General features: G+C 74.5%; 50 protein-coding genes and 2 pseudogenes. 30 read left to right on the top strand and 22 right to left on the bottom strand.

The window, feature by feature from the left end; translation table 11 throughout:
• Window positions 1–4: 4 nt before the first annotated feature.
• The 5 genes from ACRWNP_RS24105 (at window position 5) to mug (ending at window position 5,452) form a co-directional block, all read left to right on the top strand.
• Complete coding sequence (locus ACRWNP_RS24105) at window positions 5–1,369, top strand: hemolysin family protein (RefSeq protein ID WP_431964664.1); 1,365 nt, start codon at window positions 5–7, stop codon at window positions 1,367–1,369.
• Window positions 1,366–2,391 carry a hemolysin family protein gene (locus ACRWNP_RS24100; RefSeq protein ID WP_431964662.1) on the top strand — a complete coding sequence of 342 codons (1,026 nt, stop codon included), beginning with the start codon at window positions 1,366–1,368 and terminating at the stop codon, window positions 2,389–2,391. The genes ACRWNP_RS24105 and ACRWNP_RS24100 overlap by 4 nt, the downstream gene beginning before the upstream one ends.
• A 37-nt stretch (window positions 2,392–2,428) precedes the next feature.
• On the top strand, window positions 2,429–3,199 hold the full coding sequence (locus tag ACRWNP_RS24095; RefSeq protein WP_431964660.1) for an SGNH/GDSL hydrolase family protein: 771 nt from the start codon (window positions 2,429–2,431) through the stop codon (window positions 3,197–3,199).
• Between the two features lie 265 nt (window positions 3,200–3,464).
• Window positions 3,465–4,898 (top strand): adenylosuccinate lyase, encoded by a 1,434-nt coding sequence (gene purB / locus ACRWNP_RS24090; RefSeq protein WP_431964658.1) that lies wholly within the window; start codon window positions 3,465–3,467, stop codon window positions 4,896–4,898.
• A 65-nt stretch (window positions 4,899–4,963) separates the two neighbouring features.
• The gene (mug, locus tag ACRWNP_RS24085) at window positions 4,964–5,452 is read left to right on the top strand and encodes a G/U mismatch-specific DNA glycosylase (protein ID WP_431964657.1); all 489 of its coding nucleotides are present in this window, start codon (window positions 4,964–4,966) and stop codon (window positions 5,450–5,452) included.
• Between the two features lie 716 nt (window positions 5,453–6,168).
• Here mug and ACRWNP_RS24080 read toward each other — a convergent pair.
• Both ACRWNP_RS24080 and ACRWNP_RS24075 read right to left on the bottom strand, forming a co-directional pair.
• A complete protein-coding gene (locus ACRWNP_RS24080; protein WP_431964742.1) occupies window positions 6,169–6,774 on the bottom strand; it encodes an IS3 family transposase in 606 nt (201 codons plus the stop codon).
• Between the two features lie 346 nt (window positions 6,775–7,120).
• Window positions 7,121–7,567 carry a hypothetical protein gene (locus tag ACRWNP_RS24075; protein ID WP_431964655.1) on the bottom strand — a complete coding sequence of 149 codons (447 nt, stop codon included), beginning with the start codon at window positions 7,565–7,567 and terminating at the stop codon, window positions 7,121–7,123.
• A 128-nt stretch (window positions 7,568–7,695) separates the two neighbouring features.
• On the opposite strand from ACRWNP_RS24075, the gene ACRWNP_RS24070 reads away from it, so the two are divergent.
• Together ACRWNP_RS24070 and ACRWNP_RS24065 are read left to right on the top strand one after the other, a co-directional pair.
• Window positions 7,696–8,853: an ROK family transcriptional regulator gene (locus ACRWNP_RS24070; protein WP_431964653.1), complete on the top strand. Its 1,158-nt coding sequence runs from the start codon at window positions 7,696–7,698 to the stop codon at window positions 8,851–8,853.
• Between the two features lie 164 nt (window positions 8,854–9,017).
• Entirely contained in the window at window positions 9,018–10,640 is a 1,623-nt protein-coding gene (locus ACRWNP_RS24065; RefSeq protein WP_431964651.1) for an alpha/beta hydrolase, read from the top strand.
• A gap of 22 nt (window positions 10,641–10,662) precedes the next feature.
• Here the strand turns inward: ACRWNP_RS24065 and ACRWNP_RS24060 are convergent, their stop codons facing one another.
• Window positions 10,663–11,427, bottom strand: a complete 765-nt coding sequence (locus tag ACRWNP_RS24060; RefSeq protein ID WP_431964649.1) for a GntR family transcriptional regulator — start codon at window positions 11,425–11,427, stop codon at window positions 10,663–10,665.
• A 253-nt stretch (window positions 11,428–11,680) separates the two neighbouring features.
• Here ACRWNP_RS24060 and ACRWNP_RS24055 point away from each other — a divergent pair, with 253 nt between their 5' ends.
• Window positions 11,681–12,427, top strand: coding sequence for an SDR family oxidoreductase (locus tag ACRWNP_RS24055; protein ID WP_431964647.1), 747 nt, complete (start codon window positions 11,681–11,683; stop codon window positions 12,425–12,427).
• Window positions 12,428–12,436: 9 nt separating this feature from the next.
• On the opposite strand, the gene ACRWNP_RS24050 is transcribed toward ACRWNP_RS24055, so the two are convergent.
• Window positions 12,437–14,260 (bottom strand): hypothetical protein, encoded by a 1,824-nt coding sequence (locus tag ACRWNP_RS24050; RefSeq protein ID WP_431964645.1) that lies wholly within the window; start codon window positions 14,258–14,260, stop codon window positions 12,437–12,439.
• A 335-nt stretch (window positions 14,261–14,595) separates the two neighbouring features.
• Between ACRWNP_RS24050 and ACRWNP_RS24045 the strand changes: the two genes are divergently transcribed.
• Complete coding sequence (locus tag ACRWNP_RS24045) at window positions 14,596–16,044, top strand: NCS2 family permease (protein WP_431964643.1); 1,449 nt, start codon at window positions 14,596–14,598, stop codon at window positions 16,042–16,044.
• Between the two features lie 687 nt (window positions 16,045–16,731).
• Here ACRWNP_RS24045 and ACRWNP_RS24040 read toward each other — a convergent pair.
• Window positions 16,732–17,064, bottom strand: a pseudogene (locus tag ACRWNP_RS24040) (EamA family transporter); the annotation flags it as partial.
• Between the two features lie 75 nt (window positions 17,065–17,139).
• On the opposite strand from ACRWNP_RS24040, the gene ACRWNP_RS24035 reads away from it, so the two are divergent.
• The 3 genes from ACRWNP_RS24035 (at window position 17,140) to ACRWNP_RS24025 (ending at window position 19,998) form a co-directional block, all read left to right on the top strand.
• Window positions 17,140–18,600, top strand: a complete 1,461-nt coding sequence (locus ACRWNP_RS24035; RefSeq protein ID WP_431964641.1) for a PLP-dependent aminotransferase family protein — start codon at window positions 17,140–17,142, stop codon at window positions 18,598–18,600.
• Between the two features lie 160 nt (window positions 18,601–18,760).
• The gene (locus ACRWNP_RS24030; protein WP_431964639.1) at window positions 18,761–19,186 is read left to right on the top strand and encodes a hypothetical protein; all 426 of its coding nucleotides are present in this window, start codon (window positions 18,761–18,763) and stop codon (window positions 19,184–19,186) included.
• Window positions 19,187–19,236: 50 nt separating this feature from the next.
• Window positions 19,237–19,998, top strand: coding sequence for an N-acetyltransferase (locus tag ACRWNP_RS24025; RefSeq protein WP_431964637.1), 762 nt, complete (start codon window positions 19,237–19,239; stop codon window positions 19,996–19,998).
• Here the strand turns inward: ACRWNP_RS24025 and ACRWNP_RS24020 are convergent.
• From ACRWNP_RS24020 to ACRWNP_RS24005, 4 genes are all read right to left on the bottom strand, one after another.
• Window positions 19,995–21,836, bottom strand: coding sequence for a glycoside hydrolase family 15 protein (locus ACRWNP_RS24020; protein ID WP_431964635.1), 1,842 nt, complete (start codon window positions 21,834–21,836; stop codon window positions 19,995–19,997). The two genes, ACRWNP_RS24025 and ACRWNP_RS24020, sit on opposite strands and share 4 nt — an antisense overlap.
• A gap of 134 nt (window positions 21,837–21,970) precedes the next feature.
• On the bottom strand, window positions 21,971–24,928 hold the full coding sequence (locus ACRWNP_RS24015; protein ID WP_431964633.1) for a tetratricopeptide repeat protein: 2,958 nt from the start codon (window positions 24,926–24,928) through the stop codon (window positions 21,971–21,973).
• Window positions 24,925–26,751 (bottom strand): HSP90 family protein, encoded by a 1,827-nt coding sequence (locus tag ACRWNP_RS24010; protein ID WP_431964631.1) that lies wholly within the window; start codon window positions 26,749–26,751, stop codon window positions 24,925–24,927. Before ACRWNP_RS24010 ends, ACRWNP_RS24015 begins: the two co-directional genes overlap by 4 nt.
• Window positions 26,752–27,494: 743 nt before the next feature.
• Window positions 27,495–27,842, bottom strand: a complete 348-nt coding sequence (locus ACRWNP_RS24005; protein WP_431964629.1) for a helix-turn-helix transcriptional regulator — start codon at window positions 27,840–27,842, stop codon at window positions 27,495–27,497.
• Window positions 27,843–27,989: 147 nt separating this feature from the next.
• Between ACRWNP_RS24005 and ACRWNP_RS24000 the strand changes: the two genes are divergently transcribed.
• The 5 genes and pseudogenes from ACRWNP_RS24000 to ACRWNP_RS23980 all read left to right on the top strand — a co-directional run bounded on the left by ACRWNP_RS24000 (window position 27,990) and on the right by ACRWNP_RS23980 (window position 32,215).
• The gene (locus tag ACRWNP_RS24000) at window positions 27,990–28,499 is read left to right on the top strand and encodes a universal stress protein (RefSeq protein WP_431964627.1); all 510 of its coding nucleotides are present in this window, start codon (window positions 27,990–27,992) and stop codon (window positions 28,497–28,499) included.
• A gap of 52 nt (window positions 28,500–28,551) precedes the next feature.
• On the top strand, window positions 28,552–29,622 hold the full coding sequence (locus tag ACRWNP_RS23995; RefSeq protein WP_431964625.1) for a TerC family protein: 1,071 nt from the start codon (window positions 28,552–28,554) through the stop codon (window positions 29,620–29,622).
• Window positions 29,623–29,740: 118 nt separating this feature from the next.
• Window positions 29,741–29,931: pseudogene (locus tag ACRWNP_RS23990) on the top strand (alkaline phosphatase D family protein); the annotation flags it as partial.
• Window positions 29,932–30,246: 315 nt separating this feature from the next.
• Window positions 30,247–30,768, top strand: coding sequence for a DUF1990 family protein (locus ACRWNP_RS23985; protein WP_431964623.1), 522 nt, complete (start codon window positions 30,247–30,249; stop codon window positions 30,766–30,768).
• A gap of 76 nt (window positions 30,769–30,844) precedes the next feature.
• Window positions 30,845–32,215, top strand: coding sequence for a GNAT family N-acetyltransferase (locus tag ACRWNP_RS23980; protein WP_431964621.1), 1,371 nt, complete (start codon window positions 30,845–30,847; stop codon window positions 32,213–32,215).
• On the opposite strand, the gene ACRWNP_RS23975 is transcribed toward ACRWNP_RS23980, so the two are convergent.
• Window positions 32,169–33,347 carry a trans-sulfuration enzyme family protein gene (locus ACRWNP_RS23975; protein ID WP_431964619.1) on the bottom strand — a complete coding sequence of 393 codons (1,179 nt, stop codon included), beginning with the start codon at window positions 33,345–33,347 and terminating at the stop codon, window positions 32,169–32,171. The genes ACRWNP_RS23980 and ACRWNP_RS23975 overlap by 47 nt on opposite strands.
• Window positions 33,348–33,406: 59 nt before the next feature.
• Between ACRWNP_RS23975 and ACRWNP_RS23970 the strand changes: the two genes are divergently transcribed.
• From ACRWNP_RS23970 to ACRWNP_RS23955, 4 genes are all read left to right on the top strand, one after another.
• Entirely contained in the window at window positions 33,407–33,889 is a 483-nt protein-coding gene (locus ACRWNP_RS23970) for an Lrp/AsnC family transcriptional regulator (RefSeq protein WP_431964617.1), read from the top strand.
• A 48-nt stretch (window positions 33,890–33,937) separates the two neighbouring features.
• Window positions 33,938–35,614, top strand: coding sequence for a DUF885 domain-containing protein (locus tag ACRWNP_RS23965; RefSeq protein ID WP_431964740.1), 1,677 nt, complete (start codon window positions 33,938–33,940; stop codon window positions 35,612–35,614).
• Between the two features lie 325 nt (window positions 35,615–35,939).
• Entirely contained in the window at window positions 35,940–36,482 is a 543-nt protein-coding gene (locus ACRWNP_RS23960; protein ID WP_431964615.1) for a GNAT family N-acetyltransferase, read from the top strand.
• Window positions 36,483–36,524: 42 nt separating this feature from the next.
• Complete coding sequence (locus tag ACRWNP_RS23955; RefSeq protein ID WP_431964613.1) at window positions 36,525–37,331, top strand: ATP-grasp domain-containing protein; 807 nt, start codon at window positions 36,525–36,527, stop codon at window positions 37,329–37,331.
• An 18-nt stretch (window positions 37,332–37,349) separates the two neighbouring features.
• Here ACRWNP_RS23955 and ACRWNP_RS23950 read toward each other — a convergent pair whose 3' ends face one another.
• A complete protein-coding gene (locus ACRWNP_RS23950) occupies window positions 37,350–37,865 on the bottom strand; it encodes a rhodanese-like domain-containing protein (RefSeq protein ID WP_431964612.1) in 516 nt (171 codons plus the stop codon).
• 93 nt (window positions 37,866–37,958) lie between these two features.
• On the opposite strand from ACRWNP_RS23950, the gene ACRWNP_RS23945 reads away from it, so the two are divergent.
• Window positions 37,959–38,408, top strand: coding sequence for an Lrp/AsnC family transcriptional regulator (locus tag ACRWNP_RS23945; RefSeq protein ID WP_431964610.1), 450 nt, complete (start codon window positions 37,959–37,961; stop codon window positions 38,406–38,408).
• Here ACRWNP_RS23945 and ACRWNP_RS23940 read toward each other — a convergent pair.
• Window positions 38,373–41,375, bottom strand: coding sequence for an AAA family ATPase (locus ACRWNP_RS23940; protein ID WP_431964608.1), 3,003 nt, complete (start codon window positions 41,373–41,375; stop codon window positions 38,373–38,375). The genes ACRWNP_RS23945 and ACRWNP_RS23940 overlap by 36 nt on opposite strands.
• Complete coding sequence (locus tag ACRWNP_RS23935; protein WP_431964606.1) at window positions 41,375–42,535, bottom strand: exonuclease SbcCD subunit D; 1,161 nt, start codon at window positions 42,533–42,535, stop codon at window positions 41,375–41,377. Before ACRWNP_RS23935 ends, ACRWNP_RS23940 begins: the two co-directional genes overlap by 1 nt.
• Window positions 42,536–42,862: 327 nt before the next feature.
• Here ACRWNP_RS23935 and ACRWNP_RS23930 point away from each other — a divergent pair, with 327 nt between their 5' ends.
• Together ACRWNP_RS23930 and ACRWNP_RS23925 are read left to right on the top strand one after the other, a co-directional pair.
• Window positions 42,863–43,012, top strand: coding sequence for a hypothetical protein (locus ACRWNP_RS23930; RefSeq protein WP_431964604.1), 150 nt, complete (start codon window positions 42,863–42,865; stop codon window positions 43,010–43,012).
• 32 nt (window positions 43,013–43,044) lie between these two features.
• On the top strand, window positions 43,045–44,001 hold the full coding sequence (locus ACRWNP_RS23925) for a tellurite resistance/C4-dicarboxylate transporter family protein (protein ID WP_431964602.1): 957 nt from the start codon (window positions 43,045–43,047) through the stop codon (window positions 43,999–44,001).
• Window positions 44,002–44,181: 180 nt separating this feature from the next.
• On the opposite strand, the gene ACRWNP_RS23920 is transcribed toward ACRWNP_RS23925, so the two are convergent.
• Window positions 44,182–44,811 (bottom strand): YigZ family protein, encoded by a 630-nt coding sequence (locus ACRWNP_RS23920; RefSeq protein ID WP_431964600.1) that lies wholly within the window; start codon window positions 44,809–44,811, stop codon window positions 44,182–44,184.
• Window positions 44,812–44,883: 72 nt separating this feature from the next.
• Here ACRWNP_RS23920 and ACRWNP_RS23915 point away from each other — a divergent pair, with 72 nt between their 5' ends.
• Complete coding sequence (locus ACRWNP_RS23915; protein ID WP_431964598.1) at window positions 44,884–45,291, top strand: CoA-binding protein; 408 nt, start codon at window positions 44,884–44,886, stop codon at window positions 45,289–45,291.
• Between the two features lie 93 nt (window positions 45,292–45,384).
• On the opposite strand, the gene ACRWNP_RS23910 is transcribed toward ACRWNP_RS23915, so the two are convergent.
• Window positions 45,385–45,528, bottom strand: a complete 144-nt coding sequence (locus ACRWNP_RS23910) for a hypothetical protein (protein ID WP_431964596.1) — start codon at window positions 45,526–45,528, stop codon at window positions 45,385–45,387.
• A 57-nt stretch (window positions 45,529–45,585) separates the two neighbouring features.
• Between ACRWNP_RS23910 and ACRWNP_RS23905 the strand changes: the two genes are divergently transcribed.
• Window positions 45,586–46,119 carry a GNAT family N-acetyltransferase gene (locus ACRWNP_RS23905; RefSeq protein WP_431964594.1) on the top strand — a complete coding sequence of 178 codons (534 nt, stop codon included), beginning with the start codon at window positions 45,586–45,588 and terminating at the stop codon, window positions 46,117–46,119.
• On the opposite strand, the gene ACRWNP_RS23900 is transcribed toward ACRWNP_RS23905, so the two are convergent.
• Window positions 46,094–46,915 carry a GNAT family N-acetyltransferase gene (locus ACRWNP_RS23900; RefSeq protein ID WP_431964592.1) on the bottom strand — a complete coding sequence of 274 codons (822 nt, stop codon included), beginning with the start codon at window positions 46,913–46,915 and terminating at the stop codon, window positions 46,094–46,096. The genes ACRWNP_RS23905 and ACRWNP_RS23900 overlap by 26 nt on opposite strands.
• Window positions 46,912–47,469: a YbaK/EbsC family protein gene (locus tag ACRWNP_RS23895; protein WP_431964590.1), complete on the bottom strand. Its 558-nt coding sequence runs from the start codon at window positions 47,467–47,469 to the stop codon at window positions 46,912–46,914. The genes ACRWNP_RS23900 and ACRWNP_RS23895 overlap by 4 nt, the downstream gene beginning before the upstream one ends.
• Window positions 47,470–48,016: 547 nt before the next feature.
• Here ACRWNP_RS23895 and ACRWNP_RS23890 point away from each other — a divergent pair.
• Window positions 48,017–48,517: a helix-turn-helix domain-containing protein gene (locus tag ACRWNP_RS23890; RefSeq protein ID WP_431964738.1), complete on the top strand. Its 501-nt coding sequence runs from the start codon at window positions 48,017–48,019 to the stop codon at window positions 48,515–48,517.
• Window positions 48,518–48,535: 18 nt separating this feature from the next.
• Here the strand turns inward: ACRWNP_RS23890 and ACRWNP_RS23885 are convergent, their stop codons facing one another.
• The 3 genes from ACRWNP_RS23885 to ACRWNP_RS23875 all read right to left on the bottom strand — a co-directional run bounded on the left by ACRWNP_RS23885 (window position 48,536) and on the right by ACRWNP_RS23875 (window position 51,426).
• A complete protein-coding gene (locus ACRWNP_RS23885) occupies window positions 48,536–49,609 on the bottom strand; it encodes an NAD(P)/FAD-dependent oxidoreductase (RefSeq protein ID WP_431964588.1) in 1,074 nt (357 codons plus the stop codon).
• Between the two features lie 79 nt (window positions 49,610–49,688).
• Window positions 49,689–50,465, bottom strand: coding sequence for an acyltransferase (locus ACRWNP_RS23880; RefSeq protein ID WP_431964586.1), 777 nt, complete (start codon window positions 50,463–50,465; stop codon window positions 49,689–49,691).
• Window positions 50,466–50,505: 40 nt separating this feature from the next.
• Window positions 50,506–51,426 carry a pseudouridine-5'-phosphate glycosidase gene (locus ACRWNP_RS23875; protein ID WP_431964584.1) on the bottom strand — a complete coding sequence of 307 codons (921 nt, stop codon included), beginning with the start codon at window positions 51,424–51,426 and terminating at the stop codon, window positions 50,506–50,508.
• Window positions 51,427–51,482: 56 nt separating this feature from the next.
• Between ACRWNP_RS23875 and ACRWNP_RS23870 the strand changes: the two genes are divergently transcribed.
• Window positions 51,483–52,016, top strand: coding sequence for a gamma carbonic anhydrase family protein (locus tag ACRWNP_RS23870; RefSeq protein WP_431964582.1), 534 nt, complete (start codon window positions 51,483–51,485; stop codon window positions 52,014–52,016).
• A gap of 19 nt (window positions 52,017–52,035) precedes the next feature.
• Here the strand turns inward: ACRWNP_RS23870 and ACRWNP_RS23865 are convergent, their stop codons facing one another.
• A complete protein-coding gene (locus ACRWNP_RS23865; RefSeq protein ID WP_431964580.1) occupies window positions 52,036–52,692 on the bottom strand; it encodes a DedA family protein in 657 nt (218 codons plus the stop codon).
• A 442-nt stretch (window positions 52,693–53,134) separates the two neighbouring features.
• On the opposite strand from ACRWNP_RS23865, the gene ACRWNP_RS23860 reads away from it, so the two are divergent.
• Window positions 53,135–54,100, top strand: a complete 966-nt coding sequence (locus ACRWNP_RS23860; protein ID WP_431964578.1) for a hypothetical protein — start codon at window positions 53,135–53,137, stop codon at window positions 54,098–54,100.
• Between the two features lie 72 nt (window positions 54,101–54,172).
• On the top strand, window positions 54,173–55,507 hold the full coding sequence (locus ACRWNP_RS23855; RefSeq protein ID WP_431964576.1) for an MFS transporter: 1,335 nt from the start codon (window positions 54,173–54,175) through the stop codon (window positions 55,505–55,507).
• Here ACRWNP_RS23855 and ACRWNP_RS23850 read toward each other — a convergent pair.
• The gene (locus ACRWNP_RS23850) at window positions 55,447–56,301 is read right to left on the bottom strand and encodes a spermidine synthase (RefSeq protein WP_431964574.1); all 855 of its coding nucleotides are present in this window, start codon (window positions 56,299–56,301) and stop codon (window positions 55,447–55,449) included. The two genes, ACRWNP_RS23855 and ACRWNP_RS23850, sit on opposite strands and share 61 nt — an antisense overlap.
• Window positions 56,302–56,328: the final 27 nt, after the last annotated feature.

The raw sequence follows: 56,328 nt of genomic DNA, 5'->3' as shown, positions 1-56,328 counted from the left end.
CCCGATGACCGAAGTGCTGCTCCTGGCCGTCGCGCTGCTGCTGACCCTGGCCTGCGCCGTCTTCGTCGCCGCGGAGTTCTCCCTGACCACGGTCGAGCGCACCGACCTGGAACGGGCCGAGAAGGCGGGTGAGCGCGGTGCCTGCGCGGCGCTGCGGGCCGTGCGCAGCCTGACGGTGCAACTCTCCGGGGCCCAGCTCGGTATCACCGTCACCGGACTGGTGATCGGCATGCTGGCGCAGGCCTCCATCGCCGAGCTGCTGGCGGGCCCGCTGCGCGCGCTGGGGATGTCGGCCGCCGGGGCCGCGTCACTGGGCCTGGTGCTGGGCACCGGCATCTCGACGGTGGTGCTGATGGTGGTGGGCGAGCTCGTCCCCAAGAACTGGGCGATCTCCCGTCCGCTGCCGGTGGCCAAGGCCGTCGCCCCGCCGCAGACCGTCTTCACCGCCGCCTTCGGCCCGCTCATCCGCCATCTGAACAACACCGCCAACCGTGTACTGCACCGCCTGGGCATGGAACCCGCCGAGGAGCTCGCCTCGGCGCGCAGCCCCGAGGAGCTGGTGGCCCTGGCCCGGCACTCCGCCCGGGCGGGCGCGCTGGAGGCCGACACCGCCGAGCTGTTCGTACGGACGCTGAGCCTGGCCGGGCTGACCGCCGAGAACGTGATGACCCCCCGCGTCCAGGTCGTCGCCCTGGAGGAGGGCGCCACCTGCCGGGACGTCGCCGACATCACCCGCGCCACGGGCCTGTCCCGCTTCCCCGTCCACCGGGGCGGCCTGGACAACGTGATCGGCATCGTCCACATCAAGGACGTCCTGGCCGTGCCGTACGAGCGCCGTGAGGGGCACCCGATCACCCCGCTGCTGCGGGAGCCGGTACCGGTCCCCGAGACCCTCCCCGTGGACCGGTTGCTGGACCGGCTGTCCGGCTCGATGAGCATGGCCGTCGTCATCGACGAGTACGGCGGAACCGCGGGCGTCGTCACCCTGGAGGACATCGTGGAGGAGGTCGTCGGGGAGGTCCGTGACGAGCACGACCCGCTGGAGACCCCCGACCTGGCCTTCATCCACCAGGACCGCACCGGCCGCCGCGTCTACGACGCCGACGGCGCCGTGCGGACCGACCGGCTCGCGCACATCGGCCTGCGGGTCGCCGACGGCCCCTACGAGACGCTGGCCGGTCTGGTCGCCCAGCGGCTCGGGCGGATCCCGGCCACCGGCGACACCGTCGAGGTCAACGGCTGGCTGGTGGAGGTCACCGACGACTCGCACCACCGCGCGGCGCACGTACGGCTGATCTCCCCGGCGCCGCGCGCGCAGAACGGGTTCGCGCCGCAGGGCGCGGACGACGGGCAGGCGGGTGCGCGATGACCTTCCTGCAGTTGTTCATCGGCGCGCTGACCCTGGTCGTGAACGCCTTCTTCGTCGGCGCCGAGTTCGCGATGATCTCCGTCCGGCGCAGCCAGATCGAGCCCCGCGCGGAGGCCGGGGAGCGCGGGGCGCGCCACGTCCTGTGGGGGCTGCAGCACCTGTCGCCGCTGATGGCCGCCGCCCAGCTGGGCATCACGCTGTGCACCCTGGTGCTGGGCATCGTGGCGGAACCGGCCATCGAGCACCTGCTGGCGCCGCTCTTCCACCTGCTGCATGTCCCGCAGGGCGCGATCCACGCCCTGTCGTTCGCGATCGCCCTGGTCCTGGCCACGTACGCACACATGCTGCTCGGCGAGATGGTCCCGAAGAACATCGCGCTGGCCGCCCCGGAGCGGACCGCGCTCGTCCTCGGTCCGCCGCTGGTGACGCTGGCGCGGGCGCTGCGCCCGGTGATCTTCGCGGTCAACGCCTTCGCGAACGGGCTGCTGAAACTGCTGCGGGTCGAGCCGAAGGACGAGGTCGCGGCGGTGTTCTCGGACGACGAGCTGGCCCGGATGGTGACGGACGCCGGTCAGGCCGGGCTGCTGGACGAGCGGGCCGCGATCCGCCTGCAGGACGCCCTGGAGCTGGGGCGCCGCCCGGTCCGCGCGGTCGTCGTCCCGTGGGATCGCGTGGTGTCGGCGCGCTTCGGGATGACCCCTGCGGGGCTGGAGCGCCTGGCCGCGCGGTCCGGCTTCTCGCGCTTCCCGGTGACCGACGACGCCTGCCGCATCCTCGGCTACCTCCATGTGAAGGACGCCCTGGCCCTCGGCCCCAGCCGCCACGACCAGCCCTTCCCCCGGGGCGCGCTCCGCCGCATCACCCGGGTCGGCGCGGCCACCCCGCTGGACGACGTCCTGGCGGCGATGCGGGCCAGCGGCGCGCACCTGGCGGCGGTCGTCGACGACCAGGGCCGAGGCCTCGGTCTGGTGACCATGGAGGACGTGCTGAAGGAACTCGTGGGCCACGCACCGGCCGCCTGAAACGGCGCTCCGCGGGGCCGGTAGGATCTCGCCCGCCATGCAGATGAACGCCTCCCACACCAGCTTCGTCGCGCTCGGCGACTCCTTCACCGAAGGCATGTCGGACGCGCTCCCCGACGGCTCCTACCGGGGCTGGGCCGACCTCCTCGCCGGGCGCCTCGCCGCCCACACGCCGGGCTTCCGCTACGCGAACCTGGCGGTGCGCGGGAAGCTGATCCAGCAGATCGTGGACGAGCAGGTGGAGACCGCCGCCTCGATGGAGGCCGACCTGGTGACCCTGGTGGGCGGGCTCAACGACGTGCTGCGGCCCAAGTGCGACGTGGTGAAGGTGTGCGCGCTGCTGGAGGAGGCCGTGGAGCGGCTGGCGCCGTCCTGCCGGCAGCTGGTGCTGATGCGCAGCCCGGCCCGCCGCGGCCCGGTGGCCACGCGTTTCCTGCCCCGCATGGAACACCTGTTCGGCTTCGTCGACGACCTGGCCGCCCGGCACGGCGCGCTCGTGGTGGACCTGTACGGCGCCCAGGTGCTGGGCGACCCGCGCCTGTGGGCGGAGGACCGCCTGCACCTGGACGGCGAGGGCCACCGCCGGGTCACCGAGGCGGTCTGGCAGACCCTCGGGCACACCCCGCAGTTCGACTGGACCAAGGCCCTGCCCGACTCCGTCCCCCTGTCCTGGCCCGCGCGCCGCGCCGCCGACCTGCGCTTCACCCGCCGGCACCTCGTCCCGTGGATCGGCCGCCGCCTCACCGGCCGCTCCTCCGGCGACGGACTGCCCCCCAAGCGCGCCGAACTGGTCCCGTACGAGTTCTGAACGAACCTCCGGGGGCGCCGCGCTCGCACTGTGCCCGTGGGCAGGAGGCGGGACTTTGCGGGACCGGACGTCAGCCCCGGCGGGACCGCCCGGGGCGGGCGTTGCCGCCGGGGAGCCGGGCGGTCCGCAGGTCGCGCGCTGTCAGCTCTCCGGGTGGCCCCGGTGGCCGGCCCGGCGACCACCGGATCCGAGCGCCCCAGCGCGCTACGCGCATAGACCGGTCCGGGGCGCTGACCTGCGCCGACGCGCAGTAGAATCTCGCTACGTGACTTCCAAGCCCCGCATCCCCAACGTCCTGGCCGGCCGCTACGCCTCCGCGGAGCTCGCCACCCTGTGGTCCCCCGAGCAGAAGGTGGTGCTGGAGCGCCGCCTGTGGCTGGCGGTCCTGCGGGCCCAGAAGGACCTGGGGATCGAGGTGCCTGACCAGGCCATCGCGGACTACGAGCGGGTGCTGGAGCAGGTCGACCTGGCGTCGATCGCCGAGCGGGAGAAGGTCACCCGGCACGACGTCAAGGCGCGCATCGAGGAGTTCAACGCCCTCGCCGGGCACGAGCACGTCCACAAGGGCATGACCTCGCGCGACCTCACCGAGAACGTCGAGCAGCTGCAGATCCGGCTCTCCCTGGAGCACGTGCGCGACCGCACCGTCGCCGTCCTGTCCCGGCTCGGCCGGCTCGCCGCCGAGTACGCGGAGCTGGTCATGGCCGGCCGTTCGCACAACGTGGCCGCCCAGACCACCACCCTCGGCAAGCGCTTCGCGACCACCGCCGACGAGCTGCTGGTCGCCTTCGCCCGGGTCGAGGACCTGCTCGGCCGCTACCCGCTGCGCGGTATCAAGGGACCGGTCGGCACCGCTCAGGACATGCTCGACCTGCTCGGCGGTGACGCCGGCAGGCTCGCCGAGCTGGAGCGCCGGATCGCGGCGCACCTCGGCTTCTCCGAGGTCCTCACCTCCGTCGGCCAGGTCTACCCCCGCTCGCTGGACTACGACGCCGTGACCGCACTGGTGCAACTGGCCGCCGCGCCGTCCTCGCTCGCCAAGACGATCCGCCTGATGGCCGGCCACGAGCTGGTCACCGAGGGCTTCAAGCCCGGCCAGGTCGGCTCCTCGGCCATGCCGCACAAGATGAACACCCGCTCCTGCGAGCGCGTCAACGGCCTGGCGGTCATCCTGCGCGGTCACGCCTCGATGGTCGGCGAGCTGGCCGGCGACCAGTGGAACGAGGGAGACGTCTCCTGCTCCGTGGTGCGCCGGGTGGCCCTGCCGGACGCGTTCTTCGCGTTCGACGGCCTGCTGGAGACCTTCCTGACGGTGCTCGACGAGTTCGGTGCCTTCCCGGCGGTCATCGCCCGCGAACTCGACCGCTACCTGCCGTTCCTCGCCACGACGAAGGTGCTCATGGGCGCGGTGCGGGCCGGCGTCGGCCGCGAGCTGGCGCACGAGGTCATCAAGGAGCACGCGGTCGCCTCGGCGCTCGCCATGCGCGAGAAGGGCGCCGAGCGCAACGAGCTGCTGGACCGGCTCGCCGAGGACGAGCGCATCCCGCTCGACCGGGCCCAGCTGGACGCGCTCATGGCCGACCGCCTGTCCTTCACCGGCGCGGCCGCGGACCAGGTCGCCGAGGTCGTGCGGCGGGTCGGCGAGGTCGCCGGCCGGTACCCGCAGGCGGCCGCCTACACCCCCGGGGCCATCCTCTGACCACGGTCCGGCCCCGCCCGAGCCGGGACGAACTGGAGGCCGCCCGCGACCGCGTCATCCCCGACGTGATCGCGGACGGCCTGCGGGTGCTCTTCTGCGGCATCAACCCGGGGCTGCTGTCGGCCGCCACGGGCCGGCACTTCGCTCGCCCCGGCAACCGCTTCTGGCCGGTGCTGCACGCCTGCGGGTTCACCCCGCGCCGGCTCGACCCGGCGGAGCAGGACGAACTCCTCACGTACGGGCTGGGGATCACCAACGTCGTCGCCCGCGCCTCGGCCCGCGCCGACGAGCTGACGCGCGACGAACTGGTGGAAGGCGGGCGGCTGTTGACGGAGACCGTTCTGCGGTACGAGCCGCGCTGGCTCGCCGTCGTGGGCGTCACCGCCTACCGCGTCGCCTTCGCCGAGCCCCGCGCCCGCATCGGCCCCCAGGAACGCACCATCGGCGGCACCCGGATCTGGGCCCTGCCCAACCCCAGCGGCCTGAACGCCGGTTGGTCGACGCAGGCCATGACGGAGGAATACGGTCGCCTCCGCGACGCGTCGCAGGGCTGATGCGCACGTGGGAACGGGGCCCCGGCGGAACGCGCGTCGGACGCGGCGTCCGACGGACCGGTGACGATACGACCGCAGTTGCAGACCATCGGCGCTTGCGGGCGAGAGCATCGTTCGAAGGGTCCGCGCGGTGCGGCGCGAGCCTGGTCCGACCAATTCAGAGTGGGAGCGGCATGGGGCGATCCAGAGTAGCGCGTCCGGCTGCAATGAACAGCCGGAGCGCTTCCTGGGTGGCGCCGAAATGAGTGTCGATCGCGCGGTTCATCTCCCTCACTGCCTCTGGCGTCAACTCTCCCGCGCCAGACCGTGCGTCGTGTGACTCAGCGCAATTCATCAGGTCGCGCAGGCTGTCGATGCACTTGTTCGCCCATTCGGACACTTCGTCGGGCCCTAGCAGCCCCACCGCGTATGAAGCCGTGACGGCATCTCTGTGTGCCCTCCTTCCCTCCATGCGGAGGGTGCGAGTCTGCTCTCGGGTGGGATCCGCTGGAATGCAGGATCTGTGGTAGTCAAGGGCTGCCCCTCGGGCCGCCAAAACTCGCTCAGCGAACTCCTGGTAAGCCGTTCGCCTGTGCTCTCTGCTCCACCGGTGGTGCTCTAGGCGGAGGTCCAGGTCTTGCAAGTTCGCTTGCCTGTGAGTCTGACGTTCCTCCTGCCGCTCAAGCGCTTGCTGTTTCACACGATCGGAGCGGAGAGCGAGAAACCCTGTCAGTCCGCTACCTATCAAGGTTCCGATGATGCCCGTAAGCGAGAGAACCAGCGATTGCGACATGTTTCATCTCTGCGTCGGAGAAGGTGACGCTACTCCTGCTGTATCGGGCGAGCAGTGAGCCTTTCGCCCCCGGCTGGAGCCGTCGCTGGATCGACGTGCTACCACTCAGTGGTGCCTCGCTGGCCGCCGCACCGGGCGACCCGTGCGACGGGACGGCATGACGTGACGCACCGCACCGACCTGGTGCTGCACCTTCCGGCGAGAGGCGGTGTCTGAACGGTGGCCAGACAGACCAGCCCTCCTCTGACGGGACGTGCGTGATGTCGCCGCACCACCGCGCATCGAGTGCGGCTCGGATCGGCTGGAAGTCGCGCAGAATCAGGTCAGGGCGGACGGCCGCGAGCGGGTCCAAGATCGTGGTGCGGTGTCGCCGTCTGCGGTGCCGGCCGGCCAACCCGGCCAGGCGCATCAGCCACGCAACCCGAGGACGGCCGCAGGCGATGCCCTCACGCCGGAACACGGCATGGACGCGCGGAGCTCCACTTGAGCGCCCTACGCGCCCCTTGCGCCGGGCAGTCCCCGGAGGGGACCCGCAGGGCCCCTCTGGGATGCAACGGTGACCAGCGAGGGAGCCACGTGTCGAAGGCGAGCCCCACGTAGCGCGCGCCGCTCGCCCCGGCAGGGTAGCCGAGGGCTCGACGAAGGCGGAGAGGGCTGGTTGGGGTGAAGACGGGGGCGGTGGCGCGCCCAGGACCAGGGCTCAGGCGGCGGGCCAGGAGTCATCTCGCGGCACGGGGAGGGGTGCGGGCTCGGCATGACGGCCCCGGGTACGGCACGGCGCCAGGGCACCGGGATCGCTGTGCCAGCCGTCAGCCTGTTGCGGGCCGTCGTGCTTGACGACACATCAGGCCGAAACCGGCCGTCGGCCCAACGGCCGCGGCGAGGAGTGCGACCGGTCACGGCAGGGCCGCGGCGTCACCGACGGCGGCCACGAGCTGGAGGGGCAGCTCCGCGTCCCGCTGCCCGACGCAGACGCCGATCCAGCGGCCGTCGACGCGCCAGGCCCACGCCTCCTGGGCGTAGTCGCACAGCGTGCGGAGCGGGCGGGGCACCGGCTCCCCTTCGACGAGGCGTTCGAGGTGCGCGGTGAGGTCGACCGTCTCGGGGACGCCCCAGCGCTGCGTGAACACCTCGACCAGGGCCTGGCACTCGGCTTCCAGGTCGTCCTCGGCCTGCCGTCCGCGTGCCGGATCCCCGTCGGCGTCCCAGAAGTCCTCGCTGATCCGAAGGTCCGCTATGTGGTACCCGGGTCCGCTGTCGACCGCGCCGTGGCGCTCGTCGCGCGCCGGGAAGGGGCGGGCGCGCAGCGCGTCGACGGTGGCCACGTGGCCGGGCAGGTCCATGGCTCCAGTAAACCCCCCGCCTGTGACACTTGACATCGAGTCAGTAACCCTTCGCCGGTGCTACTCGCCGCGGGCCGCCAGGGCGGGTACGATCCGGCCAACACGCGCGCAAGCTGGGAGGACGTAGGTTGGGGCGGCTCACCGGCGGGGACCCGTCCCTGCTCCGGCGGATCAATTCCGCGGTGGTGCTCCATGCGCTGCGCGGCGAGCCCGCCGTGAGCCTGACCGAGCTGGTGCGGACGACGGGGCTGTCCCGGCCGACCGTCGAGGGCGTGATCGAGGGCCTGACGGAGTCGGGCCTGGTGGTGGAGGCGCCGCAGGAGCCCGGTGACGCGCGCAAGCAGGGCCGCCCGGCCCGCAGGTTCCGCTTCCACGCCGAGGCGGGGCACCTGCTGGGCGTGGAGATCGGGGCCCGGCAGATCAGGGCGCTGCTGTCCGACCTGAGCGGCCGGGTCCTCGGGTCGCTGGCGCACGACGTGGCCGACACGCTGCCGGCCGAGGAGCGCCTGGAACGGGTCCGCGGCACCGTCGCCGAGCTGCTGCGCAAGGCCGGCGTGGCCCGCAGCACGCTGTGGGCGGTCGGTGTGGGCAGCCCGGGGATCGTCGAGACCGACGGCGCGGTCCGGCTGAGCACGGCGCTGCCCGGCTGGACGGGGCTGCCGCTGGGCGAGCGGCTGCGCCGGTCGTTCCGCTGCCCCGTCCTGGTCGAGAACGACGCGAACGCCGCCGCCGTCGCCGAACACTGGAAGGGCGCGGCCGTCGGCACCGACGACCTGGTGTTCGTGCTGGCGGGGCTGAGCCCCGGGGCCGGGTCGCTGATCGGGGGCCGGCTGCACCGCGGCTTCGGCGGGGCGGCCGGCGAGATCGGGGCGCTGCACCTGCTGGGCCGTGAGGCGAGGCCGGAACGGCTGCTGTCCACGACGGGGACGCCGCTGCACCCGCTGGACGAGTCCGCGGTGGCCGAGGTGTTCGCGCTCGCGAGATCGGGGGACGTCCAGGCGCGGGAGGCCTTCGACCGGTTCCTGCAGCGCCTGGTGCACGACGTGGCGGCGCTGGTCCTGGCGATAGACCCGGAGCTGGTGGTGATCGGCGGCTGGGCGGCCGGCCTGGACGGCGTACTGGAGCCGCTGCGCACGGAGTTGGCGCGCTACTGCCTGCGGCCGCCGCAGGTCGCGCTGTCCGCGCTGGGGCACGAGGCGGTCGCGACCGGGGCACTGCGGCTCGCACTCGACCACGTCGAGGAACAGCTGTTCGCCGTGGCCCGGACCTCACTGCTCGGCCGCTGAACCACGGCCCACGGAGGTCGCGCCGCACCACGAAGCAGGGCAATACGGGCGAAATTCCGCGGCCCGTCGGCCTGCCTGCTTTGCCGGGTTGTCCGACCAGCCGACGATCCGTCGCATCGGCGAGGGTGCCGCGCCGCGGGCGCGGCCGGCGAAGGGCGTCCCGCGTGCGGCGAGCAGTGATCCTGGCAGTGTCCGTGGTGCTGACGGCCGGCGCGGCGACGGCCCCGGCCGCCGCGCACTTCCCGGATCCCGTGGTCGCCGGGCACCTGCGCATGGCGGGGGCCGCGGTGGCGGCCCGGGCGGCCGGGGCCACCGGGATCGACTTCGGGACGTGCCCCGCGGACAGCGGGCTCAAGGCGCCGGTGCAGTGCGGCACGGTCCGGGTGCCCGTGGACTACGCGGAGCCGGGCGGCGCGAAGATCGCCCTGCTGGTGAGCCGGTTGCGCGCGGCGGGCCCCGCCTCCGTCCGGCAGGGCTCGCTGGTGTTCAACCCGGGCGGCCCGGGGTCGTCGGGGCTGTGGTTCCCCGGAGTGGGCCGGCCGGGCGTGGGGGCGGTCACCCGCAAGGTCTGGGAGACCGCGGCCAGGACGTACGACCTGGTGGGCTTCGACCCGCGCGGGGTCGGCCACTCCGCGCCGCTGTCCTGCCAGGACCCGGCGGGCTACCAGCGCTCCCCCGGCCCCGACCCGCGACTGCCCACCGCCGCGGTGAAGGCGGCCAAGCGCGCGGAGGCCCGGCGCAAGGCCGAGGACTGCGGTGCGCGGGGCGGCGCCCTGCTGCGGAACATGCGCACCGCGGACCTCGCGCGGGACCTCGACGTCATCCGCGCCGCCCTGGGCGAGCCGCGCCTGAACTACTACGGCGTCTCCTACGGGACGTACCTCGGCGCGGTGTACGCCACCCTCTTCCCCTCGCACGTGCGCCGCATGGTCGTGGACAGCGTCGTCAACCCGGACCCGCGCGGTGTCTGGTACGGCGCCAACCTCGCGCAGGACGTGGCCTTCGAGCGCCGCTGGGCGGACTGGCGCGCATGGGTGGCCGGACACGACGCCGTGTACGGTCTCGGCACGACGCCCGGCCGCGTGCAGGCGAACTTCGACCGTGCGATGCGGATGCTCGGCAAGCGCCCGGCCGGCAAGGTGGGGGCGGGCGAACTGCACTCGGCGGCGGTGCAGGCCGCGTACTACGACCAGCGCTGGGTCTCCTTCGCCCACCTGCTCTCGCGCTACCTGCGCGGTGACGACGACCCGTTGATCGCCGCGGCCGCCCCGGACCCCGGGCAGGCGAAGGACGAGGAGAACGGCGAGGCCGTCTACCTGGCGGTGGAGTGCTCGGACGGGGTATGGCCGCGCGACTGGAACGTGTGGGACCGCGACAACTCGCGGGTCGCGCGCCAGCGTCCCTTCGAGACCTGGGCGAACGCCTGGCTGAACCTGCCCTGCGCCTCGTGGCCGGTCGGGGGCGGGCGGGCGGTGGACGTCGGGGCGCGCCCGGGGTCGGGGCTGCCACCGGTGCTGATCGTCCAGTCGGAGCGGGACGCGGCGACGCCGTACGAGGGCGCGGTCGAGCTGCACCGCAGGCTCCCGGGCTCACGGATGATCACCGAGGAGGGGCGCGGCTCCCACGGCCTGATCAGCTTCTGGAACGAGTGCGTCACTGCGCGCGTCGACCGGTACCTGGTGTCCGGCACCGTCGGGGACCGGGACGTCCGCTGCTCCGGGCACCCGCTGCCCGTGCCCTCCGGCCGTGGCGGCGCCGAGGACGCCAACACGGGCCGCTTCTACTGACCGGACGGGACGGGCGGCGGGGTCACGACGCGGCGGCGTGCCGCTCCTGGCCGTGGTGGGTGATCTCCATCCCGCCGCTGTCGCCGAAGGTCAGCCGGCAGGTGTCGGCGCGGTAGGTGGCCACGGCGACGGCCGCGACGCGTCCGCCGCTGAAGTAGCGGGTGGTGACGACCAGCACGGGAGCACCCGGCAGCCGGTCGAGCTGCTTGGCGTCCTCGGCGCGGGCCGAGCCCAGCTCCACGGCCCGGTCGTCGCCGTCGAGTTCGAGGGCATGCAACTCCCGCAGGACCGCGGGCGCGTGACCGGCCGGCGTCAAATCGCCGGGGAGGCCGGGGACGGAGGCCACGGGAACGTACAGCAGCTCGGTGGCGACGGGCTGACCGCCCATCGAGCGGACCCGGCGGACGGTGTGCACCGCCTCGTCGGTGTCGGTGCCGAGCACGTCGGCGACGGCGGCGGGGGCGACGGCCTCGACACAGCCCACGGTGCGCCAGGCGTCACCCGCGGCGCCGGGCCGGCTGCCGCTCGACGCGCCGACGGAGACGCCCACGCGCGGCGGCGCGACCGTGGTGCCGACACCGCGCCGGCGCTGCAGGCGGCCCTCCAGCTCCAGCTGCTCCAGGGCCTGGCGCAAGGTGGCCCGGGCGACGCCGAAACGGGCGGCGAGCTCGCGCTCGTTGGGCAGGATCTCGCCGACCTCGAACTCGGAGTCGAGGGCGTCGACGAGCACGGTCTTGAGGTGCCAGTACTTGGGCTCCGGCACGTTCTCGAGCTGCGTGGTCCCCACCCTGTCCTCCGCGATCGGGCTGACGCCGTCCGGGGTTTGTTCAGCCTTGTTTCCGAACGGCTCTTTATTAAAGGTTCTTGCACTACTAGGCGACGATAGAGCGGCCCTTCGACTTGGTCAAGACCAATGCTCAGGGGCCTGGCAACGTGCGGCGGGCACGACCGCGCGCTGTTCACGAGGTGTTCGCGCCCGTCATGCGCCCTTCGCGCGCTGGTAGCGTTCGTGATCACGTCGAGTGAGTGAGGGAGCTGGCATGGGTCCGGTCACGGTGGTCACCGGTGGCGGCCGCGGAATCGGCGCGGCGGTCGCCCTGCGGCTGGCACGCGGGGGGCACGCCGTCGGTATCGGTTACGAGCGGGACGCCGACGCCGCGGAGGACACCGCGCGCAAGGTGCGGGACGCGGGCGCCCGCTGCGTCGTGGTGCGCGTCGACACCAGCGACGCCGCGCAGGTGGACGCGCTCTTCGACACGGTGGGCGAACAGCTCGGCGCGGTGACCGGTCTCGTCAACAACGCCGGCATCACCGGTCCGCTGGGACGGTTCACCGAGACCCCGGTCGAGGTCATGCGCCGGGTGATCGACGTCAACGTGATGGGCGCGATCCTGTGCGCCCGGCGCGCGGCTCTGGGGATGTCCACGCGGCACGGCGGCCGGGGCGGCGCGATCGTCAACATCTCCTCCGGCGCCGCGACACTCGGCGGTCCCGGGGAGTACGTGCACTACGCCGCCAGCAAGGCGGCGGTCGACGCGCTGACCGTGGGCCTTGCCAAGGAACTGGCCCCGGACGGCGTACGCGTCAACTCCGTGCAGCCCGGCATGATCGTGACCGACATCCACGCCGCGATGGGCGACCCCGAGCGGCCCTGGCGCAACCGCGAGCGCGTGCCCATGCGGCGGCCGGGTGAGCCGGACGAGGTCGCCGGCGCGGTGGCGTGGCTGATGTCGCCGGACGCGTCCTACACCACGGGCGCGGTGCTGCGCGTCTCCGGCGGTCTGTAGCGCCGCCCGCTACTCCCGGGCGGCGGCCTCCTCTTCGTCCTCCGCGTCGATCGTGCGCAGCACGTCGGTGGCGAGCGCGGCGACCTGGGGGATCAGCTCCGGTGTGGCGAGGGCGAGGTGGCACAGCGACCAGGTCAGGGTGACGACGCGGCTCCGCCTCGCCTCCAGGGCGTCCAGCAGGCGGCGCCCGACGAGCCCGGCCGCGTCCTTGCGCACGGCGGGATCGGTCCAGGCGGTCGCGACGATCGCGAGGGCGGCCGCCTCGCACACCCAGTCCTCGGCGTTGTTCAGTACGTCCACCAGGAGCGCGCGGCGCCGTGAGACGGCCCAGGGCTCGTCCGTGCGGTGATGCGCCAGACCCAGGCACGCCCAGACCTGCACGCACCGTATCCACAGGTCGGGGGCCTGGGCGGCGAGCGCGCGGCCCAGGTCGTCCTCGCGCGGGGCCGGCGGGTGGACGAGCACGCCGAGCAGGTCCTCGGGTTCGAGCCCGGAGAGCGCCACCGCGTCGTCGTAGGCCGCGACCAGGTGCGGCCAGCCGTGCCACGCCAGCCGGCGCACCGCTTCGGCCGCCTCCGGGGACGGCGGGCGTACGGCGGGCCGGGCGGTCGTGCCCTCGTAGGCCCACAACGCGACCTCGACGGGGCGCGGGGCGATCCGCAGGTCCGGGTCGGGCACGGACTGGATCTCGGTCACCGCGTTCGGATAGGCGGCCCGCAGTGCGAGCAGCGCGCTCGGCGGTTCCAGGGCGGAGACGGTGAGCGTCAGCCCGGCCTCGGCGGGCACGGACTGCCCGAGCGCCTGGTGCAGCAGGCTGACGACGGCCTCGTTGCCCCCGGGTATCCAGTTGAGCCACGGCGTGCCCTGGCTCAGCCGGGTCAGCAGGTCCGCGGCGTAGCCATGCCCGGGTTGCGCCCGCAGGTGGTCGGCGAGGGCGACCAGGTGCCGCAGGTCCGGCTCCACCGCGTGACGCAGCGCGTGAACGGCGGGTGCCGCCTTGGGGTGCGCGGGGTCGGCCGCCAGCGCCCGCTCGGCCCACGCCACACCCTCGGCGGGACGGCCGAGCGACTCCAGCAACTCGGCGATGTCGACGTACAGGTCGAGGTCGGAGGGATCGCGGGCGACCTCGCGCTGCCAGACGTCCAGCGCCTGCGCGGGGCGGCCGGCGCTGCGCAGCGCGTAGCCGAGCATCACCGCGGCGGGGTGGGAGGGTTCGAGCTCGTACGAGCGGCGTGCCCAGCCCACGGCCTCCTCGCAGCCGCCCATGCGGCGGGCGAGGCTGGAACCGCACCAGAGCAGCATCGTGTGGCCGGGGTGGCGCGCGGCGCTCGCCCGGACCAGGTCGAGAAGCGGCAGCAGCGGGCCGCGCCGCTCCTCGTCCACGGGGTCGGGCAGGTGCGGCGCGACGCGCGCGGCGGCGCGGGCCACGGTGTCCGGGCGGACGAGTTCCGCGATGTCGGGGCGGCGCAGCCACGCCACGTCCAGCCACGGCCGCTGCGGTTCGTGCCCGGCGCACTGGGCGAGCAGGCCGACGGCCTCGTCCCAGTGGCCCGCGACCGCGCAGAGGTGGCCGCGCGCCGCCACGGTGCCGATGAACGCCCGCTGCTCGGGGGCGAAGTACGTCAGCGCCGGCTCCGCGCCCCCGACACGCGCGGCGAACTCGGCCAGCGCCTCGTGGATCTCGGGGAGTCCCGGGTCACGCGCCAGTGCGTCCTCGAGGTGCCGGGCGGCGTGCCCGAGGTCACCCCCGGCCAGCGCGATGCGCGCGGTGGCCACCTCGCCCTCCGCCTCCAGGCGCGCCCCGCCCCCGTGGCCCTCCGGATGTTCGTGCACAGCCGCTCCCCACCTCGAACCGCTCCTGGCGCCCCCGCCCCGGGCACCCTAACCGACGCCGTTGAACGCCCTGTCGGTGTGCCCTGGTAGGAAGGCGGTGTGGAGAACGCACACGCTCACCCCGAGGACCTCGCCGCAGGAGTTCGGCCGACCGGGCGGATGGTGGAGCCCCGGGGTCACGCGGACTTCGACGTCGGCCGCGCGTGAGGCGCCGGGCAATGCCGATTCGTTAACACAAGGAAACGGATTCAAAACCCGAGCGGGCGTTCCGGCGTACACAATCCCTCCAGCCTCCAGCAGGTTGCCCGGTTGTCGCACCAACCCCGAGGAGCACCATGTCCGCTCAGGCCACCGACGTGGCGAAGGGCTCGCCGCCGCCACCGCAGAATCCATGGGACCGCTACTTCCGCATCGGGGAGCGCGGGTCGACCTTCGGCCGCGAAGTCCGCGGCGGTTTCGCCACCTTCTTCACCATGGCGTACATCCTCGTGCTGAACCCGATCATCCTGGGGAGCGCGAAGGACAAGTTCGGCCACGTCCTGTCGACCGGTCAGCTGGTCACCGCCACCGCGCTGGTGGCGGCGGTCATGACCATCGTCATGGGCGTCGGCGGCAACCTGCCGCTGGCCATCGCGGCGGGCCTCGGCCTCAACGCGGTGGTCGCCTTCCAGATCGCGCCCATGATGAGCTGGGACGACGCGATGGGCCTGATCGTCATCGAGGGCCTGGTGATCTGCGTCCTGGTGGTGACCGGGCTGCGCGAGGCGGTGATGCACGCGATACCCCAGCCGCTGAAACAGGCGATCAGCGTGGGCATCGGCCTGTTCATCGCCTTCATCGGCTTCGTGGACGCCGGCTTCGTCAGCCGCATCCCGGACGCGGCGAACACCACGGTGCCCGTCCAACTGGGCGGGACCGGTGCGTTGTCGGGCTGGCCGGTGCTCGTCTTCTGCCTGGGGGTGCTGCTGACGATCGCGCTGCTGGCCCGGAAGGTGAAGGGCGCGATCCTGATCAGCATCGTCGCCATGACAGTGCTGGCGATCGTGGTCGACGCCGTCGCGGACGTGAAGAGCTGGGGGCTGACCACGCCCAAGGTGCCGGACGACGTGTTCGCCGCGCCGGACTTCGGGCTGCTGGGGCACTTCAGCCTCTTCGGCGCCTTCGCCGAGGTCAGCTTCATCACGGTGGTGCTGCTGGTCTTCACCCTCATCCTGTCGGACTTCTTCGACACCATGGGCACGGTCGTCGGCATCACGGCCGAGGCCGGCCTGCTGGACGAGGAGGGCAAGGTCCCCAACCTGGGCCGGGTGCTGCTCATCGACGGTGCCGCGGCGGTCGCGGGCGGCGCGGCCTCTTCGTCGTCGAACACGGCCTACATCGAGTCGGCGGCGGGCGTCGGCGAGGGGGCCCGTACCGGTTTCGCCAACCTGGTCACCGGCGGTCTGTTCGCGGTGGCGCTCTTCCTGAGCCCGCTGCTGACGATCGTGCCGCTGCAGGCGGCGGCCCCGGCGCTGGTCGCGGTCGGCTTCCTGATGATGACCCAGGTCAAGAACATCGGCTGGGACGACTTCGAGATCGCCATCCCCGCGTTCCTGACCATCTCCGTGATGCCCTTCACATACTCGATCACCAACGGCATCGGTGCCGGCTTCATCGCCTTCGTGCTGCTCAAGGCCGTGCTCGGCAAGGCCCGGCAGGTGCACTGGCTGCTGTGGGTGGTGTCGGCGCTGTTCGTCGTCTACTTCGCGATCGACCCGATCGAGCAGCTGCTCGGGGTCGGGTAGCGCCCGGCGGGCCGCGGGCGGCCGGCACGGCCTCCCGCGGCCCCACGATGAAGACCCCGACCGGGACGGGGGCCCCCGGTCGGGGCCGCTGGCCGGGCCGGCGCTCCGCGCGCGGCCCGTACCTGTCGAACTACCGGCGCAGGGCCGGAGTTCCCGCCCGTTCCGGATCGCCCGGTGTGATGTGGCGCACCCCGCGCCGAACGCCACCCCTGCCGCCACCAGCAGGCTGCCGGCCAGCTGTCCGGGGCCGTACGTGCCCACGCCGGCGAGCGGCGCGGTCACCGCGGCGGAGACCGGGATCAGCCCGGAGAAGAGCGTCGCGCGCTCGGCGCCGATCCGCTGGACGCCCGCGTACCAGCAGACGAAGCCGATCACGGTGGTGACCGCCGCCTGCCAGCCCAGGGCCAGCGCCTCGGCGCCGGTGGGCGGCCGGAAAGCGGCCGCGCCGTCGAGGGCGAAGCCGAGCAGCGCTGCCTCGGCCGCGGCGACGCCGCACACGCACGCCGACAGCAGCTTCGGCCCGAGCGGCGCAAGCACCGGCACGGCCAGCACGGCGAAGGCGACCTCTCCGCCGAGCGCCGCCAGCGACCACAGCAGCCCGGCGGCGTCGGCGGCGCCCCAGCCCTGCACCACGAACGCCCCCGCGGCCACCAGGACGGCGGCCGCCGTCACCCGCGGTGCCGGGCGCCGGCCCGCCGCGGCGGGCACCAGCACGGCGACGACGACGGGCGCGCAGCCCACCAGAACCCCGGGCACGGCCGGTTCTGCGGTGCGCTCGGCACCCAGCACCGCGAGGTTGAAGGCCACCATCCCGGTGGCGGCCAGCACGGCCAGCCGCGCCCACTCCCGCGGGGTGAGCGCGCGCAGCCGTCGCCCGGCACCGCGCCGGGCGAGGGGCAGCAGGAGCAGGCAGGCCAGGCCGTAGCGCAGGGCCTGGCCCCCGGCGTGCGGGTATCCCACGAGGACCCCGGACGCGGTGAAGGAGCCGCCGACCAGGACGCAGGCGAGGGCCGCGAGCATCGCCCCGCGGCGGTACGAGAGATCCATGGCAGGCACGTTAGGAAGGCCGGCCGGTCCGGTTTAAGGTCCAATGCGATGACGGTTACGGGGACCAGTGGGAGCGGGGACGGCGGCGAAGGCGGCGGTCCGTGGACGGCGGCGTGGGAGCTGCTGCTGCCGGCGGCGGGCGCGCCCGCCCGGCGGCGCGGCCGGGTGCTCCAGGCGGCGTTGCGCGACGCCGTCCGCTCGGGGCGGCTCGCCGCGGGCACGCCGCTGCCGTCGAGCCGTGAACTGGCCGCGGATCTGGGGGTGTCGCGGGGCCTGGTGACGGACGCGTACGCGCAGCTCACCGCCGAGGGGTACCTGCTGAGCCGGCAGGGCGCGGGCACGTGGGTGGCCGGCGCGGTGGCGCGGCCCGTCGCCGCGGTGCCGGACGGTTCCCCCGTGGACGTGCGGGGCGGTCCCGCGGACTTCCGCCCCGGGGTGCCGGACCTGTCGCTGTTCCCCCGGGCGGCGTGGACGGCGGCGCACCGGCGGGTGCTCGGCCGGCTGCCGAGCCTGGCGCTCGGCTATCCCGATCCGCGCGGGCTGCCGGAACTGCGCGGCGCGCTGGCCGACCTGCTGGCCCGCCGGCGCGGGGTGGCGGCGGACCCGGGGCGGCTCGTGGTGTGCTCGGGTGTCGCGCAGGCGCTGACCCTGCTGGGGATGGTGCTCGCCGGGCGGGGTGTGCGGTCGGTGGCGGTGGAGGACCCGGGCAGCCCGGAGCAGGCGGCGCTGTTCGCGGCCGTGGGCCTGACGGCGGTGCCGGTCCCGGTGGACGGGAACGGGCTCGACCCGGTGGCGCTCGCGGCGTCCGGCGCCCGGGCGGCGGTGGTGACGCCGTCCCACCAGTTCCCCACGGGGACGGCCTGCCCGCCGCGGCGGCGGGCCGAACTGCTGGAGTGGGCACGGCGCGTGGACGGCCTGCTGATCGAGGACGACTACGACGGCGACTTCCGTTACGACCGGGCCCCGGTCGGCGCGCTGCAGGGACTGGCCCCCGACCGTGTGGCCTACGCCGGTTCGGTCAGCAAGACGCTGGCACCGGGCCTGCGGCTGGGCTGGCTGGTGGCGCCGCCGGACGTCGCGGAGGCGGCGGCCGCGCGGAAGCGGACGATGGACCTCGGCAATCCGGTGACCGAGCAGGCGGTGCTCGCCGAGTTCGTCCGCTCCGGTCAGTACGACCGTCATCTGCGCCGCTGCCAGCGGCGGTACCGGGAGCGCCGGGACGCGCTCGTACGGGCGCTGGAGCGGCACTTCCCGGGCACGGAGGTGTCGGGGATCGCGGCCGGTCTGCACGTCGTGGCGGCGCTGCCCGAACGCCTCGGTCCCGAGCCGGTGTTCCTGGCGCGGGCGGCGCGCGCCGGGGTGACGCTGCGGCCGCTGTCGTCCTACACCGCCGGGGCCGGCGAGGGAGAAGCGGGAGGGGACGACAGGGTGCGGCTGGTCCTCGGCTACGCGCACCTGTCGGCGGGCGACGTCGAGACCTGTGTGCGTGTGCTCCGCGCGAGCGTCTGATCTCAATTCGGCAACAGCGGGTTTGAGCGGGGAATACCCCTTTATCGGCGAGCCTGGTTGCTTGATACACATGGTTCCGCGCGTTCCTGTCCGTCGACGGTCGCACCACTCCTCCCCTCTGCTCGCCGTGCCTTCGGCCGTCCCTCACCCGGGAACGCCCATGTCTTCGCGGACCGCGCCCTCGCGCGCCCTGCTGCCGCTGGTCGCGCTCTTCTGCGTCGGCTACCTCGCGCCGTACCTCATGCCGACCGTCGTCGGCCGCCTCGCCACCGGGCTCGCGCTGAGCGGTTCCCAGGCCGGGGCGGTCGGCAGCGCATTGCTGCTCGGCTCGGCCTGCGCCGAATTCACGCCGGCCTCGCCGGTGGACCGGACCGGCCGGGCGCGGCCGGCCCGGTACGGGCTGCTGGTGATCGCGGGCGGCTTCGCGACGGCCGCGGTCACCGGCCACGGGCCCCTTGCTGCTCGCCGCCGTGCCGCTCACCGCGCCGGCCCGGGGTGCCGGTTCCGGAAGCCGGGGCCGGGCGCCGCGGCGGTCCGCCGCGCCGCCGCGGTCGTGGCCCGCTCGGGCGTGGGCCGGGCCGCCTGAGGGGAAAACGGGATGCCGCGGCGGCGGCGCGTCTGACAGGGTGCTGCCTCGTGAACGACACCGCGACCGTACGCATCACCCCGCTCGCCGAGCGCCCCGAGCTGACCTCCCGGCTCTGGGAGATCTCCGAGAACTGGCCGGCCTTCGTCCCCCAGGACCCGGTCGCCGGGGCCCTGTTGCACCGGGTGGCCGAGGACTTCCCGCAGTACTGCGTCGTCGCGACCGACAGCGACCGGGTCGTGGCGCGCGGCTTCGCCGTCCCCTTCGACGCGACCCGCGAGGGCCGCGAGGAGACCCCCGACCAGGGCTGGGACCGCGTACTGGTGTGGGCGTACGCCGATCTGCGCGACGGGCGTGCGGCGACGGCCGCAAGCGCGCTGGAGATCACCATCGACACCGGCCACCTGGGCCGGGGCCTGTCGCACCGCATGGTGGCCGCGCTGCGCGACACCGCGCGGGGCCTCGGCCACGACGCGCTGCTCGCCCCGGTCCGTCCCACCGCCAAGCACCTGCGTCCGCGGCTCCCCATGGCCGACTACGCAGGCCTGCGGCGCGAGGACGGGCTGCCGGAGGACCCGTGGCTGCGGGTGCACGTCAGGGCGGGCGGCGTCATCGTGAAGGTGGCGCCGGCCTCGATGACGGTCAGCGGGACGCTGTCCCAGTGGCGGCGCTGGACGGGGCTCCCCTTCGACCGCGACGGCGCCGTCGAGGTGCCCGGCGCCCTGGTGCCGGTGCACTGCGACACCGCGCACGACCACGCCGTGTACGTCGAACCCAACGTCTGGGTCCGGCACCGCACGGAGCCGCGTTAGCCCAACGCCCGGTCGAGGTTGAAGGCGGCGCTGATCAGGGCGAGGTGCGTGAAGGCCTGCGGGAAGTTGCCGCGCTGCTCCCCGGCACGGTCGATCTCCTCGGCGTACAGGCCCAGGTGGTTGCCGTAGGTGATCATCTTCTCGAAGGCCAGCCGCGCCTCGTCCTTGCGCCCGGCGCGGGTGAGGGCCTCGACGTACCAGAAGGAGCAGATGGAGAAGGTGCCCTCGTCGCCGGGCACGCCGTCCGGGCTCGCCAGGGGGTCGTAGCGGTAGACCAGTGAGTCCGATACCAGGTCCTTGCCGAGGGCGTCGAGTGTCGAGAGCCACTTGGGGTCGGTCGGCGAGATGAACTTGGACAGCGGCATCATCAGCACCGACGCGTCCAGCACGTCCTCGCCCTCGCTCTGGGTGAACGCGCCCCGCTTTTCCGACCAGCCGTTCCTCATGATCCGCCGGTAGAGGTGGTCGCGGGCCCCGTACCAGCGTTCGCGGTTGGCGGGCAGGCCGCGGTGGTTCGCCATCCGGATGCCGCGCTCGATCGCCACCCAGCACATCACGCGGGAGTACAGGAAGTTCTTGCGGCCGCCGCGGGTCTCCCAGATGCCCTCGTCGGGCTGGTCCCAGTTGTCGCAGACCCAGTCCACGAGTTCGCAGACGGTGTCCCAGTGGTCGCTGGAGATCGGCTTGCCCCACTTGTCGTACAGGTAGAGGGAGTCGATGAGCTCGCCGTAGATGTCCAGTTGAAGTTGGTGGACGGCGTCGTTGCCCACCCGGACCGGCGCCGAGCCCGCGTAGCCCTCCAGGTGGCCGAGCTCCCGTTCGGGCAGCTCGGATCGGCCGTCGATGCCGTACATGATCTGCAAGGGGCCGGCGGTGCAGCGCGGTCCTCCCACGCAGACGCGGTCCGACAGGAAGTTCATGAAGGCCTCGGCCTCGTCGGTGAAGCCCAGCCGGAGCAGCGCGTACACGCAGAAGGCGGCGTCGCGGATCCAGACGTAGCGGTAGTCCCAGTTGCGTTCGCCGCCGATGCGCTCGGGGAGGCTGGTGGTGGGCGCGGCGATGATGGCGCCGGTCGGCGCGTAGGTGAGCAGTTTCAGGGTCAGCGCGGAACGGTGCACCATCTCGCGCCAGCGTCCCCGGTACTTCGACTGGGAGAGCCAGTGCCGCCAGTACTGCACGGTCTTCTCGAACTGGTCCTCCGCCTCGGTCAGCGGGCAGCCGCGCGGGCCGACCCCGTCGCCGACCTGGTCCAGGGCGAAGACGGCGGCCTCGCCCTCGGAGAGCTTGAACTGGGCCCAGACGTCCCGGCCGTCGTCCTCCAGCGGTACCGAGCAGGTCAGGGCGATGGTCTGGGCGGGGGTGGCGAACAGCGCCTGCATGCCGTTCATGTGCACGGTGTGCGGCATGGTGCCGTAGTCGAAGCGCGGCGCCACCCGCATCCGGAACGGCAGCATGCCCCGTACGCAGACCACGCGGCGGATCAGGCGGTGCCGGTCGGCCTCGTGGGACTCGTCGACGACCGGCATGAAGTCCTGCACCTCGCCCATGCCGTCCTCGGCGAAGAACCGGGTGATCAGCACATTGGTGTCGGGGAAGTAGAACTGCTTGGTGCGCGCGGGAACGTCCGCGGCCAGCTCGAAGCTGCCACCCCGGTCGGCGTCGAGGATGGAGGCGAAGACGCTGGGGGCGTCGAAGCGCCCGCAGCAGTACCAGTCGATGGTCCCGTTCGTACCGACCAGCGCGGCGCTGCGCAGGTCGCCGATGAGCCCGTGGGCGGCGATGGGCAGGTACCGGCCGTCGGCCGGCGCGAACTCGGACCGGAGGGCTTCGGCTGTCACGGTGGCCTCCTCGCGTGCCAGGAACCGGCAAAAGCCACCATTCAGACTAACCCCCAGGCCCTCCTCCTTCTCGGCCGGGAACGCGCGCCCGGCCGCGACCGCCCGCCCGGCCGTAACCGCGGCGCGGTCCGGGCCTACGCCTCCCCGGCCCGCGCCTGCTCCGGTCCTGCGGGGCGCTCGCCGACGTACTCCAGGACGGAGCGCGCCTCGGCCAGCCGCTGGGCGGCGACCTCGTCGTCCGGATCCGCGTCCTCGCCCTCGTACAGGGCGAGGACGGACCGGGCCCGCCGGGCGGCCGCGGTGTGCCGTCCCAGGTCGGCCTCCAGCCAGGCGGCCATGAGCTGGGCCGCGCTGCGCGCGGGACCCGGGTCGAAGACGGCGATCGCGCGTTCGGCGCAGGCCAGGCCCTCCTCGTACGCGGCGCGCGCCGAGCCGTCCGTGTCCTCCTCGCCGGGCTCGCCGGGACAGGCGCGGACGATCAGTTCGCCGGTCTGCCGGTGCGTGCCCGCCAGTTCGGCACGCAGGTGCACCGCGGCGTTCACGTCGCCGGCCGCCGTCGCCGCGGCCAGCGCCTCCTCGGCCACCGCGGCGGCCTCTGCCATCGCGGAACGGCCCTCGGCGAGACCGCCCCGGCCGTCGTGGAGGGCGAGCCAGGCACGGGCGCGCAGGGTGCGGACGAGCGGGACGGGGCGCTCCAGGTCGCGCCAGAGCTCACCGGCCCGGATGTACGCCTGTGCGGCCTCGCCGGCCAGCCCGGCCCGTTCCAGGGAGTCGGCGGCGAGGTTCGCGAGGACGGCGTGGTCCTGCTGCTCCTCCCAGCCCCGCGCGATCTCCGCGGCGAGCAGGAACTGCTCGGCGGCGGCGCGCGGCTCGTCCAGGTCGCGCAGCGCCTCCCCCAGCCACCAGCGGGCCTGGACGACCCGCCCGTCGTGGTGGGCGCGCACCAGGTCGGGCAGGGCGGTCTCCAGCACGGTCGCGGCCTCGGCGGCCCTGCCCTCGCGCAGCAGCGCTCCGCCGAGCACGAGCCGCGCCCAGGCGCCGAGCTCCTCGGACATGTCGCCCTCGTCGGCCCAGTGGGCGCCCTCCAGGGCGTGGTCGGCGGCCTCGGCGTCGGCTCCGCGGGCGGCGAGCGCGGCGGCGAGCACGGTGTGCAGGTGGGCGCGGTGCACCGGGCCCAGGGTGGCGGCGCCGTGCTCCAGCGCGGCGCGGGCGGCCTCCTCCGCGGTGGCGTGGTCGTCCCGCTGGAGGGAGAGGTCGGCGAGGAGTGCCTCGGGTTCTACGGCGTGCCACGGGGTTCCGGCCTCGTGGTGGAGGCCGGCGGCCCGCGCGAAGAGTTCGGCGGAGGTCGCGGCGTCGCCGCGCGCGGCGGTGTGGCGGGCCTGCAGCGCGATCGCATCGGCGAGCCGGCCTGCCATCCGCTCCTCGTCGCGGTGCTCCTCGGCGAAGGCGATGACGCCCCGCAGTTCCGCCTCGGCCTCGGCACCGGGCGGCCGGACGTGGACCCGGGCCAGCCAGGCCCCGGTGAGCTGGCGGGCGGTGGCGCGGCCGGCGCGGTGCAGCTCGCGCAGGGCGTCGACGGCGGCGTCGAGTGCGGCGAGGGACTGACCGGTCTGTTCCGCGACGGCCACCGCGTAGGCGGCGCGGGCGCGGCAGGCGGCGGCCTCGCCCGGCTCGCCGGCCTCCTCGAACAGCCCAGCGGCGTTCTCGAAGAGCGGTACGGCGACGGCGGGGTCGGTGAAGGCGCCGATGCCGGCGTGGTCGGCGATCTCGGCGCGGGCCAGGTCGTCCAGGGCGGTGCCGGTGCGCTCCGCGGCACGGCCCGCGGCGGCCCAGGCGGCGCCCGCGTCGGGGTGCTGGGCAGCACTGAGCCTGCGGGCCTCGGCGAGCAGCACGGGCACGTCCTCGGTGCCCGCGGGCATGGCGGCCGCTGCGGGGGGCGGCACGGGCTGCGGGCGGGCGGGCACGGTCAGGCGCTGCCGGGCCCGGACGCCCAGCGGGAGCCGTTCCACGAGGGGCTCGGCGGCGAGGCGCTCGTTCACGCGGCGGCTGACGGCGTCGTTGCCGTTGCGGGCGTCGAAGCGCGCGGCGATGGCGGCGGCCTCGCGCGCGGCGTGGGCGAGCAGCGTGCGGGCGGTCCATTCGGTGCCGGCCGGGCCGGGGACGCCTCGGTCGGCGTGCCCGAGGGCGACGAGGCGGCGCATCAGGATCCCGGTGACCGCCAGGTGGTCCATGAGCGTGTCGGGGTCTCCGGTGTCGGTGAAGTACGCGGGGTGCTCGGCGAGGATCTCCAGGGCGCGCGCCTCGTTGCCGGTCAGGGCGCAGAACTCGACGTGGCCCGCGACGGCGCCGCGCATGCTCTCCATGGAGCGCACCAGGCGGTAGCCGCGCAGGTGGTGGGCGCGCGCCTCGTCGAGCCGGCCGAGCCGGACCAGCGGCAGCAGCGAGGACGCCAGCACATTGTGCGGTTCGTGGGCACAGGTGTACTGCCCGGCCAGGACGGGCTCCCAGGTGTTCAGCGCCTGCTCGTCGCGGCCGCGGTCGACCTGCCAGCTGCCCTGGCCGTGGAGTTCGCAGGCGTGGCAGTCGGCCATGGCGTCGCGGTCCGCCGCCAGCCACGCGGCGTGGGCAGCCTCGGCGCGGGCGGTGTCACCCAGGTGCCGGGCGATGCGGAACTCGCCTTGGCGGACGGCGCGTTCGGAGTGGCCGGCGAGGCGGTAACGGTGCTCCATCTCGCTCTGCCACTTCTCGATGGAGGCGAGCGGGATACCCGGCTGGTCGAGCATGTTGCCGGCCACCCATTTGAAGATCCAGTGCAGGTGGTGGGCGCTCTCGCCGTCGAAGTCGCCGGGCCGCTCGTCCCACATGCGCAGCAGGCGGGCGAACGGCACGAAGAACTTGTCCCGCTCGCTGCTGTACGCGTAGGCGTTGACGAGGTTGAACAGGGCTTGCAGGAGGAGCGGGGTGTCACCGGTGGCCTCGGCCTCGGCGACGATGCGCTCCGCGCCGGCGTTGCGGGCGCGGCCCTCGGGCTCCTCCCGGTTCTGCCGCAGGGCGCGGCGTATCGTCTCGGCGGTCGGCGGCTGGTCGCTCATCGGCCGTCCTCCTGTTCGGCGTCGGCCGGCCTGTCGGCGGTCTGCGCCGCCCACTGCAGCAGGCCGAGGAAGGCGCGGTTGAGGAGCGCGGAGTCGGCGGGGCGCAGCGGGCGCTGGGCCATCAGCAGGGCCTGACCGTACAGCGCCTCGGCGGCGGTGCCGACGAGCTCGGGGTCGGTGAAGCCGCTGATCCGCCGGACCAGCGGGTTGAGGTGGTTCAGGACGAGCCGGGCGCGCGGGGCGCCGCCGCGCAGCGAGCCGAGGATCCCCGCCCACAGCTCGTCGGCCCGCTCCTCCTCCTCGGCGCGGGCGCGTTCGTGGCGGGCGGCCCGGTCGTCCAGGTGGAGCGCGGGGACGGTGACCGGGTGGAAGGTGCGCAGCGACACGTCGCAGCCGAGGGGGTCGAGCCGGGCGCGGGCCGCGGCGAGGAAGCCGGACAGGGCGAGTTCCTCGGCGGGGTCCACGGGGTCGAGGTGCGCGGTGACGGTGTCCGCGTCGAGTTCGGCGACGGCGGTGCCGGGACGCACGGTGGGCAGCAGCTCGACCAGGTCGGCGTCGTAGGTGTAGCCGCCGTTGACGACCCCGATGCCCTGCGCGGAGGCGATCGCGGCGACCTGCCGGTACTCCTCGACGGTGCGGGTGAAGTGGACGACGGGGTGGCGGCGGGCGAACTCCTCCAGCGACACCTGCCCGTCGGTGGTCTCGAACGGCAGCCACGGCAGCATCGTGCGGAGCATCTCCGCGTCGTGCCGGGCGAGCGACTTGACGCCGAGGTGGTGGACGGCGAGGAACTGGGCGAGCCGCTCCTGGTCGCCCGCGGCGAGTTCGGTCAGCCAGCCGCGGATGCGTTCGCCGAGCGCCTCACGGACGGCGGCGAGCGTCTCGTCGGCGTACAGACTCTCCCGGGAGGCGGTGGGGCGCAGGCTGTCGGTGTCGATCACGCAGCGGACGAAGAACGCCCACTCCGGCAGGAGTTCGTCGGCCCGGTCGGTGAGCAGCATCCCCTTGAGGTGGACGCGGTGCCCGGCGCGCTGGGCGGGGCTGACCGCGGCGGGCAGGACGTAGCCGACGCCACGCACGCCCGCGAGGGGGACGTCGAGGTCGATGACGTCGAGCGGGGTGAAGCCGAACTGCTCGTGGCAGTGCCGGGCGAGCGCGACCCGGCGGGCGGCCTGCCCGGGGTGCGGGCGCTCCCAGACGGGCGGGCGCTCGGTGACGGGGGTGTCGCCGACTCGCACGTCGTACGGCAGCAGCGAGCCGAAGTCCTTGGCGAGGGCGAGCACACGCTCCTCGGCCAGCCACTGCGCGGCGCCCGGCCGGGCGGTCAGGTGGACGGTCGTGCCGGGCTCGGGGTGATCGTCCGGCGGCAGCGTGCGGACGGTGTACGAGCCGTCGTCACGGGCGGTCCACTCGACCGGCCGGGCGTCCGGGGTCCGGGCGGACCTGCTGACGACGCGGATCTCCGCGGCGACGACGAAGCAGGCGAGCAGCCCGATGCCGAACTGGCCGAGGAACTCCGAGCGGGCGCTCTCCAGCCCGTCGCGCTTGGAGCTGCGGCCGATGGTGGCCAGCAGGTCGTGCACGTCGGACTCGGTGAGGCCGACGCCGGTGTCCTCCACGCGCAGCCGGCCGCCCTCGGCGTACAGGCGCACCCGGGCGGGGGCGCCGGGCTGTTCGGCCCGGCGGGCGGTGATCGCGTCGACGCCGTTCTGCAGCAGCTCCCGCAAGTAGACCTTGGGGCTGGAGTAGAGGTGGTGGGAGAGGAGGTCCACCAGGCCGCGCAGGTCGACCTGGAAGGCGTGCGGTGTCTGATCTGCAGTCATCGTGGGGGCGCCGGTGCATCCCAGGGAGGGCGGATGGGGCGCGGGTAGGGCGATCGGGTGATCGCGGCCGCCGGATTGCGGAACATCGTATGGCGGTGGGGCCGAGGTGACCAGGGGGTTTCGTGGTGCGCGGCGGCAACCGGAAGTGCGGGGAGCGGGTGGGCGCCGCGGCCGGGTCGTGGGTGTGGACGCACAGGTCCGGCCGACCGCGCCGATGGCGTACGCGCGGGCCGCCGACGCCGCGGGCGCTGCACCGGCCCTGCGCTGCCGGGTCGCGCGACCACACGAACCGCACACCGCCGCGCCGGGTGTCCGGGGCCGGGGCCGGGGCCGGGGCCGGGGGGAAGGTGCCCGTGACCGGTGCGCCGGTGCGGCGCGGGGCGGTTGTTCACTGGGCGTTCGGATCGGCGGCACACGGCGCGAGCAGAGCCCGCGCCGGCCGGGTCGGGGAAGCCGGCGGCGACGCGGATGTGCGGACCGGGGACTCACGGCGTCGGGCGGCCCGGTGCGGGTGCGCGCGGACCGGCCGGCGCGGATCGTGGTGTGGACCTCGGCGACCGCGTCGTTCGGGGCACACCCGCCGTTTCCACGGCCCGCTGGTCGGCGCCGGCGCGGACTTCACCGGTGGTCAGGTCCCACGTCTCCGCCTGTCCCAGCTCGTGACGAGGGCGAACGGCACGGTGCCGACAGGCGCAGCGGACGGTGTTCGTGGCCGTGGAGAACCGTCGGCAGCCGCCCCTGGTTCACGGCCTGGCAGCCGCCCGGGGCTCGGCGGCCGCGGTGTCCGGTGCGTCCTCGCGGTGGAGGAAGGCGCTCAGGAGGTCGGCGACGGGGTGGTCGGCCTCCGAAGGGTGACGCAGGGCGACGCTGGAGTCGATGGTGTAGCGGTTGCGGCGGCCCACCCGGGTCCGGGTCAGGTACCCGGCCGCCTCCAGGTCCGCGACGATGATCTGCACCGCCCGCTCGGTGATGCCGATGCCGGCGGCGACATCACGCAGTCGCACCTCCGCGTCCCGGGCGAGCCACAGCAGCACCCGTGCGTGATTGGTCAGGAACGTCCACTGTCCGCCGCGCGCCGATGAGCTGCCCATGGCCCCATCATACGAATCCCGTTTCGCATGTTCAGCCATCACGCGAAAATTTATTGGCGAAAAAATTTTCGCGTAACCGTTGACGCATGTCAGGGGTGGGGTGACTCTTGAGGTGATTCCTCCCGTTAAGGAAGGCGGGTAAGCGCCATGACCCGACTGCTTTCCCACCCCGCACGTGACTGCGTCCCCCACCCCGGCCGGGCGGGCCTGGTCCGGCCGGTGGCGGCGGTCCTGACCGACGGCGTCGACGATGTCGCGGTGGCCGAGACAGCCGCCCGACTCGCCCTCGCCCGCCGCGTTCCGCTGCTGCTGATCGCCGTGATGCCCCCGCACGTCCGCCGCTCCTGTCCGGGCCCGGCCTCCGCGTCGGTGCGGGCGGTGCTGGCCCGTGTCATTCCGAAGGTCGGCCCGAAGGGGACCGGCTACATTCCCGAGGTCTTCCACCTGCCATCGGGTGACGGGTCTCGTCTGGCGGCAGCTCGGCAGCTGCTGGCGCTGGCCTGCCGCCACCGGGCCCCGGACGTGGTGGCCGGCCGCCGCGGCCCGGCGGGGCTGGACGCGTTCACCCTGATCGAGGCCGCGGCCCTGCACGGAGGCCCTCGCGTGCACGCCGTCGCCCCCGCCGCCTTGACGCCCATGAGCCTGCCCTCGCCGTGACCGGCCCCCCTGCTCGTGACCTGTCCCGCTGTTGGAGGGGAGACGTTTCGCGATGAACGACCTGCCGTTCTCCGTCCCGCTGTGGGTGTGGGCCGCGGTCACTCTCGGCATCTGCGTGATGCTCGCCGTCGACCTGGTCGCCCACCGTGACAACCACGTCATCAGCTTTCGTGAGGCCGCGGTCTGGAGCGGCATCTGGATCGCCATCGGTCTCGGCTTCGGCCTCGTCCTCTGGGCGTGGCAGGGAGGTGAGACCGCCTCGACCTACTACGCCGGCTACCTGATCGAGAAGGCCCTGTCGATCGACAACGTCTTCGTCTTCGCTCTGGTCTTCTCGTACTTCGCCGTCCCCGACGCGTACCAGCACAAGGTGCTGTTCTGGGGCGTCCTCGGCGCCCTCGCAGCCCGGCTGGTGTTCATCTTCGTCGGCGCCGAACTGCTGCAGCTGTTCTTCTGGACCGCCTACCTCTTCGGCGCGTTCTTGATCTGGACCGGCTGGAAGATGGCCTTCTCCCAGGAAGACGAGGTCCACCCGGATCGCAGCCCCGTCGTCCGCCTGGTCAAGAAGATCATCCCGACCGACCCGCGGTATCACGGCGGCACGTTCTTCGTGCGCGTCCACGGACGGCGGGTCGCGACCCTGCTGTTCGTGGCGCTTGTCGCGATCGAGGCCACCGACCTGATCTTCGCCGTCGACTCCGTCGCCGCCGTCCTCGCGATCACCACCAGTACGTTCCTCGTCTGGACCGCCAACGCCTTCGCCGTGCTCGGCCTGCGCAGCCTGTACTTCTGCCTCGCCGGACTCCTGCGCCGCTTCCAGTACCTGCACTACGGCCTCGCGGTCCTGCTCGCCTTCGCCGGCGTCAAGCTCATCCTGTCCGAGACCCCCGTCGGCAAGCTGCCCATCCCCCTCACCCTCGGCGTCATCACCGTGACGATCACCGTGTCCATCGCGTGGTCGCTGATCGCCACCCGCAACCAGCCCACCGGCATCGACCACCAGCGGGCCGAGGCCGGCGCCGCCGGATCCGTCAGCGCTCGCGGCGACGAGCGGACCCCCACGTCCCACCAGGGCGTCCATACGCACGACGCGCACGACGCGCACGGGAAGGACGCGTCATGACCACGACCCGGCGCCTCCGGCCGGCCACCGCGCCACCGGCGCCGCAGTGCGCGTCTGCCACTTCCCGCCACACCGGGACACCGGGACGCCGAGAAGAGCGTGGACGTCCCCGGCGAACGCCGACCGGGCGCGGCGGGCGTTCGCCGAGCACTCCCCATCCCCTCGCTGCGACCGGACGGCGCCGGCCGGGTGCACCGGGTACCGCGGCAGGGCCCCCTGCTGGACGGCTTCGTCCTCGACATGCGCACGTACCGCAACGCCGACTCCCCCGACAGCCAGGCTTACGACCCGCAGGGCATCCTCGGCCGTTGTCGCCGAGTGGCCGTCGCGGGTCTCACTGATCGTTCCGGGCCCAACCGGAAGGGGGCACGGGAACCGCCCGGTGGAGCATGCCGAAGCCCTGCGGGTTCCACGCCTGGCTCGGCAAGCGCGCAGGCGCCGAGACCCCGCCGCTCCCCATGCGCGGCTGGACCAGGAGGCGAGCCGCACTCCGCACCGGCGGGCGGCGGTGCCCCGAAGGCTTAGCATGTGCAAATCGCCGGGGCAATACGGCGATTTCGAGACCTCGTGGAGTGGCCGGGGAGGGTACTCCACGGACTCCTGACGGACCGGGAGGATGGCGCCGTGACTGGTGGTTTCACCTACGAGCAGGTCGGGGTGACCCGGACCGGCGGCCCCACGCCGCCTGGGTTCCACCGCCTGCACGAGCGGATCCGGCTCGGCGAGGGCTCCGAGGTGCTGGCCGCGGCCGGCCGGGCGCTGATGGGGTGGCGGATGCACCGGGCGGCCGGACTGCGGGTGCCCGCCGGCACCCCGGACGCGGCGCCGGGGGTGCCCGTGCCCCTGCGGATCGGCCCGCTGCGCGCGCCGTGCGAGGTGGTGTGGGCGGAACACGACCCGGAGCGCGTGGGATTCGCGTACGGGACGCTCCCCGGCCACCCGGAGCGCGGGGAGGAGGCCTTCGTGGTGGGCCTCGCCCCGGACGGGTCCGTGTGGCTGGATGTCACGGCCTTCAGTGGACCGGGGGCGTGGTACGTGGGTCTACTGGGCCCCCTGGGACGCGTCACTCAGCGTGGCTTCGCGCGGCGTTACGGCCAATGTCTGCGCCGATTGTCGCAGGACAGAACTATTGAAAGGGGGAGTTAACCGACATGGCCCACCCTTTACCCGTCGGTCACAACGCGTTCGTGATCACGCAACACGTGTTCGGCATGGTGTTCGCATGCGAGACCTGACTTCCGCCACGACCGCCCCTGCCGCCGCCGCACGGCGGCAGCACCACTGGCGCCGCGACGTCATCGAACTCGCCGCGCTCTTCGTGGCCGTGGCCACCGCCGACCTCATCGCCAACCTCGTCGGGCACGCCCCCGACGGCCCCGCCCTGCTGTGCCTGTCGGCCGCCGCACTCGTCGCCACGGCCGGCTTCCACACATGGTGGGCACGCCATCACGGTCACTCACCGCCGACAGCCGGGAGCCACAACGGGAGCCGTACGACGGAGCCGGGGGAAAGCTCCGCCGTGGACGGGACCGACGCCGGGACCACGTTGTGGCGGGTGCGCACCACGGTGCGTGACACGCCGGGCAGCCTGGCCGCCCTCTGCACGGCGCTGGCCGGGCGGCGCGTGGACATCCTCACGCTCCAGACGCACCCGCTGGCCGAGGGCACCGTGGACGAGTTCCTGGTCCGCGCCCCGGCCGCCCTCGCCCCGGGCGACCTGACGCGGGCCGTGGCCGGCGGGGGCGGGCACGACACCTGGATCGAGCGGGCCGACGCCCACGACCTGATCGACACCCCGACCCGGGTGCTGGGCCTCGCCACCCGTACCGCCCTGGACGCCGCCGAACTTCCCCTGGCCCTGCGCCAGTTGTTCGGCCGCTGCACCATAAGGTCCACCCCGCCCGGCACGGCCGGCCCCGATCCGGCCGAGGACACCCTGGAGGACACGATCATGCGGCTGCGCGACCCGGCCGGAGGCACCATCACCGTGGAACGCGCCTATCTCCCGTTCACCCCGACCGAGTTCGCCCGCGCCCGCGCGCTCGTCGAACTCGACGCGCACCTGGGCACCAGGGTCCCGGAGGGCCGAGCCGTCCTCACCCTGCCCGAGGGCAATGAGATCACCGTCCGCCGCGCGGGCCCGGAGGACCTCGAGGCCGCCCGCGAACTCCACGACCGCTGCTCCACCGCCACCCTCGCGCGCCGCTACCACGGCCCGGTCGCGGACGTGGACCGCTATCTGACGCACCTGCTCAGCCCCCGCTTCGGGCGGACACTCGCCGTGCGGACCGTCTCCGGCCGGCTCGTCGCACTCGGCCACCTGCTGTGGGACGGCGACGAGACCGAGGTCGCCCTGCTGGTCGAGGACGCCTGGCAACGCCGCGGCATCGGCCTGGAGTTGCTGCACCGCCTGGTCGCCCAGGCCGTCGACACGGGGTGCGCGAGCGTGTACGCGGTGACCCAGGCGACCAACACCGCGATGGTCGCGACGATGCGCCGCCTGGGTCTGCCGCTGGACTACCAGGTCGAGGACGGCACGCTGGTCATCACCGCGACGCTGTCACCGGCCGGCGCGAGCGCTCGGCCGCGCTGAGCGCGATGTCCAGGTCCTCCCACAGGTCCTCGACGTCCTCCAGCCCGACCGACAGCCGCAGCAGCCTGTCGCTGACGCCCGAGCTGTGCCGGTCGCCCTCGTCGACGATGCGGTGGCTGATCGAGGCCGGGTGCTGGATGAGGGTGTCGACGCTCCCGAGGCTGACCGCCGGGGTGATCAGCCGGACCCCGGCGATCACCTCGTGCGGGTCGCCCTGGACCTCGAAGGCGACCATGGCGCCGCCGATCCGCGGGTAGTGCACCTTGACCACCCGCGGGTCGGCGGCCAGCCGCTCGGCCAGCGCCGCCGCCGTCGCGGAGGCGGCCTTCACCCGGACCGGCAGCGTGGACAGCCCGCGCAGCAGCAGGTAGCCGGCGAGGGGGTGCAGCACCCCGCCGGTGGCGAAGCGCACCTTGCGCAGCACACGGGCGAACTCCTCGTCGCAGGCGACGACCCCGCCCAGGACGTCGCCGTGACCGCCCAGGTATTTGGTGGCGCTGTGCAGCACGATCCGGGCGCCGCTCTCCAGGGGGCGCTGCAGGACAGGCGTGGCGAAGGTGTTGTCGACGAGTAGCGGCACCTCGCCGCAGGAGTGGGCGACGGCCCGCAGGTCGACCTCGGCGAGCGTCGGGTTCGCGGGGGTCTCCACGATCACCAGGCCGGTGTCGGGGCGGATGGCGTCGCCGACGCCGGCCGGGTCGGTCCACGTCACCTCGGTGCCGATCAGACCGCCGGTCAGGAGGTGGTCGCTGCAGCCGTACAGCGGGCGGACGGCCACCACGTGCCGCAGCCCCATGGAGGCGCGGGCCAGCAGGGTGGCGGTGAGTGCGGCCATGCCGCTGGCGAAGGCCACCGCGGCTTCGGCACCCTCCAGCTTGGCCAGGGCGGTCTCGAAGCGGGCGACGGTGGGGTTGTCGAGCCGGGAGTAGACCGGCGGGCCGGTCAGCGCGGCACCGGTGGCGGCGAAGTCGTCGAGGCGGGCGGCCTCGGCGCGGCTGTCCCGCGAGGGGTAGGTGGTGGACAGGTCCAGGGGAACGGCGTGCAGGCCGAGGTCCGCGAGGTCTTCGCGGCCGGCGTGCACGGCTTCGGTGGCGAGGGCGCGGCGGGTGTGCGCCGATGCTGTCGTGTCCATGGCCCGATGCTGAACAGCTACCGGTCCGTAGCGCGGATCGCCCGTGCTAATTTCGGCCGGTGTCCGATTCTGTGCTTCTGGATCCGGTCGACCTCGAGATTCTGCGCCTGCTGCAGAACGACGCACGGACCACCTACAAGGACCTCGCCGCCGCCGTCGGCGTGGCCCCGTCCACCTGTCTGGACCGGGTCAGCCGGCTGCGCCGCACCGGGGTGATCCTCGGCCACGAGCTGCGGGTCGACCCGGCCCGGCTCGGACGCCCGCTGGAGGCACTGCTGGCGGTGCAGGTGCGGCCGCACCGCCGGGAGCTGATCGGCCCCTTCGTGGAGCGGGTGCGCGCACTGCCGGAGTCGCGGGCGCTGTTCCACCTCACCGGGCCGGACGACTACCTCGTCCACGTGGCCGTCGCGAGCACCGGCGACCTCCAGCGGCTGGTCGTCGACGAGTTCACCTCGCGGCCCGAAGTCGCCCGCGTCGAAACCCGGTTGATCTTCCAGCACTGGGACTGCGGCCCGCTGCTCCCGCCCACGTCAGGAATATGATCGTCAATGGTGATGACGGAGCACGCCGCCCCGTACCAGGATGTGACCATGCCCGACACCACCGGCAGCGCGCTGCCCCGCCGGATCGCCGACGCGTACGTCGACGCGGTCACCGAACTCGATCCCATCACCGCCACGTACCTGGGGGTGCGGACCGGCCAGGACCGGCTCCCCGACTTCACCCCCGCCGGCCTGGAGGCCCAGGCCGAGCTCGCCCGCCGCACCCTGGCCGACATCGACGCGGCCGAGGTGCCGGACGACGACGAGCGCCGCTGCGCGCGGCTGCTGCGCGAGCGGCTCACCGCCGAACTGGCCGTGCACGAGGCGGGTGAGGGCCTGCGGGCCGTCAGCAACCTGCACTCCCCCGTCCACGCGGTGCGCGGCGTCTTCATGCTGATGCCGACCGGGACCGATGAGGACTGGGCCGCCGTCGCCGCCCGGCTGCGCGCCGTCCCGGAGGCCCTCGCGGGCTACCGGGCCTCCCTGGAGGAGGGCGTCGCCCGCAGGCTGCCGGCCGGTCCGCGTCAGGTCACCACGGTCATCGAGCAGCTCGGCGAGTGGCTGGGGGAGGACGCGGACGCCAGCTGGTTCGCGCAGTTCGCGAAGGAGGGCCCGCAGGCCCTGCGGGCCGAGCTCGACGGCGGCGCCGCCGAGGCCACCGCCGCCGTCGCCGCCCTGCGCGACTGGCTGCGCGACGTCTACGCCCCGGCCGTCGAGGGCACCCCGGACGCCGTCGGTCGCGAGCGGTACGCCCGCTGGGCCCGCTACTGGACGGGCTCCGACCTCGACCTGGACGAGGCGTACGCCTGGGGCTGGGAGGAGTTCCGGCGCATCGAGGCCGAGATGCGCGCCGAGGCGGAGAAGGTGCTGCCCGGCGCCACCCCGATGGAGGCCCTGGCACACCTGGACGAGGCCGGCGAGGCCATCGAGGGCGTCGACGCGGTCCGCGAGTGGCTGCAGGGCGTGATGGACGAGGCCATGGCCGCGCTCGACGGCACCCACTTCGACCTGGCCGAGCCCGTCAAGCAGGTCGAGTCCCGGATCGCCCCGCCCGGCAGCGCCGCCGCGCCGTACTACACCTCTCCCTCGCTCGACTTCTCCCGCCCCGGCCGCACCTGGCTGCCCACGCTGGGTCGTGAGCGGTTCCCCGTCTGGGACCTGGTCAGCACCTGGTACCACGAGGGCGTCCCCGGCCACCACCTGCAGCTCGCGCAGTGGGTGTACGTCGCGGACCGGCTCAGCCGCTACCAGGCCACGCTGGGCCAGGTCAGCGCCAACGCGGAGGGCTGGGCGCTGTACGCCGAGCGCCTCATGGACGAGCTCGGCTTCCTGACGGACGCGGGACGCCGGCTCGGCTACCTCAACGCGCAGATGCTGCGGGCCACCCGCGTCATCCTGGACATCGGCATGCATCTGGAGCTGGAGATCCCGCGGGACAGCCCGTACCGCCCGGGCGAGACCTGGACGCCGGAGCTGGGCCGCGAGTTCTTCGGGCGTTACAACGGGCTGAACGACGCCATGCTCGACAGCGAGATCATCCGCTACCTGGGCATGCCGGGGCAGGCCATCGGCTACAAGCTCGGCGAGCGCGCCTGGCTCGCGGGGCGCGAGGCCGCCCGCAAGGCCCACGGCGACTCCTTCGACCTCAGGGCCTGGCACATGGCCGCGCTGTCGCAGGGCTCCCTGGGCCTGGACGACCTCGTCGACGAGCTCTCCAGGCTCTAGCCGTCACCGGTCCTCCCCCGGGCCCCGCCCGGGGGAGGACGCCGTGCTCCGCCGCTCACCGCTCCGGATCCGGACAGGCCGCGACGAGCCCTCGCGCACCGGGTGCTCCGCGGGTGCGGGGCGGACCGTCAGAGGGACGCGACCGATCGGGACCCGGCATTTCTCGCGGCCCACGCCGCCGACCCTGTGCGGGAGCTCTTCCGCCGCGGCGCCCCGGCAATGCGCCTCCGCGGGTGGCACCCACCCTGAGCACCGATGGCGGCGGGACCCGGGCGTGCGGGCCGGCCGGGGTGGATAGGGTGAGGTGGATGGGGGTGTTGCACGGATGATTCCGAACGCTTCGCGGGAAGAGGGCCGGCTCGTGCTGACGCACGGGCGGGTGGCGCTGAGGGAGCAGTTGCCGGATGAGTCGGCGCAGCTGGCGGACGGCAAGCCGGCCGGGCTGGCGTGGATCGACGGCGGGCCGGGCGAGGGCACGATCATCGCGGCCGGGATGTCGACGATCGCGGCGGCCGCCGGGGTGTACGCCCCGGGGTGGGGGCTGTTCGTGATACAGCGGTCGGACGACGGGCTCGCGCTCGGCGGCATCGGCTTCCACGGCCCGCCGTCCGCCGCGGACGGCCTGGTGGAGATCGGCTACGACCTGTCGGAGTCCGCGCGCGGCGCCGGCTGGGCGACGGACGCCGTTCTGGTGCTGTCCCGGTGGGCGCTGAGCCGTGCCGAGGTGCGCACCGTGCTGGCGACCACCGACCCGGGCAACCACGCCTCACAACGGGTGCTGGAGCGGGCCGGTTTCGGGCGGGTCGCGGACCGGGACGCCCAGTGGGCGTACGAGTTGCGACCGGTCGGCCGGGGTGTGCCGGCGTAATTCGCTGTCGCGGGGCCTGCCGGTTCCGCCACCATCGGGGCCGTGAACACCGTGCCCCCGACCCGGACCCTCTTCCTCTCGCCCCGTGTGACCGCCACGGGCCACGCGCTGGCCGCGGCCGCCCACCGGCGCGGCATGGCGACGCGCACCCTCCCCACGTGGCGGGTGCCGCAGGACGCGGCGGACGCGGTGGGCCCGTCGCTGTACGCGGGGCCGCTGTTCGCCGACGCCGTGGCGACGGACCTGGGCCTGGGGCTGCTGGAGGCGGACGCGGACTGGCTGGCCCGGCTGCCGTACGAACTGACCGGGCGGGAGGTGGAGTTCACGACCCTGGCGGAGGCCCGCGGGCTGCGCAGGCCCGCTTTCGTGAAGCCGCCGAACGACAAGAGCTTCCCGGCCCGTGTGTACCCCGACGGCAGCGGCCTGCCCGGTCCTGACGCGGTGGACGACGACGCTCCCGTGCTGGTGAGCGACATCGTGGCGTTCACCGCCGAGTACCGGCTGTTCCTGCTGGACGGCGAGGTGGTGACGGGCAGCCGTTACGCGACCGGCGGTCGCCTGGACGTGGCGCCGCTGGACGACGACCCGCTGGCGGGCGAGGTACGGGGCTTCGCCGGGCGGCTGTTCGCACCCGGCGTGCCGGAACTGCCCGGCGCGGTCGTGGTGGACGTCGGCAGCACCGCGGACGGCTGGGCGGTGGTCGAGGCCAACGCGGCCTGGGCGAGCGGGCATTACGCCTGCGACGCCGACGCCGCGCTGGACGTCGTCCTGCGGGCGGCGGCGCCGCTCGCCGGCTTCGGGGCGGAGGACCGCCGGTTCCTGCGCCCGGCCGTCACCGTCGTCCGCTGAGGCCGCCCCGCGGCGGCCTCAGCAGCCGCAGTCGTCCGCGCCCACGGGCGCGGTCAACGGGTCGGCGGGGCGCCGCTGCGCGCCGTCCGCCGTCTCATGGGCGAAGCCCTCGCGGATCCAGTACTCCATGCCGCCGAGCATCTCCTTGACCCGGTAGCCGGCGCTCGCCAGGGCGTGCGCGGCGCGGGTGGCGCCGTTGCAGCCGGGGCCCCAGCAGTACACGACGACGGGCACGTCGCGGTCGAGGAGGGCCGCGGCGAGCCGCGGGACGTCCGCGGTGGGCAGGTGGACGGCGCCGGGGACATGACCCTGCTCCCAGGCCTGGGTGGAGCGGGAGTCGACGACGACGAAGCCGGGGCCGGCGCCCGTCTCCGCCGCCGTGGCGAGGGCGGCCGCGACGTCGGACACGTCGGCGTGGAAGGCGAGGCTCGCGGCGAAGTACGCGGCGGCCTCGGCCGGCGCGGCGGGCGGCACCCGCAGCACGGGGTTGTCGACGGGGGCGGGGGTGGTCGCTGGAGCTGTCCGTGTCGTCATGGCGGCAAGCCTATGAGCCGCGCGCCGCCACTCGAAGGGCCGTTCCCCGGCGTAAGCCTTCCCGGCCGGGGATTTCCCTGGTAGTCAGGGGATATGACCGTGGATTCCCTCGACGCCACCGACTGGCGCATCCTGGACGCCCTGCAGCGCAACGGCCGGGCCGGCTACGCCGAGCTGGCGCGTACCGTGGCGATGTCCCCGAGCGCCGTCACCGAACGGGTCCGGCGGCTGGAGGAGGCGGGCGTGATCACGGCATACACGGCCGTGGTGGACCTGGAGCGGACCGGCCGCCCGATCCTGGCGTTCGTCCGGCTGCGCTACCCGCACGGCAACTACAAGCCCTTCCACGATCTGCTGGAGTCGACCCCGGAGATCCTGGAGGCCCACCATGTGACGGGGGACGACTGCTTCATCATGAAGGTCACCGCCCGTTCGATGCGTCACCTGGAGGAGATCACCGGCCGTGTCTCGGGCCTGGGCTCGGTGACGACGAGCGTGGTCTACTCCTCACCGCTCGCCCGCCGTGCGGTGGCGCAGGGCTGACCCCCGCTGCCCCTTGACGACCTGCAACTGGGCGGGTACGCGCTGCCGGAGCTCCGCGACGTGGCTGACGATGCCGACGGCGCGGTCCCGTTCGCGCAGCCCGTCGAGGACGTCGAGCACCTCGTCCAGGGCCTGCTCGTCGAGGCTGCCGAAGCCCTCGTCGACGAAGAGCGTGTCGAGGCGGGCGCCGCCCGCCTCGTCCGTGACGACGTCCGCGAGACCGAGGGCGAGGGCCAGGGAGGCGAAGAAGGTCTCGCCGCCGGAGAGTGTGGCGGTGTCGCGCTCGGTGCCCGTCCAGGCGTCCACGACCATCAGTCCCAGGCCCGACTTGACGTTGCGTGAGGCGCGGGCGTCGGTGTGGACGAGGGTGTAGCGCCCCGAGGACATGCGGTGCAGCCGGGCGCTGGCCGCGGCCGCGACCTGTTCCAGCCGGGCGGCGAGAACGTAGGTCTCCAGCTCCATGCGGAGCGTGTTCTCCCCGGCTCCGGTAGCCAGGTCGGCGAGACGCCGCAGCCGCGCGTACTCCTCGCGGGCCGGGGCGAGCGCCCTGGTCCCGCGCAGTGCCTCCGCCCGCAGCCGGCCGAGGGCGTCGCGGGTGGTGTGCGCGGCGGACTGGCGGGCGGCGGCCTCGCGCAGCCGCGCGGTGGCGGACTCCACGGCCCGCCGGGCCGCTTCGGGGTCGGCCGGGGGCAGCGCGGCCGCCTCGGCCAGGTCCAGGGCGGTGAGTTCGGCGGTGACCGCGGCCTCCTCGCGGCGCCACTCCTCCGCTCGCCGCCGCAGCCGCCGCAGTTCCGTCTCCTGCAGCACGGCGGCGGCCGCCGCCTCGGGCGTGGGGAAACCGGCCTTGTAGGCGGCGTCGGCCAGGTCGGAGTCGGCCTCCTTCAGCGCGCGGGCGGACTCCTGCCCGGCGCGGGCCGCCCCGGCGGCGGTCGCCGCGCGCTCGGCGTCCGCCGCGAGCCGGGCGCGGCGCTCGGCGACGGTGGCGTACGGGCCACGGGCCCGCGCCAGCCGGGCGGTGAGCTCGGCGTCCTCCCGGTCGAGGAGTTCGCGGCGGGTGGTGAGAGACGCGAGCCGGTTCCCGGCCTCGACGCGATCGGCGCTGCGGCGGGTGTGCTCGGCGAGGGCCCGGTCGAGCGCCTGGCGCGCCTGCGGCGCTTCCGCGGCGGCACGCACGGCCGCCGCGTACTCCTCCTCCAGCGCGTCGTGGGCGGCGGCGAGTTCGGGCTCCGGCTCGGGCCCCGCGACGGCCAGGGCCGCGTCGTGGGCCGCGGTGAGGCGTACGACCTGCTCCTGCGCGGCATCGCGGGCGGCGGCGGCCCGCTGCTGGGCCTCCTGCGCGGCCTCCTCGTCGGCGCGGCCCACCTGGCGGCCGGTGGGACGGGCGGGGTGCGGGTGCTCGGTGGCCCCGCAGACCAGACAGCCCTCGCCGGGGCTGAGCTGCGCGGCCAGTTCGGCGGCGATGCCGTTGATGCGGGCCTCGCGGACGTCCTGCCAGTGGTCGCGGGCGTCGGCGGCCGCGTCGCGCGCCGTGCGCAGCCGGTTCTGCGCGGCGAGCAACGCGGTGGCGTGGGTGTCGCGTTCGCGGGCGGCGTCGAGGCGGCGGCGGGCCCGGTCGAGGGCCCCGGAGAGCTCGGCGGCGCGGGTGGCGGCGGACTGGGCGGCGTCCACGGCGCGTTCGCGGCCGAGGCGTTCGGCCTCCCAGCCGTCGAGCCAGGCGGCCGTGTCGGCGATCAGCCGCTCGTCCTCAGCCGCCTCGCGCTCCACGCGTCCGCGTTCGCGGGCCAGTTCGGCGGCGCGCTGCTCGTCCCGGCCTGCGTCGGCGAGGCCGCCCAGCTCCTCGCGGAGCCGGTTCTCGTACTCCGCGAGCTGTTCGGCGCCCGCCTCGTACTGCTCGGCGGGCAGGCCCGCGCGGGCGGTGCGCTCCGCGGCGGCGGCACGCGCCTGCCGGGCGGCGGCACGCTCGCGCCGCTCCAGCGCCGGCGCCACGCTCGCGGCCCGCTCCGCCGTCTCCAGCAGCTCCTGTTCGCGGGCGCGGGCCTCGCGCTCGCCGGCCAAGTCGTGGGCACGGCGTTCGGCCGCGGCGTGCCGGCGCTGCCGTACGGCGAGTTCGCGTACCGCCTCGGCCTCGCGCTGGACCCGCTCGTGCGCACTCTCCGCGGCGGTCACCGCGAGGTCGGCGATGTCGGCGCGTTCACGGGCGGTGGTGGCCAGGACGGCCGCCCAGCGCAGGATGTGCGGGGCCAGTTCGGGGTCGCCGGGCGCGACGCCCTCCGGCAACGGCCCGGCAAGGGCCTCGGGGTCGTCGCCGGCGGCCTGGCCCATGCGCTCGGCGAGCCGCAGCAGTTCGTCGTCCCCGGCGGCGACCCGCTGCTCCGCGGCCCGCCGCTCGGCCCTCAGCCACTCCTCGACGGCCTTGAAGCGGCGGGTGTCGAAGAGCTTGCCGAGCAGGGCGGCCCGGTCGGTGGCGGTGGCCCGCAAGAAGGTGGCGAACTCGCCCTGGGGCAGCAGCACGACCTGGCAGAACTGCTCCCTGCTCATGCCGATGAGCTGCTTCAGCTCCTCGCCCGCCTCCTGGTGGGACTTGCTGAGCGCCCTCCACTGCCCCGCCGTGTGCTCGCGCAGCAGGGTGACGGCCTTCTCCATCGTGAAGCCGGTGCCGCGCTTCTTGGGGCGGGGCTGCTCGGGGCGCCGGGTGATCTCCAGCCGCCGCCCGCGCACGGTCAGGTCGAGCACGACCTCGGTGAGCGTGTCCTGATCGGCGTGGTCGCTGCGCAGCCGGTTGCCCTGCCGGCTGCCGGGGACGCCGCCGTACAGGGCGAAGCACACCCCGTCGAGGACGGAGGTCTTGCCGGCGCCCGTCGCGCCGTGCAGCAGGAACAGCCCGGCCGCGGCCAGCTCGTCGAAGTCCACCGTGTGGCTGCCGGCGAACGGCCCGAAGGCGGTCAGGGTCAGACGGTGCAGGCGCATCAGTCGGTCTCCGCCCGTACGGCATCGTTGCGGACCGCGTCGAAGGCGTCCCGCAGGACACCCCGCTCCGCGGCATCAGGCCCGGCGCCGCGCACGTGGGCCACGAAGTCCTCGGCGATCTGCCGGTCGGAGCGGCCGCGCAGGCGCTGCGCATACGAGGCGTGGGGGCCGGCGTCGACGCGTTCGGGCTCGAAGGCCAGGGCCAGGGCGTGCGGGAACCGCTTGCGCAGGCGGGCCATGGGCTCGTGCGGACGGTGCGGGTCGGTGAGGGTGGCCTCGACCCAGGAGTTCTCGTGCCGTTCGTGCGCCGGATCCTCGAGGAGTTCCTCGAGGCGGCCACGGAGCCGGGCCAGCGGCCGGGGCACGGGACAGTCGACCCGCTCGGCGGCCACGGAGCCGTCGGGGCCGAGGTCGACCAGCCACATGCTCTTGCGGTGGTCGGCCTCGGAGAAGGAGTACGCGAGCGGCGAGCCGGAGTAGCGCACCCGGTCGGAGATCGTCTGGCTGCCGTGGAGGTGGCCGAGGGCCACGTAATCGACGCCGTCGAAGACCCCCGCGGGCACGGCCGCCACGCCGCCGGCCGTGATGTCCCGCTCGCTGTCGCTGGGGGCGCCGCCCGCGACGAAGGCGTGCGCCAGCACGACCGAGCGGGTGCCCGCGGGGCGCGCGGCCAGGTCGGCGCGGACCCGCGTCATGGCGGCGTTCAGCACCTCGGCGTGCCCGGCCCGGTCGAGAGTGAACTCCTCACGCACCAGGGCGGGTTCGAGGTAGGGCAGGCCGTACAGGGCGACCGGCCCGTGCCCGTCGGCCAGCACGACCGGCGTGGCGCAGCCGGCCGGGTCGGTCCGCAGGTGGATCCCGGCGCGGTCGATCAGGCCGGAGGCCACGCCCAGCCGGCGGGCGGAGTCGTGGTTGCCGGAGATCATCACCGTGGGCACGCCGAGGGCCGCGAGCCGGTGCAGCGCGTCGTCGAAGAGCTCGACGGCGGGCAGCGACGGCAGCGCCCGGTCGTAGACGTCACCGGCGACGAGGACGGCGTCGACGCGCTCCGCCCGCACCGTCGCCACCAGGTGGTCGATGAACGCCGCCTGGGCGTCGAGCAGTCCGACCCGGTGGAAGGACCGCCCCAGATGCCAGTCGGAGGTGTGCAGCAACCTCACCGTGGCTCTCCCGCCCGCATGTCGTTCCTCCGGCTCGCTTTCCGCATGCTCCGCACGGGCCCCGGTGTCCCCACCGGTCCCGTGCGCTCCGAGAGCAGGCTATCCGGCACCACTGACAGCGCGTCGCGGGAGTCCGAACTCGGGCAAGGTCGGTCAAGCCGTGTCCCCGCCCAGCCGTACGATGACCGCCATGACGCGGGCGACTCCGGCAGGCGACTGATCGACGGCCGCTTCGAACCGCTGGAACGACTGGCGGCGGCATGGGCCTGGTGTGGCGGGCCTGCGACACCGCCCTGCGCCGCGAGGTCGCGCGAGGCGGCGGCGGAAGTGCGGGAGCGCGTACTGCGCGGGGCCCGCGTGCTGTGCCGGCTCGGTGCGCCACTCGATGTCGCCACGATCCACCACATCGGCAAGGTCACCGGCGTCATGGCCGCGGTCCGAGCTCCCGGACGGGCGAACCCCGGCGTGTGCGGGTGACCGGCCGCCGGGCGAGACCCCACCGTGGGGCGGTGCACGCACTCACACCCGCGGCCGGGGCGGCCGTCATGGCGACCGGTATCCTCTCCGCCGGGCTGCGGCTGACCGGGCACGAGGGGGCCGCGCTGGCGGCGCTCGCCCTGGCCGTGGCGGTGTGGGCGGTGTGCGCGGGCGTGTTCGTCGCACGGCTTGCCCGGGGCCGGGAGCGGTGGTGGCGGGAGGCGTCGACGCCTGCCGGACTGACGGGCGTGGCGGCCACCTGTGTGCTCGGCACGTGTCTGTCCCTGCAGGGGTGGCAGGAGGCCGCGGCGGTCGCGCTGACGCTGTCGGCGGTACTCTGGCCGCTGCTCCTCGTGCCGGTGCTCCGGCGCTGGGAACGGGGCTTGCAGGGTGCCGTCTTCCTGGTGTGCGTGGCGACGGAGGGCCTGGCCGTCGGCGCGGGCACCCTCGCGGTGCCGGACCGGCTGCCGTGGCTGTGCCAGGCGGGCCTCTCGCTCTTCCTCCTCGGCCTGGTGCTGTACGGCATGGCGCTGGCCCGTTTCGACCTGCGGGAGGTCCGCTCGGGCGCGGGCGACCACTGGGTCGCGGGCGGGGCGCTGTCGATCAGCGCGCTCGCCGCCGCCAAGCTGACGATCGCCGCCGATCCCCGCGGCCCCCTGGGGTGGGCGCCCGGCCTGCACGGGACGCTGCGCACGGTGAGCCTGGTCCTGCTCGCGGCGAGCCTGCTGTGGTTCCCGGTGCTTGCGTACGCCGAGGCGCGGTGGCCGCGCACCCGCTACGACGTCCGGCGCTGGGCCACGGTGTTCCCGCTCGGGATGACGGCGGTGGCGAGCCTGGTCGTGGCGGACGCCGCCGCCCTTCCCGTCCTCGACGAACTGGGGCGTGCCCTGCTGTGGCTCGCGGTCGCCGTCTGGCTGCTGACGGCGGCCGGGGCGGCCCGCGCCTGGTGGCGTTCGGCGCAGCGCCGGTGCCCTGGGCGCCCGCGATGACCACGTGCTGCCCGGCCCGGCGGTCGGCGATCCGGGCGCCGAGCCGCGGCCCGCGCGAGGCTCGGAACAGTGGATCGACCGGATACGGCTGCTGCCGGGACATCGGGGGCGCGGCCCCGGGCGGCGGTTGACCGAGGCCGGCCACTTCCTCGGAGCACCGCCTTCCGGGCCCGGACCCGGTCACACGTCCACGAAGGCGCTGCCCGACACCTCGACGCGCGCGGTCCCTGCGGAGGCGTCGGCGAGCCAGGTCCGGAATGCGGCCAGTTCCTCCTCCGGCACGCCCAGCTCGATACGCACGTCCACCGCGCCGTAGGTGACCCCGCGCACGGCGCGCCCGGCGGCGCGCAGGTCGTTCTGGATGCGCCCGGCCCGCTGGTGGTCGGCGACGACGGTGACCAGGGCGAGCTTCTGCCGTTCGATCGTGCCGAGGTCGTCGAGCGCCGCCGAGACCGCGCCCCCGTAGGCGCGGACCAGGCCGCCCGCGCCGAGCTGGATGCCACCGTAGTAGCGGGTGACGACGGCGACGACGTCGCGGACCTCACGGCGCAGCAGCACCTGCAGCATGGGGGTGCCGGCGGTGCCGCCCGGCTCCCCGTCGTCGCTCGCCTTGTGGATCCGGCCCTCGGCGCCGATCACGTACGCGAAGCAGTTGTGCGTCGCCCCGGCGTGCTCCTTGCGGACGCGGGCGATGAACTCCTGCGCCGCGTCCTCACTGGAGACCGGCGCCAGGGCGCACAGGAACCGCGAGCGCTTGATCTCGCTCTCGTGGACGTGCTCGCGCCCGATCGTCAGATACCGCTCCACCACCCCGCCACCCTACGGGAACAGTCAGGTGCGTCCTCTGGTTGACTGCTGCGGACCGGATCGAGGGAGGACGACGTGCACGAGGACGACGCGGCGGTGCGGGAGATCCTGACCGGCCTCGGGAACACGTGGGCGGTGGTGGGGCTGTCCAACAACGCCTCGCGGGCGGCGTACGGCGTCGCCGCGGTGCTGCAGCGCTACGGCAAGCGCGTGGTGCCGGTGCACCCGAAGGCCGAGACCGTGCACGGCGAGCAGGGCTACGCCTCACTGGCCGACATCCCGTTCCCGGTCGACGTGGTGGACGTCTTCGTCAACTCCGGCCTGGCCGGCGCCGTCGCGGAAGAGGCCGTCGCGATCGGCGCGAAGGCCGTCTGGTACCAGCTCGGCGTGATCGACGGGGCCGCGTACGAGCGCACCCGGGACGCGGGGCTGCTGATGGTCATGGACCGCTGCCCCGCGATCGAGATCCCCCGGCTCGGATAACCGGCGTCAGCCGCCGGGCTTCTCGGCCTCCTCCAGCTCCGCCGGCCGCCGCAGTGCCGGACCGAGGGCGCGGCGGCAGGTGCCGAGCCCCTTTCAGGGGCCGCCGTCCTTGTCGAGTCGGTCCGGGAGGGTCCGCGCGGTCCAGCGGCGGGGGCCGAGGGCGGGGTCGTCCGGTTCGGCCCAGTGCAGGGGTGTGGCGACCGTGCCTGGGGGGCGGGCGCCTGCCGGGGCGGGCATGCGGATGCGCCGTCAATCCGCTGTGTACGGCCTGATCACCTGTTGTAGCGTGCGCACATGCCCGGTTTCGTACGTCCTGCCCGACCCGATGACGCCGCCGAGCTGGTACGGCTGCGGCGGCTGATCTTCCTGGCCATGAGCGGCCGGGACGAACCCGGCCCCTGGGAGGCCGCCGCCGAGGAGCGGGCCCGCGAGCAGCTCGCCGGGGGCGGTGGGCGGTTGCTGGGGGCGTTCGTGGTGGACGGCGATCCCGCGGTCGCGGACGGGCCGCACCTGGCGGCGTGCGCGGTGGGCCTGGTCGAGGAGCGGCTGCCCGCGCCAGGGCACCCGGCGGGCCGGTTCGGTTTCGTCTTCAACGTCTGCACCGACACCCGCCACCGCGGCCTGGGGTACGCGCGGGCGACGACGGAGGCGCTGCTCGCGTGGTTCGCGGAGCAGGGCGTGACCCGGGTCGATCTGCACGCCACCCCGGAGGCCGAACCCCTGTACCGCAGCCTCGGTTTCGCGGAGCACTCGATCCCGCTGTCGCTGGACCTGTCGCGGCGGCCGGCCGGCGGAGAGCGGGTCAGCGGAGGGGCGGCTCCGCGATGAGCGCCGTGGCGACCCTGTGGAAGCCGAGCCGGGCGTAGATCCTGGCGACGTCCTCGTCGCCGGCCGAGAGGAACACCGTGGTCAGCCCGCGTTCGCGGGCGTCGGCGACGAGGGCGCCGGTGACCGCGAGGGCCAGCCCGCGGCGGCGGGCGCTGGGCAGGGTGCCGACGCCGACGATCTCGCAGACCTCGCCCACGGGGTTGTACTGGCCCGCGCACAGCGCGGTGCCGCCCTCGACAGCCGCCGCGTGCACGGTGAGGCCGGCCCGGACGCGGGCCTCCGCGGTCGCCACGAGGCCCGGGGCGGCGTGCAGCGGGAGCGCCGCGGACAGTTCCGCCCGCCCGGCGGTGCCGATGCCCGTGCCGGGCTGCGCGAAGGCCAGGTGGGGGACGGTGAGCGCGGTGGGCAGCGCCGGATCGCCGGGCGCGAGCAGTCGTACGCTGACGTCCGCGGGGAGTTCCGGCAGCAACGGGGGCGGGGCGAGCGGATCGAGCACCATCAGCGGGTGCTCGTGCACATCGAGGCCGGACGCCAGCGCCGCCTCGCGCAGTGAGGGCGTGGTCTCCGCGACCCACTCGAAGCACTCGGGGACGCCCAACTCGCGCTGGCGGGCCCGGACCCGGTCCACGTCGGCCCTGGCCACGGGGCCGTCCGTACCAAGCGCCGGGCGGGCGTAGAAAGGCCAGCCGACGCCCTCACGCACGAAGAGGGTGAGCGGTCCGTGCTCCTCGGCGCGGGCGCCCGCGCGGGGCACGGCGTCGTAGTAGCGCTCCAGGCGGTCCAGCAGCTCCGTCACGCGGGGAGTCCCAGCCCTTCCAGCAGCTCCACACCGGGCAGCGACGCCAGCGCCTTGCCGGGCACGAGCAGCTTGCCGCGCCGGCGGCCGCTTCCGATGATCACGTACGGGGTGTCCGCGACCGACGCGTCCACCAGCAGCGGCCAGGCGGCGGGCAGCCCGATCGGGGTGATGCCGCCGTACTCCATGCCGCTCTCGCCCACGGCGGTGTCCATCGGCGCGAACGAGGCCTTGCGGACGCCGAGGTGACGCCGCACGAGGCCGTTGACGTCGGCCCGCGTGGTGGCGAGGACGACGCAGGCGGCGAGCGTGACCTCCGCGCCGCGCTTGCCCGCGACGACCACGCAGTTCGCGGACTGCTCCAGGCCGACCCCGTACGTCTCGGCGAAGACCGCGGTGTCGGCCTTCTCGGGGTCGGTGTCGACCAGCAGCAGCTCCTCGACGGGCACCTGCCCGCTCCAGGCGCTCAGTGCGGCGGCGACGGGGGCCGGCAGCAGGTCCTGCCGCTTCACGGCGGGGTGGACGTCGGTGAAGGTGCCGATGGGTGCGCGCATGTCCGGAACGCTAACAAATCCCGGGAGTTGGCGGGCGTGCCGTCTCATGGTTGGGACGGCGAGGACGGAGGCGGCCGGCGTCGTCCCCGCCGTCCCGCTGCCACGCCGCGGGCGCCGTGCGGCCCGCGGACCCGGCGCGGACGGCGTCGCCACGACCGCGGTGGGGGTGGCGCAGCGGCAAGCGGTGTTCACGACCCTGACGGCGGAGGCGTCCGGCGCCGGTGACCGGGCGCTTCCCACCGCTGGTCGTCCGGCACGCCCGCGACGTCGCCGCGGGCCGCGGCCCTCGCCGTCTCTGCGCGGCGGAGCGCGCCGGGTCGCTGTGGGACGCGGGCCCCGCGGGCGTCGCGGCCAACGGTTCCCACGATCCGGCCGCGCGCCCTCGCCCCCTCGGGCAGCGGCGTTCGCGCCGCCCCGGCTCACCCACCGGTTGCCGGGTTTGCAATACCCCGTGCCGTTTCGGCAACCTGGGTGTGTGGGAGTCACGAGGAAAGAGGTGCTGGACGCCGTCGGGCCCCGGCTGCGGGAGCTGCGGCGCCGGCGCGGGATGACGCTCGCGGAGCTGGCCGGGCGGACGGGGATCAACGAGAGCACCCTGTCCCGTCTCGAGGGCGGCAGCCGCAAGCCGACGCTGGAGCTGCTGCTGACCCTGGCGGAGGTTTACGCGGTGCCGCTGGACGAACTCGTCGGCGCGCCCCGCACCGGCGATCCCCGGATCCACCTCCGGCCGGTCACCCGCGACGGGCTGACGTACGTGCCGCTGAGCAGGCCGGGCGGGATCCAGGCGCACAAGCTGCTGATCCCGCCGCTCCCGGGCACGGAGCCCGAGTTGAAGACCCACGAGGGCTTCGAGTGGGTCTACGTCCTGGCCGGCCGTCTGCTGCTGCTCCTCGGCGACCGGCGCGTGGTCCTCAAACCGGGCGAGGCCGCCGAGTTCGACACCCATGTGCCGCACTGGCTCGGCCCCGACGGCGAGCACCCCGTCGAACTGCTCGTCCTGTTCGGGCGGCAGGGCGAGCGGGCCCATCTGCGGGCCCGCACCGCCTGAGACCGGCGCGACCGGGGGTCAGGCCCCCTGCAGTGGATCCACGCCGTGCGCTCGCGTACCGAGCACGCGCCGCGTCACCTCCGCCTCCATCCGTCCGCCGAACACCTCGGCGTCGCCGGCCCCGCGCGCCCGGGCGGCCGCGCGGGCGTCGGCCGCCAGCAGGTCCATGACGACGGCCGCTGCCGCGGTCGTCCCGGCCGCGGCGGCGGCCGGAACGCCCGCCATCAGGTCGCTCACGTTCCCCGCGGCCCACACGCCGTCGACACCCGTGAAGCCGGAGGCGTCCACCGCGAGGTACTCCCCGAAGCCCGCGGGATGTTCCCGCACCGCCAGACCGAGGTCGCCGAGGAAGGACGCCCGGGCCGTGAAGCGCGGGGCGACCGCGAGCACGCGGACGGGCACCACGTGCCCGGAGTCCAGGCGCACCCCCGCCAGCCGGTCCGCGCCGTCGGTCTCCAGACCGCTCACGGCGCCCTCGACCACGCCGACACCCAGTCCGGCGAGTTGTTCCCACTGATCATGCGTCAGATCAGTGCCGGGGCCCAGGAACAGCGTCACGTCCTCGGACAACTGCCGGAACAGCAGGGCCTGGTGGAAGCTCCCGAGGACCCCGATGGCGGTGTCCCGGGCCTCCCAGCCGTGGCAGAACACGCAGTGCACCACGTCCCTGCCCCACCGCTCCGCGAGTCCCGGCAGGTCCGGCAGCTCGTCGACCAGGCCGGAGGTCACCAGCACCCGCCGGGCCGCCGCCCGCCGCCCGTCCCCGCACTCGACGACGAAGTGACCGCCGTCGCGGTGGATGCCCGTGACGCGGCCGGCCACGACGCGGCCGCCGTGGGAGGCGACCTCCTCCCGCCCCTTCCGCAGCAGTTCCAGCGGGGCGATGCCGTCGCGTCCCAGCAGTCCGTGCGCCGCGGCGGCCGGGGCGTTGCGGGGCTCGCCCGCGTCGATCACCAGTACCGACCGCCGTACCCGTGCCAGGGTCAGCGCGCCGGACAGTCCGGCCGCTCCTCCCCCGACGACCACCACGTCCCACACCCCGCCCGGCGCCCCGAGGCCGTTGTCGCTGCTGTCGCTCTTGTTCTCGTCCATGGTGGCACGATCGCCCCGGCCGCCGGCGGGGGGCAAAGTTCCATGCCGATTCGGCAAGAAGCGCCGGACGGCCGTCCGGTCAGGCCTCGGAGGTGAGCTTCTGCTCCAGCCCCGCGAGGAGTTCCGGCTCCAGCCCCGCGAGCGCGGCCAGCTGCTGGTGCGTCGCGCCGGCGGGGATCGGCCGCGGCGCCGGGGTGCGCAGCGGCGGCTCCCAGCCCCGCTCGGGCGTCCAGCGCCGGACGACCCGGGCCGGCGCGCCCGCCACCACCGAGTGGTCGGGGACCTCGCCCCGCACGATGGCCCCCGCCGCGACGACGACGTTCCGCCCGATCCGCGCCCCCGGCAGGATCACCGCGCCGGCGCCGAGCCAGCTCCCCGACCCGATCTCGACGGGCGCCGAACGCGGCCACTGCCGGCCGATCGGCTCGTGCGGGTCGTCGTAGGAGTGGTTGTCGCTCGTGACGTACACGTACGGCCCGCAGAAGACGTCGTCGCCGAACACGACCGGCCGGGAGGCGATGACGTGGCTGCCGCGGCCGAGGACGACGCCGTTGCCGAGCCGGACGACGGGGTCGGGTCCGAGGTCGAGGCCGGGCATCATCCCGGCCGTCAGGGTGACCTGTTCGCCGATGATGCAGCACTCGCCGAGGTGGATCCACCGCTCGCCGAAGATCGTCCCCTGCGGGAACGCCAGCCGGGTGCCCGCGCCGATCCGGCCGAAGCGAAGCGGGCCGGGGCGGTCGGCGGAGACGGCGCCCGCGCTCTGGACCCACCGCCAGCCCCGGTGCACCAGGCGCGAGACGGCGCGGCGGCGCCAAGCCGCCGCGGAGGAGAACAGGTTCTCGTTCTTCGGCACCCGCTCACCGTACCGAGGGGGCGGGGGCGCGGCCGGGCGATCAGATGTGATGTGCGCCGCGTTCCGCCCACGCGACGGCGACCTTGGCGGCGAGGCGGACGTTGCCGCGCACCGCGGCGAGGTTCGCCTCCAGGCTGGCCCCGCCGGTGTGCTCGACGAGGTGCCCGAGGAGGAACGGTGTGACGGCCTGCCCGGTGACGCCCTCGCGTTCGGCGGCGGCCAGTGCCTGCGCCAGCACGCGGTCGTGCAGCGCCGGGTCGAGTTGCTCGTCCTGCGGCAACGGGTTGGCGAGGATCACGGCGGAGGGCGGGCCGTCGAGGTCGTCCTGGGCGGCCATGACGCGGGCGGCCTCGTCGGGTGTGCGGACCGTCCAGTCCACGGGCTGCCCCGAGCTGCTGAGGTAGAAGCCGGGGAACTCGGTCGTCCCGTAGCCCACGACGGTGACGCCGAGGGTCTCCAGTCGCTGCAGGGTGGCGGGCACGTCGAGGATCGACTTCACACCGGCGCACACGACGGTGATCCGGGTGCCGGCGAGCAGCCGCAGGTCGGCGGACTCGTCCTGCTCCTCGGTCCAGCCGCGGTGCACACCGCCCAGTCCGCCGGTGGCGAAGACCCGCAGCCCGGCGCGGGCGGCGAGGAAGGCCGTGGCCGAGACGGTGGTGGCGCCGCTGGCGCCGGTGGCGACGGCGACGGGCAGGTCGCGGTGGCCGAGCTTGCGCATCCCCTCGTCGCCGGCGACGCGCTCCAGGCCCTTCCCGTCGAGCCCGATGCACGGCACACCGTCCAGCACCGCGATCGTCGCGGGGACGGCGCCGGCCTCGCGCACGGCGGCCTCGAGCTCCAGCGCCACCTCGTGGTTGCGGGGGCGGGGCAGACCGTGGGAGATGATCGTCGACTCCAGGGCGACGACCGGGGTACCGGTTTCCAGCGCGATGATCACTTCGTCGGAGAACTTCAGCACGCAGTACGCGCTACCCGCCACGCGATCGGCGCAATCACCGGACTACGGTGATCCCCATGACGGACAGAGCCTTGATCGCGGACGTCGCCGGACGCACGCCCCGGCTGGACCCCGCCGCATTCACCGCGCCGACCTCGGTGGTGCTGGGCGACGTGACGATGGCGGCCGGCGCGAGCGTCTGGTACCACGCGGTGCTGCGCGGCGACTGCGAGTCGATCAGCGTCGGCGCGGGGAGCAACATCCAGGACAACTCCACGGTGCACGCCGACCCCGGTTTCCCGGCGGTGATCGGCGCGGGCGTCACGGTGGGCCACAACGCGGTGCTGCACGGCTGCGTCGTCGAGGACGACGTGCTGGTGGGCATGGGCGCGACGGTCCTCAACGGCGCGCACATCGGCACCGGCTCGCTCGTCGCGGCGGGCGCGCTCGTCCCCCAGGGGATGCGGGTGCCCCCGGGCTCGCTGGTGGCGGGCGTACCGGCGAAGGTGCGCCGTGGGCTCACCTCGGAAGAGCGGGAGATGGTGCGGATCAACGCCGAGCACTACGTCGGTCTCGCCGACGCCCACCGGGCCGCCTTCGCCCGGGACTGACCGCCCCGGACCCGGCCGCTCAGTCGGTGGTGACCGCCGCCACGGCGTCCGCCTCGGGCGCGGCCTCGTGGGCCTGCGCCGCGGCCTTGGCCCGGCGGCGCACGATGAGGAAGGAGCCGAGCCCGATCAGCACGGCGGCCACCAGGCCGAGCCACGAGAAGCGCTTGAGCCACGGCTCGGCGACGATGCCCACGTAATAGATGACGGCCGTGGTGCCGCCCGCCCACACGATGCCGCCGAGGACGTTGGCGGTGAGGAACTTCCAGTACGGCATCTTCAGCACGCCCGACAGCGGGCCCGCGAAGATCCGCAGCAGCGCCACGAAGCGCCCGAAGAACACCGCCCACATGCCCCAGCGCGTGAACGACGCCTCGGCGGTCGCGATGTGCGCCGGTGAGAAGTGCTTGGGGAAGCGCCGCCCCAGGCGGTCCAGCAGCGGCCGCCCGCCGCGGCGGCCGATGGCATAGCCGATCGAGTCGCCCACGATCGCCCCGGCCGAGGCGCAGACGCCCACCACCCACGGGTCCACGTGCCCCTGGGAGGCCAGCAGGGCGGAGCTGACGAGGATGATCTCGCCCGGCAGCGGGATGCCCAGGCTCTCCAGGCCGATCACGAGGCCCACCAGCAGGTAGACGCTGACCGGCGGGATCGTGCCGAGCCACTCCTGGACGTGCAAGGCCGCTTCCTCCCCCTCGGGCGGTCGGATGTCGGTCGGCGCGCACACGCGCGCACGTCGTTGCAGCGTAGCCGACCGGGCGCACCCCCCGTGCCGCCCGCGTCGGCCACCGCGCCGGGCACCGGGATGCGGGAGGGTCCACGTGGCTGAGGTCACAGCCGTTGCCGAGCCCGTGCGCGCGAGGCAGGAGCCGGCGGGGTCGGCGGCGAACTGTTGCTCCGCGGCCACGGGTTCCGGCCCTTGGTCGCGCCGTGCCCCAACTGCCGTGCCCTGCAGACCCGCGGCCGCGAGGAGTCGCGTGCGCTCCTCGCGGCGGGGGCGTCGGCGCGGCACGCCCGCTGGACGGACCGATCCCCGACGTCTCGGACATGGCCGGATGTTACCAGCAAGTAATCAACGCTTCCGTGGAACCGCGACCGCTCAGCCCCTAGTGTTTCGAGCCATGTGGCCAGGACAGCAGCAGCCGGGGGGACGGCAGGATCCGCAGCAGCCCCCGCAGAACCAGCCCCAGTGGGGGCACCAGCAGCAGCCCTCCCCGCACCAGCCGCAGCAGCACCCCGCCTACCAGCAGCCACCGCAGATGTGGGGGCCGCCGCCGGGGCCTGGGGTGCCGAAGCCGCCCGGCGGGCGGCGGGGCGCGGCGATCGCGGTGTCGGTGGTGGCCGCCGTGGCGGTGGTCGCCGCCGGTGTGCTGGCCGCCGTGAAGCTCAACGGCGGCGAAGAGAGCCCGCAGGCGGGGCCGTCCGTCAGCGCCTCGCCGGCCGCCTCCGAGAGCGCCCCGGACTCCACCGCCCCCCCGCCCTCGGCGACGTCGGGCGAGGAGGGCCCGGGCCCGGACGACGCCCGTGGCAACCCCGGCGAGGACACCGTCGAACCGGTCGTCCCCGGCTGGCAGACCGTCGTGCGCAGTGACATGGGCGTCGCCTACGACGTCCCCAAGGACTGGACGGTCAAGCCGCAGGGCCTGCTCATCGGCTACGAGTGGGACAACAACCGCGTCGTCACCGGTGGCGCGGCCGTCCTCGACGAGAAGTGGTGCGGCACCGACGAGCGCGGCCTCGCGGGCGTGAAGGGCGGCAAGGGCGCCAAGAGCCTGAAGACCGAGGCCGCCAACGAGTCCTACAACTGGGCGTACGGCAAGTACAAGAAGGAGGGCGGCACCAAACTCACCGAGACCGCTCCCCGTGCCTACACCAACGCCCAGGGCGTGCGGGGCTGGGTCGCCTCGACGCGCGCGACCGGCATGAAGGGCAAGTGCGCGGCCGACGGCACCTCGTACAGCTTCACCTTCCTCGGCAGGGACAAGGAGGTCCGGTCCTGGCTGATGATCGTGGACAGCGGCTACGCGGGCGCGCTCGACGCCGGAACGGTGGCGAAGGTCCGCGACAGCGTCCGGCTGGTCGGCTGAGGTCGCAGCCCACCCCGCCGCCGGCCCGGAAACCGGTTTGCCAAAGACCGGCCCGGCGACGATAGTCCCCTGGTGATACGCGACGTCTCCCACCGGCCGCGCTTCCCGGACTGGGCCGGCCGCAACTTCCGGCTCCTGGCCGCCTCCGCCTTCGTGACCGGGCTCGGTGCCTCCGGCGCCGTCGTCGCGTCGGCGTTCGCGGTCCTGCAGGCCGGTGGCGGCGGTACGGAGATCGGCCTGGTCGCCGCCGCGCGCACGGTGCCGCTGGTCGTCTTCCTGCTCATCGGCGGCGCGGTCGCGGACCGCCTGCCGCGGCACCGGGTCATGGTCGCGGCCAACTGCCTCAACACGGTCTCGCAGGGCCTGTTCGCGGTCCTGGTCCTGACCGGCCGGGCCGAGATCTGGCACATGGCGGTGCTCTCCGCGCTGGGCGGCACCGGGCAGGCCTTCTTCGCCCCCGCCAACGAGGGCATGCTGCTGTCGACCGTCGACACGGCCCACGCGAGCCGCGCCTTCGCGGTGTTCCGGCTCGGTGTCAACGGGGCGAACGTCGGCGGTGCCGCGCTCGCCGGGGCGCTGGTCGCCCTCGCGGGACCGGGCTGGGTGCTGGCGGTGGACGCGACGTGCTTCGCGGTGGCGGCGGGACTGCGCGCGCTGCTGCGGGTGTCCCCGGCGGCGCTGCGCGACCGCGCGGAGCGGCGCGGCGGCGGTCTGCTGGGCGATCTGCGCGAGGGCTGGCGGGAGTTCGTCTCGCGGCGCTGGCTGTGGGGCATCGTGGTGCAGTTCTCGGTCGTCAACGCCGTGATCACGGCCGCCGACGCCGTGTACGGGCCGCTCGTCGCCCGGGAGCACCTCGGCGGCGCCGGGCCGTGGGGCGCGGCCCTGGCCGCGTTCGGCGTCGGGAACCTGCTGGGCGGCCTGCTGATGCTCCGCTGGCGGCCGCGCCGCATCCTGCTCGCCGGGGTGCTCTGCGTCTTCCCGTTCTCGCTGCCCGCCGCCGCGCTGGCCCTGGCGCTCCCGGTGCCGCTGCTGGCCTGCGCGATGCTGGTCGCGGGCCTGTCGATCGAGGTGTTCGGCGTGGCCTGGATGATGGCGCTGCACCAGGAGATCCCCGAGGACAAGCTCTCCCGTGTGGCGGCCTACGACTGGTTCGGCTCGGTCTCCATGATGCCCATCGGCACGGCCCTGGCGGGCCCGGCCGCCGACGCCCTCGGCCTGTACGGGGCGTTGTGGGGTTGCGCGGGACTGACGGTGCTGCTCACGGGAGCGGTGCTCACCCTGCCCGAGGTGCGGCGGCTGCGGCGCGTCGACGACCCCGAGGCCGGACGGACGGTCGCCCGGGGCGGTCAGCCGACGCCGAAGGAACCGTCGGGCGGGATCGGCGAGGGCACCGCGTCCTTGTCGTAGACCGGCCGTGCCCCCCGGCCGAACACCTCCAGCGCGTCGCCGTCCACCACCCGGGCCGGGAAGACGTCGGAAGCGGTGCGCCGCGCGATCCGGTCCACCGGCAGCGGGGCGCGGCTCGCGGCCAGCACGGTGTTGCCGAAGCGGCGGCCCCGCAGCACCCCGGGCTCGGCGATCAGGCACACCTCGCCGAACAGTTCGCGCAGGCCCGCGATCTGCGGCCGCAGGAAGCCGAAGGGCGCCGAGTCGGCGAGGTTCGCCAGGTACAGCCCGCCGTGGCGCAGCACCCGGGCCGCCTCGGTGAGGAACTCGTACGAGGTCAGGTGCGCCGGCACCCGTGAACCGCCGAAGACGTCCGCCACGACGACGTCCGCCGAGGCGTCCGGGGCGCCCTCGAGCCAGGCACGGGCGTCGTCCGTCGTGATCGCCACGCCGTCGCCGCACGGACCGAGCGGGAGCCGGGTGGCGACCAGCGCGGCGAGCGCCCGGTCGGCCTCCACGACCCTCTGCCGCGAGCCGGGCCGGGTCGCGGCGGTGTAGCGGGGCAGCGTCAGGGCGCCGCCGCCCAGGTGCACCACGTCGAGCGGCGTGCCCTCGGGCGCGGCCTCGTCCAGCACGTGGGCGAGGCGCCGCGCGTACTCGAACTCCAGGTAGGTGGGGTCGTCGAGGTCCACGTACGACTGCGGGGCCCCCTCGACGGTGAGCAGCCAGCCGGCCGGCCGGTCCACGTCCGGCAGGAGCCTGGCCGCGCCGAAGTCCACGTCCTGGGTAACGGGTATGCGTTCGTCGTCCTGCACACGGCAATTCTCCCAGCACGCGCGGGG

Source organism: Actinacidiphila sp. bgisy160, assembly GCF_965342435.1.
GTDB lineage: Bacteria > Actinomycetota > Actinomycetes > Streptomycetales > Streptomycetaceae > Actinacidiphila.
Note: the sequence above shows the minus strand (reverse complement) of the source record. Positions and strands in the feature narration are given on the sequence as shown.

Bases quoted from the DNA above. Each gene is read 5' to 3' on its own strand.
- ACRWNP_RS24030 (WP_431964639.1), top strand. From the start codon at position 18,761: ATGTCTTCGCGGACCGCGCCCTCGCGCGCCCTGCTGCCGCTGGTCGCG.
- ACRWNP_RS23940 (WP_431964608.1), bottom strand. From the start codon at position 41,375: ATGCGCCTGCACCGTCTGACCCTGACCGCCTTCGGGCCGTTCGCCGGC.
- ACRWNP_RS23980 (WP_431964621.1), top strand. From the start codon at position 30,845: ATGCGAGACCTGACTTCCGCCACGACCGCCCCTGCCGCCGCCGCACGG.
- ACRWNP_RS23910 (WP_431964596.1), bottom strand. From the start codon at position 45,528: ATGCCCGCCCCGGCAGGCGCCCGCCCCCCAGGCACGGTCGCCACACCC.
- ACRWNP_RS23890 (WP_431964738.1), top strand. From the start codon at position 48,017: ATGACGCTCGCGGAGCTGGCCGGGCGGACGGGGATCAACGAGAGCACC.
- ACRWNP_RS23860 (WP_431964578.1), top strand. From the start codon at position 53,135: ATGTGGCCAGGACAGCAGCAGCCGGGGGGACGGCAGGATCCGCAGCAG.
- ACRWNP_RS23945 (WP_431964610.1), top strand. From the start codon at position 37,959: ATGACCGTGGATTCCCTCGACGCCACCGACTGGCGCATCCTGGACGCC.
- ACRWNP_RS24055 (WP_431964647.1), top strand. From the start codon at position 11,681: ATGGGTCCGGTCACGGTGGTCACCGGTGGCGGCCGCGGAATCGGCGCG.
- ACRWNP_RS23895 (WP_431964590.1), bottom strand. From the start codon at position 47,469: ATGCGCGCACCCATCGGCACCTTCACCGACGTCCACCCCGCCGTGAAG.
- ACRWNP_RS24105 (WP_431964664.1), top strand. From the start codon at position 5: ATGACCGAAGTGCTGCTCCTGGCCGTCGCGCTGCTGCTGACCCTGGCC.
- ACRWNP_RS23870 (WP_431964582.1), top strand. From the start codon at position 51,483: ATGACGGACAGAGCCTTGATCGCGGACGTCGCCGGACGCACGCCCCGG.
- ACRWNP_RS24015 (WP_431964633.1), bottom strand. From the start codon at position 24,928: ATGAGCGACCAGCCGCCGACCGCCGAGACGATACGCCGCGCCCTGCGG.
- ACRWNP_RS24045 (WP_431964643.1), top strand. From the start codon at position 14,596: ATGTCCGCTCAGGCCACCGACGTGGCGAAGGGCTCGCCGCCGCCACCG.
- ACRWNP_RS24075 (WP_431964655.1), bottom strand. From the start codon at position 7,567: ATGGACCTGCCCGGCCACGTGGCCACCGTCGACGCGCTGCGCGCCCGC.
- ACRWNP_RS23905 (WP_431964594.1), top strand. From the start codon at position 45,586: ATGCCCGGTTTCGTACGTCCTGCCCGACCCGATGACGCCGCCGAGCTG.
- ACRWNP_RS24005 (WP_431964629.1), bottom strand. From the start codon at position 27,842: ATGGGCAGCTCATCGGCGCGCGGCGGACAGTGGACGTTCCTGACCAAT.
- ACRWNP_RS23995 (WP_431964625.1), top strand. From the start codon at position 28,552: ATGAACGACCTGCCGTTCTCCGTCCCGCTGTGGGTGTGGGCCGCGGTC.
- ACRWNP_RS24095 (WP_431964660.1), top strand. From the start codon at position 2,429: ATGCAGATGAACGCCTCCCACACCAGCTTCGTCGCGCTCGGCGACTCC.
- ACRWNP_RS23950 (WP_431964612.1), bottom strand. From the start codon at position 37,865: ATGACGACACGGACAGCTCCAGCGACCACCCCCGCCCCCGTCGACAAC.
- ACRWNP_RS23975 (WP_431964619.1), bottom strand. From the start codon at position 33,347: ATGGACACGACAGCATCGGCGCACACCCGCCGCGCCCTCGCCACCGAA.
- ACRWNP_RS24000 (WP_431964627.1), top strand. From the start codon at position 27,990: ATGACCCGACTGCTTTCCCACCCCGCACGTGACTGCGTCCCCCACCCC.
- ACRWNP_RS23885 (WP_431964588.1), bottom strand. From the start codon at position 49,609: ATGGACGAGAACAAGAGCGACAGCAGCGACAACGGCCTCGGGGCGCCG.
- ACRWNP_RS24100 (WP_431964662.1), top strand. From the start codon at position 1,366: ATGACCTTCCTGCAGTTGTTCATCGGCGCGCTGACCCTGGTCGTGAAC.
- ACRWNP_RS24035 (WP_431964641.1), top strand. From the start codon at position 17,140: ATGACGGTTACGGGGACCAGTGGGAGCGGGGACGGCGGCGAAGGCGGC.
- ACRWNP_RS23960 (WP_431964615.1), top strand. From the start codon at position 35,940: ATGATTCCGAACGCTTCGCGGGAAGAGGGCCGGCTCGTGCTGACGCAC.
- ACRWNP_RS24010 (WP_431964631.1), bottom strand. From the start codon at position 26,751: ATGACTGCAGATCAGACACCGCACGCCTTCCAGGTCGACCTGCGCGGC.
- ACRWNP_RS23965 (WP_431964740.1), top strand. From the start codon at position 33,938: ATGCCCGACACCACCGGCAGCGCGCTGCCCCGCCGGATCGCCGACGCG.